This window comes from Streptomyces sp. NPDC052701, from assembly GCF_040678355.1.
GTDB lineage: Bacteria > Actinomycetota > Actinomycetes > Streptomycetales > Streptomycetaceae > Streptomyces.
Map to the genome: position 1 here is coordinate 1 of NZ_JBFATO010000043.1, position 56795 is coordinate 56795.

Annotated in this window: 49 protein-coding genes and 2 pseudogenes (1 of these 51 running past the window's edge); 28 read left to right on the plus strand and 23 right to left on the minus strand. The window is 74.9% G+C overall.

What is annotated here, in order from left to right; all coding sequences use genetic code 11:
* Positions 1–447 precede the first annotated feature (447 nt).
* Complete coding sequence (locus tag AB0L29_RS31485) at positions 448–996, minus strand: MarR family transcriptional regulator (RefSeq protein ID WP_365832043.1); 549 nt, start codon at positions 994–996, stop codon at positions 448–450.
* Positions 997–1119: 123 nt separating this feature from the next.
* On the opposite strand from AB0L29_RS31485, the gene AB0L29_RS31490 reads away from it, so the two are divergent.
* The gene (locus AB0L29_RS31490; RefSeq protein ID WP_365832132.1) at positions 1120–2385 is read left to right on the plus strand and encodes an MFS transporter; all 1266 of its coding nucleotides are present in this window, start codon (positions 1120–1122) and stop codon (positions 2383–2385) included.
* A 64-nt stretch (positions 2386–2449) separates the two neighbouring features.
* Here AB0L29_RS31490 and AB0L29_RS31495 read toward each other — a convergent pair whose 3' ends face one another.
* Both AB0L29_RS31495 and AB0L29_RS31500 read right to left on the minus strand, forming a co-directional pair.
* The gene (locus tag AB0L29_RS31495) at positions 2450–4096 is read right to left on the minus strand and encodes a SpoIIE family protein phosphatase (protein WP_365832045.1); all 1647 of its coding nucleotides are present in this window, start codon (positions 4094–4096) and stop codon (positions 2450–2452) included.
* Positions 4097–4271: 175 nt separating this feature from the next.
* Entirely contained in the window at positions 4272–5648 is a 1377-nt protein-coding gene (locus AB0L29_RS31500; RefSeq protein WP_365832047.1) for an NAD(P)/FAD-dependent oxidoreductase, read from the minus strand.
* Positions 5649–6024: 376 nt separating this feature from the next.
* On the opposite strand from AB0L29_RS31500, the gene AB0L29_RS31505 reads away from it, so the two are divergent.
* On the plus strand, positions 6025–6774 hold the full coding sequence (locus AB0L29_RS31505) for a helix-turn-helix domain-containing protein (protein WP_365832049.1): 750 nt from the start codon (positions 6025–6027) through the stop codon (positions 6772–6774).
* A 504-nt stretch (positions 6775–7278) separates the two neighbouring features.
* Here the strand turns inward: AB0L29_RS31505 and AB0L29_RS31510 are convergent.
* On the minus strand, positions 7279–9420 hold the full coding sequence (locus AB0L29_RS31510; protein WP_365832051.1) for an asparagine synthase-related protein: 2142 nt from the start codon (positions 9418–9420) through the stop codon (positions 7279–7281).
* Positions 9421–10123: 703 nt separating this feature from the next.
* Between AB0L29_RS31510 and AB0L29_RS31515 the strand changes: the two genes are divergently transcribed.
* Positions 10124–11548: an MFS transporter gene (locus tag AB0L29_RS31515; protein ID WP_365832053.1), complete on the plus strand. Its 1425-nt coding sequence runs from the start codon at positions 10124–10126 to the stop codon at positions 11546–11548.
* 43 nt (positions 11549–11591) lie between these two features.
* Positions 11592–12662, plus strand: a pseudogene (gene lhgO, locus AB0L29_RS31520) (L-2-hydroxyglutarate oxidase); the annotation flags it as partial.
* A gap of 20 nt (positions 12663–12682) precedes the next feature.
* Here lhgO and AB0L29_RS31525 read toward each other — a convergent pair.
* Positions 12683–14350, minus strand: a complete 1668-nt coding sequence (locus AB0L29_RS31525; RefSeq protein WP_365832055.1) for an FAD-dependent monooxygenase — start codon at positions 14348–14350, stop codon at positions 12683–12685.
* 226 nt (positions 14351–14576) lie between these two features.
* Between AB0L29_RS31525 and AB0L29_RS31530 the strand changes: the two genes are divergently transcribed.
* The 7 genes from AB0L29_RS31530 to AB0L29_RS31560 all read left to right on the plus strand — a co-directional run bounded on the left by AB0L29_RS31530 (position 14577) and on the right by AB0L29_RS31560 (position 19906).
* Positions 14577–15719: a SchA/CurD-like domain-containing protein gene (locus AB0L29_RS31530; protein WP_365832057.1), complete on the plus strand. Its 1143-nt coding sequence runs from the start codon at positions 14577–14579 to the stop codon at positions 15717–15719.
* A gap of 34 nt (positions 15720–15753) precedes the next feature.
* The gene (locus AB0L29_RS31535; protein ID WP_365832059.1) at positions 15754–16170 is read left to right on the plus strand and encodes a cupin domain-containing protein; all 417 of its coding nucleotides are present in this window, start codon (positions 15754–15756) and stop codon (positions 16168–16170) included.
* Positions 16167–17435 (plus strand): beta-ketoacyl-[acyl-carrier-protein] synthase family protein, encoded by a 1269-nt coding sequence (locus AB0L29_RS31540; RefSeq protein WP_365832061.1) that lies wholly within the window; start codon positions 16167–16169, stop codon positions 17433–17435. Before AB0L29_RS31535 ends, AB0L29_RS31540 begins: the two co-directional genes overlap by 4 nt.
* On the plus strand, positions 17432–18676 hold the full coding sequence (locus AB0L29_RS31545; protein ID WP_365832063.1) for a ketosynthase chain-length factor: 1245 nt from the start codon (positions 17432–17434) through the stop codon (positions 18674–18676). The genes AB0L29_RS31540 and AB0L29_RS31545 overlap by 4 nt, the downstream gene beginning before the upstream one ends.
* Positions 18677–18741: 65 nt before the next feature.
* Entirely contained in the window at positions 18742–19020 is a 279-nt protein-coding gene (locus AB0L29_RS31550; RefSeq protein ID WP_365832064.1) for an acyl carrier protein, read from the plus strand.
* Position 19021: 1 nt separating this feature from the next.
* Positions 19022–19501, plus strand: a complete 480-nt coding sequence (locus AB0L29_RS31555; RefSeq protein WP_365832066.1) for an SRPBCC family protein — start codon at positions 19022–19024, stop codon at positions 19499–19501.
* 72 nt (positions 19502–19573) lie between these two features.
* Positions 19574–19906 (plus strand): TcmI family type II polyketide cyclase, encoded by a 333-nt coding sequence (locus tag AB0L29_RS31560; protein WP_365832068.1) that lies wholly within the window; start codon positions 19574–19576, stop codon positions 19904–19906.
* Between the two features lie 402 nt (positions 19907–20308).
* Here the strand turns inward: AB0L29_RS31560 and AB0L29_RS31565 are convergent, their stop codons facing one another.
* The 7 genes from AB0L29_RS31565 to AB0L29_RS31595 all read right to left on the minus strand — a co-directional run bounded on the left by AB0L29_RS31565 (position 20309) and on the right by AB0L29_RS31595 (position 23743).
* Complete coding sequence (locus tag AB0L29_RS31565) at positions 20309–20713, minus strand: hypothetical protein (protein ID WP_365832070.1); 405 nt, start codon at positions 20711–20713, stop codon at positions 20309–20311.
* Between the two features lie 289 nt (positions 20714–21002).
* Positions 21003–21353 (minus strand): helix-turn-helix transcriptional regulator, encoded by a 351-nt coding sequence (locus tag AB0L29_RS31570; protein WP_365832072.1) that lies wholly within the window; start codon positions 21351–21353, stop codon positions 21003–21005.
* Positions 21354–21363: 10 nt separating this feature from the next.
* Positions 21364–21498, minus strand: a complete 135-nt coding sequence (locus AB0L29_RS31575) for a hypothetical protein (RefSeq protein ID WP_365832074.1) — start codon at positions 21496–21498, stop codon at positions 21364–21366.
* 124 nt (positions 21499–21622) lie between these two features.
* Positions 21623–21985, minus strand: a complete 363-nt coding sequence (locus AB0L29_RS31580) for a hypothetical protein (RefSeq protein ID WP_365832076.1) — start codon at positions 21983–21985, stop codon at positions 21623–21625.
* 533 nt (positions 21986–22518) lie between these two features.
* Positions 22519–22962, minus strand: coding sequence for a PIN domain-containing protein (locus AB0L29_RS31585; protein ID WP_365832078.1), 444 nt, complete (start codon positions 22960–22962; stop codon positions 22519–22521).
* Complete coding sequence (locus tag AB0L29_RS31590; protein WP_365832080.1) at positions 22959–23225, minus strand: CopG family transcriptional regulator; 267 nt, start codon at positions 23223–23225, stop codon at positions 22959–22961. Before AB0L29_RS31590 ends, AB0L29_RS31585 begins: the two co-directional genes overlap by 4 nt.
* Before the next feature lie 215 nt (positions 23226–23440).
* Entirely contained in the window at positions 23441–23743 is a 303-nt protein-coding gene (locus tag AB0L29_RS31595) for a hypothetical protein (protein ID WP_365832081.1), read from the minus strand.
* 1049 nt (positions 23744–24792) lie between these two features.
* Here AB0L29_RS31595 and AB0L29_RS31600 point away from each other — a divergent pair.
* The 6 genes from AB0L29_RS31600 (at position 24793) to AB0L29_RS31625 (ending at position 32186) form a co-directional block, all read left to right on the plus strand.
* The gene (locus AB0L29_RS31600; RefSeq protein ID WP_365832083.1) at positions 24793–27015 is read left to right on the plus strand and encodes a bifunctional polysaccharide deacetylase/glycosyltransferase family 2 protein; all 2223 of its coding nucleotides are present in this window, start codon (positions 24793–24795) and stop codon (positions 27013–27015) included.
* 271 nt (positions 27016–27286) lie between these two features.
* Positions 27287–28957, plus strand: a complete 1671-nt coding sequence (locus AB0L29_RS31605) for a helix-turn-helix domain-containing protein (protein WP_365832085.1) — start codon at positions 27287–27289, stop codon at positions 28955–28957.
* A 335-nt stretch (positions 28958–29292) separates the two neighbouring features.
* A complete protein-coding gene (locus tag AB0L29_RS31610) occupies positions 29293–30636 on the plus strand; it encodes a diaminopimelate decarboxylase (protein WP_365832087.1) in 1344 nt (447 codons plus the stop codon).
* 33 nt (positions 30637–30669) lie between these two features.
* Positions 30670–30876 carry a hypothetical protein gene (locus AB0L29_RS31615; RefSeq protein ID WP_365832089.1) on the plus strand — a complete coding sequence of 69 codons (207 nt, stop codon included), beginning with the start codon at positions 30670–30672 and terminating at the stop codon, positions 30874–30876.
* A 174-nt stretch (positions 30877–31050) separates the two neighbouring features.
* Positions 31051–31632, plus strand: a complete 582-nt coding sequence (locus AB0L29_RS31620) for a sugar O-acetyltransferase (RefSeq protein WP_365832090.1) — start codon at positions 31051–31053, stop codon at positions 31630–31632.
* A gap of 8 nt (positions 31633–31640) precedes the next feature.
* Complete coding sequence (locus AB0L29_RS31625) at positions 31641–32186, plus strand: TetR family transcriptional regulator (RefSeq protein WP_365832092.1); 546 nt, start codon at positions 31641–31643, stop codon at positions 32184–32186.
* Positions 32187–32387: 201 nt separating this feature from the next.
* On the opposite strand, the gene AB0L29_RS31630 is transcribed toward AB0L29_RS31625, so the two are convergent.
* Entirely contained in the window at positions 32388–32807 is a 420-nt protein-coding gene (locus tag AB0L29_RS31630; protein WP_365832094.1) for a DUF5994 family protein, read from the minus strand.
* Positions 32808–33344: 537 nt separating this feature from the next.
* Between AB0L29_RS31630 and AB0L29_RS31635 the strand changes: the two genes are divergently transcribed.
* The gene (locus AB0L29_RS31635) at positions 33345–33719 is read left to right on the plus strand and encodes a DUF6479 family protein (protein ID WP_365832096.1); all 375 of its coding nucleotides are present in this window, start codon (positions 33345–33347) and stop codon (positions 33717–33719) included.
* Between the two features lie 230 nt (positions 33720–33949).
* Here the strand turns inward: AB0L29_RS31635 and grpE are convergent, their stop codons facing one another.
* Positions 33950–34489, minus strand: coding sequence for a nucleotide exchange factor GrpE (gene grpE, locus AB0L29_RS31640; RefSeq protein ID WP_365832098.1), 540 nt, complete (start codon positions 34487–34489; stop codon positions 33950–33952).
* Between the two features lie 178 nt (positions 34490–34667).
* Positions 34668–35030 carry a J domain-containing protein gene (locus tag AB0L29_RS31645; RefSeq protein WP_365832099.1) on the minus strand — a complete coding sequence of 121 codons (363 nt, stop codon included), beginning with the start codon at positions 35028–35030 and terminating at the stop codon, positions 34668–34670.
* Positions 35031–35202: 172 nt separating this feature from the next.
* Here AB0L29_RS31645 and AB0L29_RS31650 point away from each other — a divergent pair, with 172 nt between their 5' ends.
* Positions 35203–35586, plus strand: a complete 384-nt coding sequence (locus AB0L29_RS31650) for a hypothetical protein (RefSeq protein ID WP_365832100.1) — start codon at positions 35203–35205, stop codon at positions 35584–35586.
* Between the two features lie 12 nt (positions 35587–35598).
* Here the strand turns inward: AB0L29_RS31650 and AB0L29_RS31655 are convergent, their stop codons facing one another.
* Complete coding sequence (locus tag AB0L29_RS31655; RefSeq protein ID WP_365832102.1) at positions 35599–37260, minus strand: glycoside hydrolase family 13 protein; 1662 nt, start codon at positions 37258–37260, stop codon at positions 35599–35601.
* Positions 37261–37558: 298 nt separating this feature from the next.
* Entirely contained in the window at positions 37559–38572 is a 1014-nt protein-coding gene (locus AB0L29_RS31660) for a nucleoside hydrolase (RefSeq protein WP_365832104.1), read from the minus strand.
* Between the two features lie 310 nt (positions 38573–38882).
* Between AB0L29_RS31660 and AB0L29_RS31665 the strand changes: the two genes are divergently transcribed.
* Complete coding sequence (locus tag AB0L29_RS31665) at positions 38883–39674, plus strand: hypothetical protein (RefSeq protein ID WP_365832106.1); 792 nt, start codon at positions 38883–38885, stop codon at positions 39672–39674.
* Between the two features lie 22 nt (positions 39675–39696).
* Here AB0L29_RS31665 and AB0L29_RS31670 read toward each other — a convergent pair whose 3' ends face one another.
* Positions 39697–40368 (minus strand): GAF and ANTAR domain-containing protein, encoded by a 672-nt coding sequence (locus AB0L29_RS31670; RefSeq protein WP_365832108.1) that lies wholly within the window; start codon positions 40366–40368, stop codon positions 39697–39699.
* A gap of 556 nt (positions 40369–40924) precedes the next feature.
* Entirely contained in the window at positions 40925–42268 is a 1344-nt protein-coding gene (locus AB0L29_RS31675; RefSeq protein WP_365832110.1) for a helix-turn-helix domain-containing protein, read from the minus strand.
* A 100-nt stretch (positions 42269–42368) separates the two neighbouring features.
* Here AB0L29_RS31675 and AB0L29_RS31680 point away from each other — a divergent pair, with 100 nt between their 5' ends.
* A complete protein-coding gene (locus AB0L29_RS31680; protein WP_365832112.1) occupies positions 42369–42539 on the plus strand; it encodes a hypothetical protein in 171 nt (56 codons plus the stop codon).
* Between the two features lie 639 nt (positions 42540–43178).
* Here the strand turns inward: AB0L29_RS31680 and AB0L29_RS31685 are convergent.
* Complete coding sequence (locus tag AB0L29_RS31685) at positions 43179–44321, minus strand: hypothetical protein (protein ID WP_365832134.1); 1143 nt, start codon at positions 44319–44321, stop codon at positions 43179–43181.
* A gap of 64 nt (positions 44322–44385) precedes the next feature.
* Positions 44386–45633 (minus strand): PP2C family protein-serine/threonine phosphatase, encoded by a 1248-nt coding sequence (locus tag AB0L29_RS31690; RefSeq protein WP_365832114.1) that lies wholly within the window; start codon positions 45631–45633, stop codon positions 44386–44388.
* A gap of 193 nt (positions 45634–45826) precedes the next feature.
* Here AB0L29_RS31690 and AB0L29_RS31695 point away from each other — a divergent pair, with 193 nt between their 5' ends.
* Positions 45827–46738, plus strand: coding sequence for a hypothetical protein (locus AB0L29_RS31695; RefSeq protein WP_365832116.1), 912 nt, complete (start codon positions 45827–45829; stop codon positions 46736–46738).
* Here AB0L29_RS31695 and AB0L29_RS31700 read toward each other — a convergent pair.
* Positions 46644–47993: a PLP-dependent aminotransferase family protein gene (locus tag AB0L29_RS31700; RefSeq protein ID WP_365832118.1), complete on the minus strand. Its 1350-nt coding sequence runs from the start codon at positions 47991–47993 to the stop codon at positions 46644–46646. The genes AB0L29_RS31695 and AB0L29_RS31700 overlap by 95 nt on opposite strands.
* A gap of 76 nt (positions 47994–48069) precedes the next feature.
* On the opposite strand from AB0L29_RS31700, the gene AB0L29_RS31705 reads away from it, so the two are divergent.
* The gene (locus AB0L29_RS31705) at positions 48070–48849 is read left to right on the plus strand and encodes an alpha/beta hydrolase (RefSeq protein WP_365832120.1); all 780 of its coding nucleotides are present in this window, start codon (positions 48070–48072) and stop codon (positions 48847–48849) included.
* 91 nt (positions 48850–48940) lie between these two features.
* Entirely contained in the window at positions 48941–49939 is a 999-nt protein-coding gene (locus AB0L29_RS31710) for an endonuclease/exonuclease/phosphatase family protein (protein ID WP_365832122.1), read from the plus strand.
* Between the two features lie 47 nt (positions 49940–49986).
* On the opposite strand, the gene AB0L29_RS31715 is transcribed toward AB0L29_RS31710, so the two are convergent.
* Positions 49987–52062 (minus strand): PhoX family protein, encoded by a 2076-nt coding sequence (locus tag AB0L29_RS31715; protein ID WP_365832124.1) that lies wholly within the window; start codon positions 52060–52062, stop codon positions 49987–49989.
* 278 nt (positions 52063–52340) lie between these two features.
* Here AB0L29_RS31715 and AB0L29_RS31720 point away from each other — a divergent pair, with 278 nt between their 5' ends.
* The 4 genes and pseudogenes from AB0L29_RS31720 to AB0L29_RS31735 all read left to right on the plus strand — a co-directional run.
* Positions 52341–54350 carry a VWA domain-containing protein gene (locus AB0L29_RS31720; protein ID WP_365832126.1) on the plus strand — a complete coding sequence of 670 codons (2010 nt, stop codon included), beginning with the start codon at positions 52341–52343 and terminating at the stop codon, positions 54348–54350.
* 89 nt (positions 54351–54439) lie between these two features.
* On the plus strand, positions 54440–56056 hold the full coding sequence (metG, locus tag AB0L29_RS31725; protein ID WP_365832128.1) for a methionine--tRNA ligase: 1617 nt from the start codon (positions 54440–54442) through the stop codon (positions 56054–56056).
* A gap of 149 nt (positions 56057–56205) precedes the next feature.
* A pseudogene (locus AB0L29_RS31730) lies at positions 56206–56538 on the plus strand (PH domain-containing protein); the annotation flags it as partial.
* Between the two features lie 77 nt (positions 56539–56615).
* Positions 56616–56795 carry the beginning of a VCBS repeat-containing protein gene (locus tag AB0L29_RS31735; RefSeq protein WP_365832130.1) on the plus strand. The gene runs 2946 nt beyond the window's last position, so only the first 180 of its 3126 coding nucleotides appear in the window; its start codon is at positions 56616–56618; its stop codon lies beyond the right edge, outside the window.

The following is a 56795-nucleotide window of genomic DNA, read 5'->3' on the forward strand; positions in this document are numbered from 1 at the left end:
CTCCGGGCGCTTCCCTTCGGTCTTGCGTCTCCGACTCTACCAGATCTTTCCGATCCGATTTCCTCGGTGCTTTCCAGGTTCCCGCTTCCGCGTTTTCCTTTCCGGCGCTTCCGACTCTATCAGATCCTTTCGGCCTGATCCCCAGTCAGAAGGGGGTTGTCGTCACGGCTGTTGGGCCGTTCCGACGTCTCCAACCTTAGCGCGCTCTCGCGGCGAGTCCAAAATCGGAGTCATCGACTGCCGATCAAGTTCTCGCCCCCCATTCGAATTGAATTCGGGCACGCCGAAATCAACCCCGTCGGGAGAGATCTTGCTGATGATTGGGTGCCGCTCGTGCGGCGGAAGTGCCGTCGCAGAACCGTTACGGCTCCGCGGCAACCCGAAGAACTCTACGGATCGTGCAGATGGCTGTCAAGCAGCCCCTGTCAAGATCTTTTACGTGCCGCGTCAGTCCAGGTCGGAGAGGCGCCCGCCGGCGTCCGGCTGGGCGTGCTCCACCCTGCGCAGCAGGCGCGTGAGGACCTCGCCGAGGGCTGTGCGCTCCTGCGCGGAGAGGTCCTGAAGGAGGTCCTCCTCGAAGACCGTCGCCAGACGCATCGCCTCCAGCCACTTCTCCCGCCCTTCCGGTGTCAGCTCCACGATCACGCGTACGCGGTTGGACTCGTCCCGTTCCCGGGTGACCAGACCTTCGGTGACCATGCGGTCGATCCGGTGGGTCATGGCGGCCGGGGTCAGACCGAGGCGCTTGGCGAGGTCGCTCGGGCCCATGCGGTACGGGGCGCCGGACAGGACGAGGGCCTTGAGGACCTCCCACTCGGCGTTGCTGATGCCGAGGGCGGCGGTCTGGCGGCCGTACGCCACGTTCATGCGGCGGTTCAGACGGGACAGCGCCGACACGATCTTCTCGACCTGGGGATCGAGGTCCTGGAACTCGCGCTGGTAAGCGGCGATCTGCTCTTCGAGGGTCGGCTCGCCGGCCCCGGGGGTGTCGGCCATGGGCGGCAGTATCGCACGCCCTCGCTTTGCCTCGAAGTCCTTCGATGTGTACTCTTTAGCATCGAACTTTAGCTTCGAAGTATTCACTCCTAACTAGTGAGAGAGGTGAACGTGACCAGGGCGATGGGCACGGCGATGCGCCGGATCCACGTGGGCAACGCACTCAGCGCGTTCGGACTCGGCTTCACGGTTCCCTATCTGTACGTCTATGTGGCGCAGGTGCGGGGGCTGGGGGCCATGACGGCGGGGCTCGTGCTCGCCGTCTTCGCCGTGGCCGCGCTGATCGTGCTGCCGTTCGCCGGGCGGGCCATCGTCCGGCGCGGCCCGCTTCCGGTGCTGCTCGCCGCCCTGGTCGCCGCCGCCGTCGGCGCGCTGGGCCTGGGGGTGTCGGGCAGCGCGGCGACCGTCCTGCTGTCGGCGGCCGTGCTGGGGGCCGGGCAGGCCGTGATGCAGCCGGCGCTGGCGACGATGATCGTGGACTGCTCGTCGGCGCAGACCCGGTCGCGGGCGTTCGCGATGCAGTTCTTCCTGCAGAACCTGGGGCTCGGCATCGGCGGGCTCATCGGGGGGCATCTCGTCGACACCACGCGCGTCTCGTCCTTCACGCTGCTCTTCGCGATCGAGGCGGCGATGTTCCTGCTGCTGGTCGTGGTGATGGCGACCGTGCGGACGCCGCACTCGCCGCGGATCGAGGACGCGCCGGCGGGCTCGGCCAAGGGCAGCTGGAGGCAGTTGGCGGGCAACCGGGCCATGGTGCAGCTGTGCGTGCTGGGCTTCGTGCTGTTCTTCGCCTGCTACGGGCAGTTCGAGTCGGGGCTGAGCGCGTACGGCGTCGAGGCCGCCGGGATCTCGACGTCGGCGCTGGGGACGGCGCTCGCGGCGAACACGCTGATGATCGTGGTGGCGCAGTTCGCGGTGCTGCGGTTCGTGGAGCGGCGCAGCCGGTCGCGGGTGATCGCGGCCGTGGGGCTGATCTGGGCCCTGGCCTGGGCCGTGGCCGGATACGCGGGGCTCGGGAACGGAAGCCAGGAGATGGCCACCGCCGCGTTCGTCTCGACGTACGCCCTGTTCGGGCTGGGTGAGGCGATGCTGTCGCCGACGGTCGCCCCGCTGGTCGCCGATCTCGCGCCGGCCGGGATGGCGGGGCAGTACAACTCCGCCTTCGCCCTGGTGAAGCAGCTGGCGCTGGCCGTGGGGCCGGCGGTGGGCGGGCCGCTCGGGGCGTCGCTGCACGCGCCGTACATCGTGGCGTTCCTGCTGTTCTCGCTGGCGATCACGGTGCTCGCCATGCGGCTCGGCCGGGAGCTGACGGACGCGCAGGACCGGCCGTGGGTGGCGAGGAGCCGCGTGGTGGCGCGTGGCGGGGAGCCCGTGTCGGCCGAGGTGTGAGGGGGCGTGGCTGCCCCGGACGAGCGGTAGCCCGTCCGGGGCAGCCGCGTATCCGCAGGCGGGCTCATGCGCGCGGCAGCGCGAACTCGCACCAGACCGCCTTGCCGCCCCCCGGCGTCCGTCTGCACCCCCAGTTCGACGCGATCGTCGCGACGATGGCGATGCCCCGTCCCGACTCGTCGCCCGGTTCCGCCCGGCGGCGTCTGGGCAGGTGGTCGTCGCCGTCGGTGACCTCGATGATCAGGCGCCGGTCGGTGCGGCGCAGGCGCAGGCGCATGGGGGGCGTGCCGTGCTGGAGGGAGTTGGCGACCAGTTCGCTGGTGGCCAGGACGCCCAGGTCGTGCAGGTCGGCGGTGAAGCGCCAGCTGGTCAGGACGCCGGAGGCGAAGGCACGCGCGCGGGGGGCCGCCTCCACACCGCCCAGGAGCTCCAGGGCCGCGTTGCGGAAGAGCTCGCCGTCCGGGCCGGTGCGGACCGGGTGCTGGAGGACCAGCACGGCCACGTCGTCGTCGTGGTCGGCCGTGACGCCGGCCGAGCGGACCAGGCGGTCGCAGACCACCTGGGGGGTGCCGGTGGCGCCGGCCAGGGCGCGTTCCAGGGCGGCGATGCCCTCGTCCAGGTCCTCGTTGCGGCGCTCCACCAGGCCGTCGGTGTAGAGGACGGCCGTCGAGCCGGGGCCGAGGGGGACCGAACCCGAGGCGTGCATCCAGCCGCCGGTGCCGAGCGGGGGGCCGGTCGGTTCGTCGGCGCGCAGGACGGTGCCGTTCTCGTCGCGGACCAGGATGGGGAGGTGGCCCGCGGAGGAGTACACCAGCCGCCCCTCGTTCGGGTCGTGGATGGCGTACACGCACGTGGCGATCTGGTTGGCGTCGATCTCCGTGGCGAGGCCGTCCAGGAGCTGGAGGACCTCGTGCGGGGGGAGGTCGAGGCGGGCGTAGGCGCGGACCGCCGTGCGGAGCTGGCCCATGACGGCGGCGGCGCGGACGCCCCGGCCCATGACGTCGCCGATGACCAGGGCCGTGCGGCCGCCGCCGAGGGTGATCACGTCGTACCAGTCGCCGCCGACCGCGGCCTCCGTGCCGCCGGGGTGGTAGGTGGCGGCGATGCGCAGGTCGTCGGGTTGTTCGAGTTCCTGCGGCAGGAGGGAGCGCTGGAGGGTGACGGCCGTCTCGCGCTGGCGGCGCTCGCTGGCCCGCAGGCGTTCGGCGGCTTCGGCGTGGTCGGTGACGTCGGTGGCGAAGACGAGGACGCCCCGGCCGCCGCCGTCTCCTTCGGTGACCGGGGTGCAGGTGAAGGTGTAGGAGCGGCCGTCGGGGGCCTTGCGGGACTTCACCGTACGGGGCCGGCCGCTGCGCAGGACCTGGTCGAGCAGCGGCAGCAGGCCGAGTTCGCGCAGCTCGGGCAGGGCCTCGCGCGCGCGGGCGCCGAGCGGGCGGACGCCGAAGGCCGCCGTGTAGGCGCCGTTGACGTAGGCGATGCGGTGGTCGGGGCCGTGGACCAGGGCGGCGAGGGACGGGACGCGGTCGAGGACCTCGCGGACGCGCAGGTCGTCGACGGCGGGGACGGACGGCGGCCCGTCGGCCGGTTGTTCGGCGCGGGCCGCGGGCAGGGAGTCCTCCCCCCGCCGGCCCGGGGAGAGCGTCTGTTCGGTCCGCGCTGCGGCGCGGCGCTGCGTTCCGGGGAGCCGGGCGCTCCAGCGCGTGAAGTTCACGAATCCTTGCCTCGTGCTAGTCGTCGGAGGCCGGCACCGGAACCGGCCGGGGCCCGGGGGCCGCACCGGGGTGAGCGGTGGCCCGCCCGCGGTGGTGGTGGACCAGTCTGGCAGTGCGCCGGCCGGGCCAACATCCGTCAGACGCCGGGCCGGCCGGTGGAGTTCCTGGGTCCGGTCAGGACGACCCCTTCGGGTTGCCCGGGGGGTCCTGGGAAGGCTTTCCACCGGCCGCGAGTTCGAACTCCGCCCGGGGGTGTTCGAGTGAACCCAGGGAGACGATCTCCCGTTTGAAGAGCCCGGCCAGGGTCCATTCGGCGAGCACCCGCGCCTTGCGGTTGAAGGTGGGCACGCGGCTGAGGTGGTAGGCGCGGTGCAGGAACCAGGCGGGGTAGCCCTTGACCTTGCGTCCGTAGACGTGCGCGACGCCCTTGTGGAAGCCGAGGGAGGCGACCGATCCGACGTACCGGTGGGCGTACGTCTCCAGGGGCTCGCCGCGCAGGGCGTGCGCGATGTTGTCGCCGAGGAGCCTGGCCTGGCGGACGGCGTGCTGGGCGGTGGGCGCGCACTCCCGGCCGGCTTCGCCGGCGGTGACGTCGGGGACGGCGGCGGCGTCCCCGGCGGCCCACGCGTGCGGGGCGCCCTCGACCGCGAGCTCGGCGGTGCACCGCAGGCGTCCGCGTCCGGTGCGCGGCAGGTCGGTGGCGGCCAGGACCGGGTGGGGTTTGACGCCGGCCGTCCACACGACCGTACGGGTGGGGAAGCGGGCGCCGTCGCTGAGGACGGCCACCCGGTCCGCGCAGGACTCCAGCCGGGTCTCCAGGCGCACGTCGATGTTGCGGCGGCGCAGCTCGGTGACCGTGTAGCGGCCCATGTCCGCGCCGACCTCGGGCAGGATGCGGTCCGAGGCCTCGACGAGGATCCACTTCATGTCCTCGGGCCGGATGTTGTGGTAGTAGCGCGCGGCGTAGCGGGCCATGTCCTCCAGCTCGCCGAGCGCCTCCACGCCGGCGTACCCGCCGCCGACGAAGACGAAGGTGAGGGCGGCGTCCCGGACGGCGGGGTCGCGGGTGGAGGAGGCGATGTCCATCTGTTCCAGGACGTGGTTGCGCAGGCCGATGGCCTCCTCGACGGTCTTGAAGCCGATGCCGTGGTCGGCGAGGCCCGGGACCGGGAGGGCGCGCGAGACCGAGCCGGGCGCGAGGACGAGTTCGTCGTAGGTCAGCCGCCGTCCGGCGGTTCCCTCCTGCCCGGTGGCGAGGGTGGTGACGACGGCGGTGCGCCGGGCGTGGTCGACGGCCCGGACCTCGCCGATGATCACGTCGCAGTGGCCGAGGACCCGGCGCAGCGGTACGACGACGTGGCGCGGCGAGATGGCGCCGGCGGCCGCTTCGGGGAGGAACGGCTGGTACGTCATGTACGGGTCGGGCGTGACGACCGTGATCTCGATCCCGCCCCGCCTCAGTTCCTGTTTCAGTCGCTTCTGCAGGCGCAGGGCCGTGTACATCCCGACGTAGCCACCGCCGACAACGAGAATGCGCGCACGTTCCTTCACCCTCCCATGACGCACCCGGCGCTTGCGTTTGTCCACAGCCCCGACGAATTGTGTGACCGCGCGGCGCGGGCGCGCGGTACCGGGCCGTCCGCCGCGGCGCGCGTCAGGGGCGCAGGTCAGCGAGAGTTCGCAGAGGGCGTGCGGAGGAAGCAATCGGGACGTATGCGGCCCGTGCTCCGATCGGGGGGCGCTCCGTGCGGAACCTGCCCCTTCTGAATTGACTCCCTCTCAACTATGTTCGTGTCAACGGGGTGTAGGGGGATGCGCTCATCGGGTCCGCGACGGGCGGGTTCGTGATCCGGGCCCGTTCCGACACGCTCCGGCTTTCGATGACGGGGAGTCTCCGGGGGGAGACGTCATTACCGGGGGAATGCTTATGCATGTTCAGGACTCGCACTGGTCGTCCGCGTCCGCCATCGCGACGGGCGGCATGACGATGAGCGCGGCGGCGGGCGACGGACGCGCGGACGGGGCGCGGACGACACCGCTGCGGGTGGACGCGCAGCGCAATCTGGAGCACGTCCTGCGGGCGGCGCGCGAGGTCTTCGGCGAGCTGGGGTACGGCGCGCCGATGGAGGACGTGGCGCGGCGCGCGCGGGTCGGCGTCGGCACGGTGTACCGGCGTTTCCCGAGCAAGGACGTCCTGGTGCGGCGGATAGCCGAGGAGGAGACCTCCCGGCTGACCGACCAGGCGCGTACGGCGCTCGGCCAGGAGGACGAGCCGTGGTCGGCGCTGTCGCGCTTCCTGCGCACGTCGGTGGCCTCCGGTGCCGGGCGGCTGCTGCCGCCGCAGGTGCTGCGGGTCGGGGTTGCCGAGGAGCAGTCGGCGCGGGTGCCGCAGCAGCGGACCCAGCCCGGCTCGGGTGAGCTGCGGCTGGTGCCCGAGCAGCCGGCGGCTCCCGCGCCGGAGGACGACGCGGGGGCGGCGGCTCTGCTGGAGGTCGTCGGCCAGCTCGTGGAGCGGGCGCACGCGGCGGGTGAGCTGCGGCCGGACGTGTCGGTGTCGGACGTCCTGCTGGTGATCGCGACGGCCGCGCCCTCGCTGCCGGACGCGGCGCAGCAGGCGGCCGCCTCGGCGCGGCTCCTGGACATCCTGCTGGAGGGCCTGCGGTCCCGGCCGGCGTGAGACCGAGACCGGGGCGTCCGTCCCGCGCCGCTCGCGCACCCGCGGGGCGTGCGGCGCGGGGGTGACGGCGGGGCGTGGACGTCGCGCAGCCCGTGCACCCCTCGGGGGGTTTCCGGTCCCGCCGGCCGGGCGGCCCCGCGTCTCTCGCCGGGGCGAGAGACGGGCCCTCCCCGAACGGGTGGCGATCGGTACGACCGTGCGGCGAGGCCCCGCGGACGAGTGGCGGTCCGTCCTGCGGGGCCTGGCCGGAAGCCGGTCGGGACACTCCGGCCCGCTGTCCGAGGCCGGTGGGTCAGCCGGCGGGGGCCTTGCGCGACGGACGCGGATGGACGCGGACGGGCGCGGGCGGACGCGGCGAGTCGCACGGCCACGCCGGCACCGCGGCGTCGGCCGGCCGGGCGGGCGCAGCCGGCGGTCACCCGTTCCCGGGTGTGCTGCCGCAGGACACCGGCGCCGGGGCCGCGCAGACCGACACGGGCGCCGCGCAGACCGACGCGGGCGTCCTCACGCTCGCCGCGCCGCGGCCCCCGCACCCAGCGCACCCCGCTGCGGCGCGATCCCCGCGGGGACGGCCCGCGCGCGGGCGGGCGTGCCCGTCCAGCACGTGCCCCGGCGGGACAGCAGGCGGCGGAGCCAGAGTTCCAGGGAGACCAGGTCCGCCAGCCCGTCCACGGGCAGTGGTTCACCGGCCGCCGCTCCCCGCAGGGCCTTGCGCACCACCCGGGCCTCCACCAGCCCGGCCTCCGCCAGCAGCGGTGTCTCGAACAGCGCCAGCAGGGAGTCCGCGGCCACCCGCAACCCGGTACGCGCGGCGGTCGCCGCCGTCGCCTGGGTCGGCGCGCCCCACCCGGGCGGCAGCTCCCGCACCCCGGCGCCCTCCAGCACCCTGCGCAGGATCGCCGCCCGCGCCCCCGGCTGCACCCGCAGCGCCTCGGGCAGCGCCCGCGCGGCCCGCACGACCTGGTTGTCGAGGAACGGCGCGTGCAGGCGCTGGAAGCGGACCTCCGCGGCCTGCTCCAGCACCCGCAGGTCCGCCGCGTACCGCGCCAGCGCCGCACGCGCGCGGAAGTCACCGGGCCGCTGCCCCGGCCCCACTTCGGCCCGATGCGTCGACGCCTGCAGGCGAACCGATACTTCAGCGAGTGCCTCTCCCGTCAGCCAGCGCGCCGCCGGCCCGGGTCTGCCCCAGGTGAGCGCGGCGAGCGAGGCCTCCACCGCGCCGCCGGTCCCGCCGGGGCCGTCGAGCCCGTCCGGGCGGTGATCCAGGAGACGTTCGGCCAGGGCCTCCAGCCCCGCCCGGTACGGCGTGCGGGCCAGCCGCCGCGCGGCCGCGTACACGCGCGCGGGGACTATCACGGAGCCGTCCGCCTTCGCCAGCGCGGCGACGGGCCGCACCAGGTGGCGCCGCTTGCGGTCCATCAGGAGGTCGGCCAGCCGCGCCGGGTGGGCGTCCAGCACCTGGCGGGCGCCGTACCCGGTGAAGTGGTCCGCGCTGCCCGAGGCCAGGCGCGCCCGGTGCCGCGCCGCCGTCACCAGGCACGCCCCCGGCTCGTCCGTCAGCGGCCCGTCGAGCTCGGCGTACGGCAGGGTCTCCTCGCCGCCTGCCACCACCACGTGGTGCAGGCGCGGGTTGGCCGCCAGCGCCCCCGCCCGTTCCAGTTCGGCCTCCCGCCCGTCGAGCGTCAGGTCGTTGAAGGTGACGGCCAGCAGCCGCTCGCCGGCGCCCGTGCCGTGGCCGAGCACGGTCCCCGGCATGCCCGGGAGGCCCGCCGCCAGCAGCGCGAGCGTCCCCGAGGCCGGTCCGCCCGACAGGTCGGACCCGATGCCCGCGACGGGCATCCCGCGCGCGGCACGCCGCTCGGCGGGTCCCATGCCGGGCACCGGCCCCGGGTCGATGTCGGTCCCGGGAACGTGCCGGGGCGCGGACAGCCGCGTGCGGACGGCCTCCACCAGCGCGTCGCGCACGGCGTCGACCGCGCTGTCCGGGTCGGCCGGGGGCGCGGCGACCGCGAGGGAGGCGACAGGCTCGTACCCGGCGATCTCCCGGGCCCCGGCGCGCAGGATCAGGGCGTGCCCCGGCGGAACGCGTTTCACGCCGTCGTACGGAGTGGAGTCGTGCAGGGCGGCGGGCACGTCCGGGGCCGCGAGCAGGGCGGCGAGGTGCCCGAAGTCGAGGTTGGCCTCGACGAGGTCGGCCAGCGGCAGGGCGGCCGTCGCGTACGCCGTACCGCCGGCCCAGGGGGTGTGGAAGACCGGGCGCGCGCCCGCCAGGTCGCCGCAGACGGTGATCCGCCGGCCGACCTGCACGACAGCCGTGTAGCTGCCCGGCCAGGCGGTCAGGTGCCGCAGTGCGCCCCCGCGCGCCGCGAACAGGGCGACGCGCAGCTGCTCGTCGCCGGCGCCGCAGATGCCGAGGACGGCGATGCGGGTCTGGCCGTCGGCCTGCACGACGCGCACCTCGTCGGGGCGCCAGTCGCCGACCGCCCACAGGGGATCGGGGCCGCCCCACAGGAGCTGGGAGCCCACCGGGTGCACCGTCTCGCCGTCGGGTCCCGCGTCGTACCCCGTGCCGTATCCGGTGGTTCCCGCGGAGCCGGCCCGGGCGGCTCCCGCGGCGGTGCTGCTCCATCCCACCAACCACCGCATCGACGCCTCCACAGGCTGTGGACAATCAGTGCACCGTACGAACCGGTTCACCATGCTGCCATGAAGGACACGCCGTAGAGGGTGCGTGAATCTGCTTGCGCTCCGGCGAACGCGCCCCGGCGTGCGCGTCCGCGCTCCGTCGGCTCGGGGATGCGCCGGGCCAACGTACTGCAAGGACAAGGCACTTCGCGGCGCGAATGCGCCCCCGTACGCGCCTCCGAGAACGCCCGACGCGCCCTCGAGTATCGTGGTAGAGGCGACGATTTCGCTCGGAGGGCGGGGTCTGTTTTCAGTCAAATCGAAGCCGCGGCGGCAACGCCGAACACGCTCCGTACAGGCTCTGCGCACCGCCCGGCGGTCGCGCGGCCCGGGAGACGGAGTGCGCCTCCCGGACCGTTCCGCCGCCCGCGGGGATGAAGGCGGCGGTGTCCCCCAGCCCACTGGATCCAGTACAGCGGGCCGACCCACGCACGGCCATGGAACCGCTCCCGTGATGGCCGGAGAAGAGCGCACGGGCGGGCGCACGGCCACACAACGGGAGCACGTCGCAACTGCGCGTATCGGACCCGCACTTCAGTACGGACCACAATCCCGCCATCCGGAACAATGCCCCTTAACGCTTGGGATGCGGCGAACTACGCTGGGTTTACGAATGCCGCGTGGTTATGCCAGTGCGGCAGCCGTCTGTGTCGAGGGGTGGCGCATGTCCAGGGAGCAACGCGGGCCGAACGAAAAACTCGGCGCCGTTCTCGCCCTCGCGGGAATCTCCAACGCGGGCCTCGCGCGGCGCGTCAACGACCTCGGCGCGCAACGCGGTCTGACACTTCGCTACGACAAGACGTCGGTGGCGCGCTGGGTGTCGAAGGGCATGGTGCCGCAGGGCGCCGCGCCGCACCTCATCGCCGCCGCCATCGGGCAGAAGCTGGGCCGTCCGGTGCCGCTGCACGAGATAGGGCTGGCGGACGCGGACCCCGCGCCCGAAGTGGGCCTGGCCTTCCCCCGGGACGTCGGGCAGGCGGTGCGGTCCGCGACGGAGCTGTACCGCCTCGACCTCGCCGGCCGCCGCGCCGGCTCCGGCGGCATCTGGCAGTCGCTGGCCGGCTCCTTCGCGGTGAGCGCATACGCAACACCCGCCTCACGGTGGCTGATAACCCCGGCCGACAGCTCGGTGGCGCGCGAGGCGAACCCGGCCGAGGGCGCCGGCGCACCGATCAAAGTCGGCCACAGCGATGTGCGCAAGCTCCGGGAGGCCGCCGAGGACGCGCGGCGCTGGGACTCCAAGTACGGCGGCGGGGACTGGCGTTCGTCGATGGTCCCCGAGTGCCTGCGGGTGGAGGCCGCCCCCCTGCTGCTCGGCTCCTACTCCGACGAGGTCGGCCGGGCCCTGTTCGGCGCCGCCGCCGAACTCACCCGCCTGGCCGGCTGGATGGCCTTCGACACGGGCCAGCAGGAAGCGGCCCAGCGCTACTACATCCAGGCCCTGCGCCTGGCCCGCGCGGCCGCGGACGTCCCCTTGGGCGGCTACGTCCTGGCCTCCATGTCCCTGCAGGCCACCTACCGCGGTTTCGGCGACGAGGGCGTCGACCTCGCCCAGGCCGCCCTGGAACGCAACCGGGGCCTGGCCACGGCCCGCACCATGAGCTTCTTCCGCCTCGTCGAGGCCCGCGCCCACGCGCGCGCGGGCGACGCCCAGGCGGCCGGCGCGGCCCTGAAGGCCGCCGAGAGCTGGCTGGAGCGCGCCCGCCCCGGCGACCACGACCCGAGCTGGCTCGGCTTCTACTCCTACGACCGCTTCGCCGCCGACGCCGCCGAGTGCTACCGCGACCTCAAGGCGCCCCGCCAGGTCCGCCGCTTCACCGAGCAGGCGCTGTCGAGGCCGACGGAGGAGTTCGTCCGCTCGCACGGCCTGCGCCTGGTCGTCTCGGCCGTCGCCGAACTGGAGTCGGGAAACCTGGACGCGGCCTGCGAGCAGGGCGTGCGGGCGGTGGAGGTGGCCGGGCGCATCTCCTCGGCCCGCACCACCGAGTACGTCAAGGACCTCCTGCACCGGCTGGAGCCCTACGGCGACGAACCCCGCGTGGTCGAGCTGCGGGAGCGCGCCCGGCCGCTGCTGATGGCGCCGGCCTGAGAGTCGGCCGTCTCCCGGGTTTGAGGGCATTGTCAGTGGCGCAGTGCACTATCGAAGCCGGGAGGTGGAACAGGTGCGGGCCCAGATCGCATACGACTGTGACGTGCTGGTGATCGGCGGCGGGATCGTCGGCCTGTCGACGGCGTACGCGATCACGCGCGCCGCGCCGGGCACCCGCGTCACGGTGCTGGAGAAGGAGCCGGGCCCGGCCCGCCACCAGACGGGCCGCAACAGCGGCGTCATCCACAGCGGCGTCTACTACCGCCCCGGCTCCCTCAAGGCCCGCTACGCGGTGCGGGGCGCCGCCGAGATGGTCAAGTTCTGCGCCGAGTACGACATCGCCCACGCCGTCACCGGCAAGCTGATCGTCGCGACCGACCGCGCCGAGCTGCCCCGTCTGCACGCGCTCGTGCAGCGCGGCCGGGAGAACGGCATCCCGGTACGGGAGCTGGGCGCGGCCCAGATCGCGGAGTACGAGCCGGAGGTGCGGGGCCTGGCGGCCATACACGTCGGGACGACCGGCGTCTGCGACTTCGCCGGCGTGGCCCGCCGGCTGGCCGAGGCGTCCGGCGCGGACATCCGCCACGGCGCGAAGGCCGTACGCGTCGACCGGCGCCCCGAGCACGGTGTCGCCGTGCTCACCGGATCCGGGGACGTCGTACGCGGCCGGGTCCTGGTGAACTGCGCGGGCCTGCACTGCGACGAGATCGCGCGGCTGACCGGGGACGACCCCGGCATGCGGATCATCCCCTTCCGCGGCGAGTACTACGACCTCGCCCGGCCGGAGCTGGTCCGGGGCCTGGTGTACCCGGTCCCCGACCCGGCGTTCCCGTTCCTCGGGGTGCACCTCACGCGCGGGGTCCACGGAGACGTCCACGTCGGCCCCAACGCGGTGCCGGCGCTCGCCCGCGAGGGCTACGGCTGGAGCACGGTCCGCCCGCGCGAGCTGGGTGCGGCGCTGGGCTGGCCGGGATCGTGGCGCATGGCGCGGCAGCACTGGCGGTACGGGGCGGGCGAGTTGCGGCGTTCCCTGTCCAAAGGCGCTTTCACCGAGGCCGTACGCCGGTTGCTGCCCGCCGTGACGGAGGACGACCCCGCCGCGCGCGCGGCGGGGCCGGACGTCCCGGGTGCGGGTCAGGCCAGTGACAGCACCGTCGTCAGGACGTGGCGCAGGGTCGGTCCGGTCTCCTCGGCCGGGACCGGTTCCTGCGAGCGCCAGGCGACGAACCCGTCGGGGCGGACGAGGACCGCGCCGCCGGGGGGCGTGCCGTGCCGGGCCGTCCAGTTCACGTCGTCCTCGGGCGTCAGGTCGGCGTCGGCGGACGTGCCCACCCGGTAGGACGTCAGCGGGACCGACAGCTCCTCGGCGAGGCGGACGGCGCTCTCGTGCCAGGCGTTCGGGGTGGCGGTGTCCGCGTCGCTGAGCAGGACCAGGGAGCGTTCGTAGAGGTCGAGGGTGGAGACGCGTTCGCCGCGGTGCCTCATCCACAGGTGGGGCGCCCTGCTGCCGGGTTCGCCGGCCAGGGTCAGGGACTCGGGGACGACCGGGGTGGCCGGGTCGGCGCCCAGGACGGCGCCGCGCGGGTAGCGGTAGCCGAGGGCCACGTTGAGGATGCCGCCCTGGGGGCCGCCGCTCGTGCCGGGCGGCGGGGCGAAACCGGGGTGGCTGTGCTCCGCGGAGCGGGCGGCGGCCCGGGCGGTGGTCGCCTCCGCCACCGGGCGGCGCTCGGCGTCGTAGGTGTCCAGCAGCCCGTCACCCGCCCAGCCGCCGAGGACCGCGGCCAGTTTCCACGCGAGGTTGTGCGCGTCCTGGATGCCGGTGTTGGAGCCGAAGGCGCCCGTGGGGGACATCTCGTGCGCCGAGTCGCCGGCCAGGAAGACCCGGCCGGCGCGGTACTGACGGGCGACGCGCTGGGCGGCGTGCCAGGGCGCCTTGCCGGTGATCTCCACGTCGAGGTCCGGTACGCCGACCGCGCGGCGGATGTGGTCGGTGCAGCGCTCGTCGGTGAAGTCCTCCAGCGTCTCGCCCTTGTCGGGGTACCAGGGGGCGTGGAAGACCCAGTTCTCGCGGTTGTCCACGGGCAGCAGGGCGCCGTCGGCCTCCGGGTTGGTCAGGTAGCAGACGATGAAGTGGCGGTCGCCCACGAACTCGGCCAGGCGGTGGGAGCGGAAGGTGAGGCTGACGTTGTGGAACAGGTCGCCGGGGCCGCTCTGGCCGATGCCGAGCTGCTCGCGGACCGGGCTGCGGGGGCCGTCGGCGGCGACGAGGTAGTCGGCGCGGATGGTGGTGTGCTCACCCGACTGCCGGCTCTTGACCACCGCCGTGACACCGGTCGAGTCCTCCTCGAACGACTGCAGTTCGGTGGAGAAACGGATGTCGCCGCCGAGGCCCACGGCGTGGTCGAGGAGGACCGGTTCGAGATCGTTCTGGCTGCACAGGCACCAGGAGCTGGGGCTGAAGCGGGCCAGTCCGCCGCCCGGGTCGATGTCCCGCAGCAGCCACTCGCCCTCGTCGCCGACCAGGGTGGGCGTCTGCAGGATGCCGTGGTTCTCGGCCAGGGTGGCCGCGGCCTCGCGGATCCCCTGCTCGACGCCGGCGGCCCGGTACACCTCCATCGTGCGGACGTTGTTCCCGCGCCCGCGGGGGTGGATGGAGGTGCCGGCGTGACGCTCCACCAGCATGTGCCGTACCCCGAGCCGGCCCAGGAACACGGACGTCGACAGGCCCACGAGCGATCCGCCGACGACGAGGACCGGAACCTTGTGGACCGTGTCCCCGGCCCGATCGGCTCTTGCGTTCATCTTTCTCCTCCAGCGCGTGATGTCCGCCCACTCGGCCGGTTTCGGCCGGGGTCATCCATGCCCCGCGCGGCCGGAGCGCGGTGCACCGGGGATCACACTTCACCCGCTTAACCCGCTGCGTTCGCGCAGTGGCACGGCACGCCCGACGATCGTGATCACGGGCCGACGCACCGTCATGTGACGCGTCGGCCGCCTTCACCGTTCCTCCAGGAAGAGGTGCGCCTCAATGACGGTCTCTGCCGCTGTGTCGACGGTCCCGGACCGTGTCCCCCTCACCGTGTTCGACGGTTCCCGGGTGCGGGTCGTCCTGATGCTGGACATCCGCGACGGGACCCAGGCGGAGGTCCTGGACGCCTACGAGCGGATGTGCGACCGGGTCGCCGCCGTGCCGGGGCACATCAGCGACCAGCTGTGCCAGTCGCTGGAGAACCCCACCCAGTGGCTCATCACCAGCGAGTGGGAGAGCGCACCGGAGTTCCTCGCCTGGGCCAACAGCGAAGAGCACCTGGAAATGGTCCGTCCCCTGGAGCCCTACGTCCGCGGCACCCATTCGATGCGCTACTCGGTGCTGCGCGAGACGGCCGAGGCGGACGCCGGTCCGGGTGCGGCGGCCCGGGGCGCGCTGCAGCCCAGGCCGCGCATCGGCGACAACCTGGTCCGGCACGCCGTCACCTGGACCGTCAAGCCCGACAGCGTCGCCGAGGTCGCGGAGATCCTCTCCGGCTACACCTCGCCCGAGGTGCGGGTGGACGACACCACGCGGCTGCTGCGCACCTCCCTCTTCCTGCACGGCAACCGGATCGTCCGGGCGATCGAGGTGCAGGGCGACCTGCAGGCCGCCCTGCGCCACGTGGCCCGGCAGCCCGAGGTGCGCGCCGTCGAGGAGGCCCTCAACCCGCACCTCGAACAGGACCGTGACCTCACCGACCCGCGGTCCGCCCGGCTGTTCTTCACCCTGGCCGCGCTGCCCGCCGTCCACCACGTGATGTCCGGGCGTGGGGCGGGCGGTGAAACGGAGCGGTGCGCGCTGTACTACCCGGCCCGCCCCGGCGCCGGACCGGCGCTCGCCCGGCTGCTGGCGCGGCAGGGCGAGGCCACCGTGGGCGACCCGGACAGTCCGGTCGTCGCCTGCACCGTCTTCCACCGCGACGACCTCGTCGTACGGCTCGTCGACACGGCGGGCGCACCGGAGCGCGCGCCCGGGGCCGTCCTGGCCCTGCACGAGCCGGACGCCCTCGCCGAGGCCGGGCGGCTGCTGGACGCGGCCGCGCTCGGTGCCGACGGCCCCCCGGACGACCGGGCGCTGCCGAAGTTCCTCGCGCACGCCCGGATGCGGCCTCTGACCGACCGTCAGGCGCCGGCCTCCTGACCCCCCGCTCGCCCGACTTCAGGGAGTGACCGACATGGCAGAACAGCAGGCACGCATCGTCGACTTCGACGACATCCCGCCCAACCGGCGGCGCGGCGGCGACGTCCGGGCCCTGCTCACGCCCACGACCGCGGGGGCCACCAGCGGCTTCATGGGCGTGGCCGTCGTACGGCCCGGGGAACGCATCTCCGAGCACTACCACCCGTACTCCGAGGAGTTCGTGTACGTCACCGCCGGCGCCTTCGAGGTGGACCTGGACGACGTGCCGCATCCCCTGCGCGCCGGGCAGGGCCTGCTCATCCCCAAGGACGTGCGCCACCGCTTCCGCAACACCGGTGACGCCGAGGCGCGCCTCGTCTTCCACCTGGGTCCGCTGGCCCCCCGGCCGGACCTCGGGCACGTCGACACCGAGGAGACCGACGAGACCGCGCCGGCCGGGGTGGTGTCATGAACCGCCGGGTCGTCGTCACCGGCATAGGCGTCGTCGCCCCGGGCGGCATCGGCGCGGCCCGGTTCTGGGACCTGCTGGCCGGCGGGCGTACGGCGACGCGCCGGATCTCCCTGTTCGACCCGGCGGGCCTGCGCTCGCAGATCGCCGCCGAGTGCGATTTCGACCCGTCCGCGCACGGCCTGGACGGCGGGACGGTCCAGCGGTGCGACCGGTACGTGCAGTTCGCGCTGGTCGCCGCCGCCGAGGCGGTCCGCGACGCGGGCCTGGACACCACGCGCGAGGACCCCTGGCGCATGGGGGCCGTGCTCGGCACGGCGGTCGGCGGCACCACCCGCCTGGAGCACGACTACGTCCTGGTCAGCGAGGGCGGCTCGCGCTGGGACGTGGACCACCGGCGGGCCGAACCGCACCTGCACCGCGCCTTCGCCCCCAGCACGCTCGCCTCCACCGTCGCCGAGACCTTCGGCGCGCAGGGCCCGGTGCAGACCGTCTCCACCGGCTGCACGTCCGGGCTGGACGCGGTGGGGTACGCCTACCACGCCATCGCCGAGGGCCGTGCCGACGTGTGTCTGGCGGGCGCCTCGGACTCGCCGATATCGCCGATCACCATGGCGTGCTTCGACGCCATCAAGGCGACCTCGCCCAGCAACGACGACCCGGAGCACGCCTCCCGCCCCTTCGACGCCCGCCGCAACGGGTTCGTGATGGGCGAGGGCGGCGCGGTGCTCGTGCTGGAGGACCTGGAGCACGCCCGGGCCCGCGGCGCGGACGTCTACTGCGAACTCGCCGGCTACGCCACCTTCGGCAACGCCCACCACATGACCGGGCTCACCCGGGAGGGGCTGGAGATGGCGCGGGCCATCGACACCGCGCTGGACATGGCCCGCCTGGACGGCACGGACATCGACTACGTCAACGCGCACGGCTCCGGCACCCAGCAGAACGACCGGCACGAGACCGCGGCGGTCAAGCGGTCGCTGGGCGATCACGCCTACCGGACGCCGATGAGCTCGATCAAGTCGATGGTGGGCCACTCGCTCGGCGCGATCGGCTCGATCGAGGTCGTCGCCTGCGTCCTCGCCCTGGCGCACCAGGTAGTGCCGCCCACGGCCAACTACGAGACACCGGACCCCGAGTGCGACCTGGACTACGTGCCGCGCGAGGCACGCGAGCGGGAGCTGCGCAGCGTGCTGTCGGTGGGCAGCGGCTTCGGCGGCTTCCAGTCCGCGGTCGTGCTGACCGGGCCGGAGAGGAGGCTGAGATGAGCGCACCCCGCCGAGCGGTCGTCACCGGGCTCGGGGTGGTGGCACCCCACGGCATCGGCGCCGAGACGTTCTGGAAGACGGCCGTGGACGGCACCAGCAGCCTGGCCCTGATCGACCGGGAGGGCTGCGGCCACCTGCCCCTGAGGGTCGCCGGCCAGGTCCCCGACTTCGACCCGGCCGCCCTGATCGAGGACACCTACCTCGTCCAGACCGACCGCTTCACGCACTTCGCGATGTCGGCCACCCAGCTCGCCCTCGACGACGCCCGGCTGTCCCGCGCCGACATCGACTCGCCGTACTCGGTGGGCGTGGTGACGGCCGCGGGCTCCGGCGGCGGCGAGTTCGGCCAGCGCGAGCTGCAGAAACTGTGGGGCCAGGGCTCGAAGTACGTCGGCCCCTACCAGTCGATCGCCTGGTTCTACGCGGCGAGCACCGGCCAGATCTCCATCCGCGGCGGCTTCAAGGGCCCCTGCGGCGTGGTGGCCGCCGACGAGGCCGGCGGCCTGGACGCCCTCGCGCACGCCGCGCTGGCGGTACGGCGCGGCACCGCCACGGTCGTCGCCGGCGCGACCGAGGCCCCGCTGGCCCCGTACTCGATGGTCTGCCAGCTGGGTTACCCGGAGCTCAGCCGCAGCACCGACCCGGACCGGGCCTACCGCCCCTTCACCTCCGCCGCCTGCGGGTTCGCGCCCGCCGAGGGCGGGGCGATGTTCGTCCTGGAGGAGGAGCGCGCGGCACGCGAGCGCGGCGCCGACGCGCGGGCGACGGTGGCCGGCCACGCGGCCACGTTCACCGGCGCCTCCCGCTGGGAGGAGTCCAGGGCCGGCCTGGCGCACGCGATCGGCACGGCCCTGGCGGAGGCCGGCTGCCGTCCGCAGGACGTGGACGTCGTGTTCGCCGACGCCCTCGGCGTGCCGGAGGCCGACCGGGCCGAGGCCCTGGCCCTGGCCGACGCGCTCGGCCCGCACGCGCGGCGGGTCCCCGTCACCGCCCCGAAGGCGGGCATCGGCCGGGCGTTCTGCGCGGCCGCGGTGCTCGACGTGGCGACCGCGATGCTCGCCATGGAGCACGAGCTGATCCCGCCCACCCCCCATGTGCTCGACGTCTGCCACGACCTGGACCTGGTGGTCGGCCGGGCGCGTCCCGCCCAGCCGCGCACCGCACTGGTGCTCAGCCGCGGGCTCATGGGCAACAACTCGGCGCTCGTCCTGCGCAGGGGCGCCGCGCCGTTCCCCGAGTAAGTACCCCGAACAGGTGCCTCCCGTCCCCTTCGAGCGCGGGCACCAGAGTCAAGGAGCTCAACCACATGACCGACATGACCGAACGCGTGGGCACCCAGGTGACCTTCGAGGAACTGTCCGCCCTGATGAAGCGCACCGCGGGCGTGCACGTGGAACCGCCGGACCTGCGGGCGCGGGCCGAGGAGGGCTTCGACAGCTTCGGCCTGGACTCCCTGGGCCTGCTGGGCATCGTGGCCGAGCTGGAGAAGAAGCACGGCGTGGGACTGCCGGAGCAGGTGGAGCGCTGCAAGACGCCCGCGGAGTTCCTCGCGCAGGTGAACGCCACCCTCAAGACGGCGGTGTGACATGGCCGGGCACACCGAGAACGAGATCGTCATCGCCGCGCCGCTGGACCTGGTCTGGGACATGACCAACGACGTCGAGAACTGGCCGCGGCTGTTCAGCGAGTACGCCTCCGCCGAGATCCTGGAGCGCGAGGGCGACCGCGTCCGCTTCCGGCTCACCATGCACCCGGACGAGGAGGGCCGGGTGTGGAGCTGGGTCTCCGAACGCGTCGCCGACCGCGCCTCCCTCACGGTCCGCGCCCACCGCGTGGAGACCGGCCCCTTCCAGTTCATGGACATCCACTGGGCGTACCAGCAGACGCCCGAGGGCGTGCTGATGCGCTGGGTCCAGGACTTCGCGATGAAGCCGGACGCGCCCGTCGACGACGCCTGGATGACGGACAACATCAACCGCAACTCCCGCACCCAGCTGGCCCTCATCCGCGACCGCATCGAGCAGGCGGCGGACGAACGGCCGGCCGAGGCCGCGCTGACCGACTGACCCCGCCGCCCCTCCGATCGAACCGACCGACGCCGGCCACCACCGGCTCACCCCACCGAAGGGCACACCCCGATGCACCACACCCTGATCGTGGCCCGGATGAAGCCCGGCGCGGCCCCGGACATCGCGAAGGTGTTCGCCGAGTCCGACCGCGGCGAGCTCCCCCACCTCGTGGGGGTCACCCGGCGCCGGCTCTTCGAGTTCGGCGACGTGTACCTCCACCTCATCGAAAGCCCCCAGGACCCCGCTCCCGCCATCGCCGGCCTGACGGACCACCCGGAGTTCCGCGACGTCAGCGAGCGGCTCTCGGCGTACGTCCAGGCGTACGACCCGGCGACCTGGCGCAGCCCGAAGGACGCGATGGCCCGCTGCTTCTACGGCTGGGACCGGGAGAACGCGCGCTGACACCGCACGCGAGTCCTCGGAACCCCCGGGTCGGCGACCCGGGGGTTCCGCTCCTTCCCACCGGCGCCGCGTCGCGGGCCGCGAGCGAAGTCGCACGAAGGGAGATAAAAAAGGCCACCGTGCCGTATGCCACCCGAGCCGCTTACCGACCTTCAAAGCGTGCAGTCCCGGTGCCGGTCCTCTCCTGGCGGCATCGGGTCTTCCCCGCAGCCGGGCGTGGCGGTGGAGTCAGCGCCAGTCGTCGATCACGTAGGCGTCCGGGTGGCTGTAGCCGGGTTCGTTGGGCTTGTGCATGGTCACGCCCTGCAGCCAGGTGCGGAAACCGCGGTCGGCCATGCGCAGCAGACCGGCTCCTGATCACAGCCGACGGCACTTGGCTCATCCATGGGAACTCCGCCGGCCTCACGTCTTCGAGTTCTCCCGCGACCGCCGGGTCATCCACACGTAGCCCGCCAGTCCGAGCGAGCCACGCACCATGAAGTCAGCCCACAGTTGCATGAGCTCACCGGCATCCTCCACGCCCAGGGCCACCGGCAGGGCCAAGGCGGTGAGGAGCCCCGCAATCGCCAGGGCCGAGGCGTAGGTGACCATGCCGCCGTGGTGGAGGCCCAGCCTCGTACCCACAAGTCCGGAGGGGACCTGCACGAGCGCGTGGAAGCCCACGCAGTGGAACAGCATCACAGCGAGGATCACGAACGGGGGCACGTCCGCCGAAGGGTCGCCGGCCGGTGCCGCGCCGTAGGCGTCGAGAGCCCAGGCCGGAGGGACCACGTAGGTGAACAGCAGGACCGCACCACTCAGATGCATGGCGCCGAGGTGACGTGCGACCCGGTGGAGAGCGCCTCGCGACGCGCCGCCCGGTCCGAGCGGGCGGACCATGCCTGTGTTCACGCGCCCCCCTGCCTGCCGGCGCCTCTCCGTCTGGGCGGCACAGTACAACCACCGGTCAGGATGCCGCCGAGGCGATCCGATCGGCGGCGGTCGCAGTGATCGTCTGCTGGGCCCCTGGGCCGTGTGAAGGGGCGGCCAGGGGAGAACTCCGACCGTCCCGGCTCCTGGGGTTCACGGTCTCACCGGAGCCCTCACCCGGAGAGGACTACGCCGCCGCGCTGCCCTGATTGCCGCTGGCCGGCATGCGTAGGGTGTGGTCGCCGAAGTCCGCGACCAGATCCAGCCTCCCGCCGAGCGCCTCCACGTAGCGGGCGATGACGTCCAGGGTGGCCCCCTCGCCGTGTTCGATCTGGGAGATCCGGGCGACGCTGACTCCCATCCGGGTCGCCACGTCCTGCTGGGCCAACCCTGACTGCTTGCGTGCCTCGGCGAGCTGGTGGCCACGCGCCTCGGCGAGAAGCCGGCGAGCCCCTGCCTCCACCTCGGCGGGCTCCACACCGGCCGCGTGCAGCTCCTGCTCCAGGACTTCCCAGTCCTGCGCAGCCTTCTTGGGCATGGCTACTCCTTCAGTCCTCGCCGCCGACGTAATCGTGATAGAGCTGCTCGGCCAGCGGAATGTTGTCGCGGTACCAGCGATCCCAGTTTCCGGCCTTGTCACCGCCCAGGAGCAGCAGGGCCGAGCGACTAGGAAGGGTGGGCATGCTCGACTCCCTCAAGACCCCCGGCGGCTGCTTCGGCCACTACGCCGACATCCAGGCAACCGGCTAGGGCATACAGCGGCACCCGTGTCGGCCGAACTCCTGAAGCGGGTGTCGAGGGCCGACGTCATTCCTCGCGGTGCTGAGCGAACACCTGCTGCTGCTCGTCCTGCCAGCTCCAGTTGGCCGGCCGGGAGAAGGGCAGACTCCGGGCAAGGCCGGAGAACTGGTCGGACGGCTCCCGGCTGGCCTTGTTCACCACGATCGCCGAGAGCATCGGTGCCCGTCCGTCCTCGTTGCGGTGGAGGCAGACATCCTTGAGCAGGTAGGTCATGACTCCGCGGTGAGGCGGGATGGAGTCGAAGCCCTGTGCCGCCAACTCGGCGCTCAGCTCCCCGTACGTGATGGTCTTTCCCTGCCGGGCCCGCTTCCGCAAGATCTCCACGGCCGCTTCGACCGCTGCCGGGTACTCCGGGTCCTTGATCCTCATTGCCCCTCCCCCATCGCGTGGACACTGCCCAGCCCGCGCATCGTACCGACCAAGCACCGCCCTCTACGGCTGGAAGCGGACGAAGAGGTCGTGCCGGAGCCGTGCCAGATCGTGCAGGGAGCCACGGGGAATGGCGGGGGGACCGAGGCGCCGGCCAGTCAGGCCCCAGGGCCGCTCCGCCGCAGGTCAGCTCAGCTCTCGCAATCAGAGAACCCGAGCTTCCCGAGCCGAGAGCGCGAGTCCGGTTCTCGTCACCGCTCCTGTGGAAACCCCAGCTCAGCGACCTGGGGTTTCATGCTGCCGGTGCGTGTGCTGGGGCTTCGAGGAGGGCGGTCGCCTCAAGCGACGGTGTACTCCTCGTCCCCGAAAACCACGACAACGCGCAGCCGACCGCACAGTGCTTCCGCACAGAGTCTGAGCGTGGCCACCTCGGCTCGGTCCAGTTCGCCGTATGGCGTTTTCCTCTCGATGGAGGCGGCACGCCTGCCGAAGTCCCGTCCGTGGCTGGGACTTCGGCACCGGGGCGCTTGCCGTCACAGCGGCAGGTCGTCGGGCAGTACCCGGAACGCCTTGTGGTGGCCCAGCGGCCGTACGGCGCGGAAGTCGCGTCGGTCGAGTGTGAGGATCGCGTCGGTGTCGTAGTCGGCGGCCAGCGCCACGTTCACGGCGTCAGCGAGGTCCAGGTCCAGCGCGCTGTAGCGGACGCGGACGGACTGGGCGGCTCCCAGGTGGTCCTCCGTGATCTCCGGCACGACGACGCGGCCCCGGCCGATCCAGCGCCGGATATCGTCGACGGCGCTGAGGGCGGCCTCCCGCCCGAGCTCGCGTGTGGCGATGTGGTCGAGTTCCGCCAGCAGGAGCGGGGACATGACCAACAGCCCCGCGGACATGATCGCTTCGTTCGCCGCGCCATGCTCCGGGTGCGTCGAGTCCAAGGCGGCCAGGAGACCGGATGTGCCGGCGATGACGATGATCACGCGGCGGTCCCGGACCCCGGGTCGGTCTCGCGCCGGACCGCGTCGGCGACCGCGTCCCGGACCTCGGCTCCGGACGGCGTACGCCCCCGCCCCTCGAAGGTGCGGGAGAACAGCGGCTCGTCCCAGACGCGGTTCGCCATGGCCGCGAGATGGATCCCCTGACGGATGATCTCGGCCTCGCTTACCCCCCGGCGCTTGGCAGCTTCCTTGATGATCGCCAGGTCCTCGGGGTCGGCATAGACGTTCGTACGCTTCATGGACATGTACCAAAGATAGTCCATGTACCAGCCTGATGTATGGCCGATCGCCCCCGGACCCCACTACAGGCCCGCTCCCCGCGAGCACGTCCTGGCACCCGCCGGCCGGATGCCTGTCGGACCGCAGCCGGGCACACTCCCCATCCAGCCCGGGTGCGTCCGGTCCCGGCGCACACAGCGCCTCCACGCGAGCCCTCCGAAGCACCTCCCGCGCCGGTTCCCTACCCCTGCACCGGCAGGTCCGGACGGCCGGCGACGAAGACCAGGTAGGCGATCGCGGCCCCCGTCCCCATCAGGGACAGCGCGCCTCCCGCCGCGGCCCGCGTCCGGCTGGTCCGGCCGTGGGCGGACGCCCGGTACTCGATCGCGGACCGCACCAGGCCGGCCAGGCCCGCCGGCAGGGCCAGGAACGAGATCAGCGTCCAGAACGGGCAGCACAGCCAGCACGCCACGGACACACCGCCCAGCCAGACGGCGAGCTCGGCTACGTCTCGCGTCCGGTCCTGGGCGGGAGCGGGGCTCATGCGCCGATCCAAGCAGAGAGAAGAGAGAGCAGAGAAGGAGGAGAGAAGGAGGAGAGAAGGAGGCGGAGAAGAACGTGGGGACCGGGCGCTGGTGACGCCTCGTGGCAGTCGTACGCTGAGCACATGCTGCTCAATCAGGGCGATATAGGGCAAAAGGGGATCGAATCGTCGAGTGGTACGAGTCCGCCCGTGTTCGTCGACTCCTCCGGTCGGCGTGCGCGGGTCCTGCGGCGTACGGGACACACGCTGGCCGGACTGGCGGCCGGCTACCTGGCCGTGCTGGGGCTGAGCCTGACGGGGGCGACGCCCTTCGCGCCGGAGACGATCCTGCCGCCCGTCCCCGTCCCCGTCCCCCTCCCCGTCCCCGGCGACCCCGCGGCACCTGCCGCACCGGACGGGGACGCCCCGGGCCGAGCGCCCTCGTCCTCCGGTGGTCCGCCCTCGGTCGGCCGCTCGGGGCCCGACGGTCGCGGGCCCGTGACCGGGCCGGGCGCCCTGCTCGTTCCGCAGTTCACGGTGCCCGGCCTGCCTGGCGGACCCGGTGCGTCCGATGTTCCGCTCCTCGTGCCCGGGAGCCCGCCGATCGCCGGCACGCCGCTGCCTCCGGCGCTTCCCAGCACGGGCGGGCCGGGCGCACCGCCCATAGCGGAGGCACCGGACGCACCCGGCCCGTCGGCGCCGTCCGCACCGGCGCAGTCCCCGGCTCCGGCACCGTCGCCGCCCGCGACCTCGGCTCCGGCGCCCGCGCCGGCCCCCACCGCCAGTGATCCACCGTCCAGCGACCCGCCTTCCAGTGGTCCGGACCCCAGCGACCCGCCTTCCAGTGACCCGCCTTCCAGTGGTCCGGTCCCCGGTGCTCCAGGTGCCGGTGATCCCGTACCCGATGTCGGGGGTCCTCCCGCCCCTCCCCCTCCCCCGTCCGCCCCCGCTCCGGTGACCGGCGTCCCTCCGGCCCCGCCCGCGCCTGAAATCCCGTCGCAGGCGCCGGAGTCCGTGCCGCCCTCCGGCGCTCCCCCGCTCTCCGGGCCCCCGGCGGCCGAGGCTCCCTGATGCGGCGGCGGCAGCGGCAGCACCGGCCGGTTCGCGGCTCGCCGGCGTCCACCGGTCCGCGGCGGGTCCCGGCCGCGTCCCCGCCGTCCCGGCGCCGTTTCCGTCTCCTCGTCCCGCTCGTCCTCCTCGCCTTCGTCCTCTCCGTGCTCCTGGTCCACGGCTACACGACCAGGGGGTTCGCCGGTGACCAGGAAGGGCACCCCGCGCCACCGGCCACCGGGGGCGGGGGCGGGGGCGGCACCGGTGTCCCCCGGGCGATCGCCGGCGGCGGTCCGATCGTCGATGTCACCCGTGATCACCTGCGCACCTACCGCACGCCCGACAGGACCGTGGTCCTGACCTTCGACGACGGACCCGACCCCACCTGGACACCCCGCGTGCGGGCCGTTCTCGACCGCCACGGCGTGCCCGGCACCTTCTTCGTCACCGGGCAGCAGGCCGCCCGCCACCCGGGGGTCCTGCGCGACGTGATCCGCTCCGGTCACGAGATCGGCGTGCACACCTTCTCCCACCGGGACATGACCACCCAGTCCGCGGACGCCGTCGACCGCGAGCTGGCGCTGACCCAGCTCGCCCTGGCGGGGGCCGCGGGCGTCACCAGCTCGCTCATGCGGATGCCCTACTCCTCGACCACCTCCGCCCTGGGCGCCCCGGAGTGGTCCGTGGCCCGGCGGCTGGGCGACAAGGGGTACGTGCTGGCGTTCATCGACCGGGACACCGGGGACTGGCGGCGGCCGGGGGCCCGGGCGATCGCCGCGGCGGCCCTGCCGAGCGTGCCGGGCCGGGGAGCGGTCGTCCTCCTGCACGACGCGGGAGGGGACAGGTCGCAGACCGTGGAGGCCCTGCGTCTGCTGATCCCCCGGCTGAAGGAGCAGGGTTACCGGTTCGCCACCCTCGCGGACGTCCTCGGCACCGACAGCCTCACCCGCCCCGTCGACAGGGAGGACCGGTGGAAGGGCCGGGTCTTCGTGGCCGCCGTGACCGTGTCGGGGGCGGCGGTGTCGGTCGTCGGGACGCTGCTGCTGGTGGTCGGGTCACTGGTCCTCGCCCGGTGCGTGCTGCTGCTCGTCCTGGCCCGCCACCACGTCCGCCGGCGGAGCCCGCCGGCGGACGGCCACGGGGAGCGGCCCGTCACCCGGCCCGTCAGCGTCGTCGTCCCCGCCTACAACGAAGGGCTGTGCATCGCCAAGACGCTGCGCTCCCTCGCCGCGAGCGACCACCCCGTCGAGATCGTCGTCGTGGACGACGGCTCCGACGACGGCACCGCCGACATCGCGGAATCCCTCGCCCTGGCGGGAGTCACCGTCCTGCGGCGGCCGAACGGCGGCAAGCCGGTCGCCCTCAACGCCGGCGTCCTGCGCGCCTCGCACGACCTCGTCGTCATGCTGGACGCCGACACCGTCTTCGCCCCCTCGACCGTCCGCCGCCTCGTCCAGCCGTTCGCCGACCCCCGCGTCGGCGCCGTCGCCGGGAATGCCAAGGTCGGCAACCGCCGGCGCCTGCTCGGCCGGTGGCAGCACATCGAGTACGTCATGGGCTTCAACCTCGACCGCCGCATGTACGACCTGCTGGACTGCCTGCCCACCATCCCGGGTGCCGTGGGGGCGTTCCGCGTCTCGGCCCTGCGGGACGCCGGGATGATGAGCGGGGACACCCTCGCCGAGGACACCGACGTCACCATGGCCCTGCACCGGGCCGGGTGGGAGATCCGCTACGCGCAGGACGCCCTGGCGTGGACCGAGGCGCCGTCCTCGCTGCGGGAGCTGTGGCGCCAGCGCTACCGCTGGAGCTACGGCACCATGCAGGCCGCGTGGAAGCACCGGCACGCGCTGGTCGAACGCGGCCCCGCGGGCCGCTTCGGCCGCCGCGGCCTGCCGCTGCTGGCCGTCTTCCAGATCCTCACTCCCCTGCTCGCCCCGCTGATCGACGTCATGACCCTCTACGGCCTGCTGTTCGGCGACCCGCTCACGACGGCGCTGGCCTGGAGCGGCGTGCTGGCGGTGCAGTTCGTCTGTGCCGTCTGCGCGTTCCGCCTCGACGGTGAAAGCCTCCGGCCGCTGTGGGCGCTCCCCCTCCAGCAGGTCGTCTACCGCCAGGTGATGTACCTGGTCCTCGTCCAGGCCTGCCTGACCGCGCTCAACGGACGCCGGCTCCCCTGGCAGCGGCTCAGGCGCACCGGGGAGGTGGTGCTGCCGCCCCAGCCGGCGGCCCCGGAGCCGTGACCCCGGAGCGGTGACCCCGGAGCCGTGACCCCGGAGCGGTGAGCGCCCCGGCCGCGCGGGGGCGAGCGGTCCGGTGGGCCGCCTGCGCCCGCCCGTGCGGCCGTGCGCCGTTGAGCGCCGGGCGCTCCTGTGGTGTCGTACGGTCCTCGGACGCCGGCGGGCGGGCGGCGCGCGGCACTCGCCGACGCCGGGTATCACGCCCGGGCAGGGATCACCCGCGGGCAGGCATCACGCGCGGACAGGGATCACGCGCGGGCAGGGGGGAGGGCCGATGGAGGCGGACGCGTTATCGGAGTGGGGGGCCGCCGCGTCCTCGCAGGTGACGCTGGAGAACCTGCTGTCGCTGGTGGGCGCGGGGTCGCTGGAACTGCACGTGGCGCCGGGCGGCCTGGGGGCGCCCGTCACCGGTGTCACGGTGCTGGATCCGCTGGAGCCCGGGATCCGGCCGCGGGAGCTGCTCCTCGCCGTCGGGGTCGACGCGCGGTCGGCCCACGCCGTGGACGTGCTGCGGCGGGCGGGCGAGGAGGGCGCCACGGGCGTGGTCTTCGGCCCGGGCACGGCCGGGCGGCCGGCTCCCGCGCTGCGCGGGGCGGCCGAGGAGGCCGGCACGGCGGTGCTGTTCCGGACGTCGTGGTGCACCTGGGACCAGTTGCTGGGCGTCCTGCGGGCGGGGCTGGCCTCGGCGGGGCTGCCGCCCGGCCTGGCCACGCAGACCGTGCCGCTCGGCGACCTCAACGGGCTGGCCGACGCGGTCGCCGCCCTGGTCGGGGGCGCGGTGACGATCGAGGACATGGAGTCCCGGGTGCTGGCCTACTCCTCCACCGGCACCGAGGAGGACGTGGACGAGCTGCGCCGGCTGACCATCCTCGGCCGCCGTGTCCCGCCGTGGCGCGTCGCCGCGATGCGGGAGGCCGGGTTCTTCCGCGCGCTGTGGGGGCGCGGTGACGTCCTGTACCGACCGGCCGGCGGAGCGGACCCGGAGCGCCTGGTGGGGGCCGTGCGGGCGGGGGGCGAGGTGCTGGGGTCCATCTGGGTGGCGGCGATCGCCGGCCGCCCCCTCGCCCCGAACGCCGCCGAGGCCCTGCGCGCGGCGACCCGGGCGGCCGCCCCTCATCTGCTGCACCACCGTACGCGCGGCGCGGACACCCGTCTGGTGGAGGACGCGGCGCGCGCGGTGCTGGACGGGCGCGGGTCGGCCGAGGTGCTGGCCGAGCGCGCCGCGCTGCCGGAGAACGGGAACTGCGCCGTCCTCGCGGTGCACGCCGCCGGGATCGAGCAGGGCGGTGACGAGGCGTCACGGCTGCACGGCCTGCTCGCCCTGCACTGCTCCGCCCACGGCCGCCCCGCCGTCGTCGTGCGGGCCGGCGAGGTGGTGCTGGTGGTGCTGGGCGCGCTGGGCCGCGACCGGCGGCAGGCCGACGACCAGGTGGCGGAGCTGGGCACCTCGCTGGCGGGGCAGGTGTCGGCCTCGCTGGACACGACGGTGCGGGTCGGCCTGGGCGAGGTGGCCGCGGGCCTGGCGCGGCTGCCCGGGTCCCGCCGGTCGGCCGAGCTGGCCCTCGCGGCGCTCCGGGCGGCCGGCGGACCCCGGGCCGTGGCCCGGACCGAGGACGTCGCGGAGACGGTCGGCCTCATGCAGGTCATGGACGCGCTGCGGGAGGTGCCGCTGCCGGCGGGGACCCCGGTGGCGCGGCTGGCCGCGTTCGACGCGGAGCACAGCGGGAGCTGCCTGCTGGACACGCTGCGGGTGTACCTCGACCACTTCGGGGACGTGCCCGCCGCGTCCCGCGCGTTGTGCCTGCACCCCAACAGCCTGCGCTACCGGATCCGCCGTATCGTCCAGGTCTCGGGGATCGACCTCGACAGCCCCGACGCCCGGCTGCTCGCCCAGCTCCAGCTGCGGCTGCGCGACCACGACGACGACGGCGGCGGCCCGAGGTGACGGCACGCGGGGCCCCGGGCCCGGGCCCCCGTGCCGGGCGACAGTGCCGGGCCCCGTGCCCGGCCGCCGCGCCGGGCGGCAGTGCCGGGCCCCCGTGCCCGGCCGCCGTGCCGGGCGACAGTGCCGGGCCGCCGACTGGCCGCCTGCACCACGGCGCGGCCCGTTCTTCGTGTCCGCGCACAACGGCGGCGCGCGGTGTCCCGGGCGCTGCCCGAGACCGCGGTCCCCGCGCCGGCACCTGTGAGGTCTCCACGAAGACCTGCCGGGAGCACGGAGGGCAGCCTGGAGTCCGCCCGGGCCCGCCGGGCGTCCGGCACCGACCGTGGAGGGGACCCATGACCGATCTCACCGACGCCGCCGCGCGGCGGGAGCACATCCTGCGAGCGGCCGTGCGGCAGGGCCTGCTGGATCCGGAGCGCGCCCTGCTGGCGGGGTTCGTCGATCTCGACGCGGTGGCCCGCACGGTGGGCACGCTGCACGCGGCGTTCCCCGGTCCGCCCGCCGTCCTGCACGCCTTCGCGGCGAAGGCCAACAGCCTGGTGCCCGTGCTGGCGGAGCTGGAGCGGCTCGGCATGGGCTGCGAAGTGGCGACGGGCGGCGAGCTGGCCCGGGCGCTGGCGGCGGGCTTCCCACCGCACCGGATCGTGTTCGACTCGCCGGCCAAGACCCGTGCGGAGCTGGAGTGGGCCCTCGACCTGGGCGTCGCGGTCAACGCGGACAACTTCCAGGAACTGGCCCGGATCGACGCGCTGCTCGCCGGACGCCCCTGCGCCTCGCGGATCGGCGTGCGCGTCAACCCCCAGGTGGGCGGGGGAGCCATCGCCGCGATGAGCACGGCCACGCGGACCTCGAAGTTCGGCATCCCGTTGTCGGACCCGGGCAGCCGCCGGGAGCTGCTGCGGGCGTTCCGGGACCACCCCTGGCTGACCTGGGTGCACACGCACGCCGGATCGCAGGGCTGCCCGCTGGAGCTGATGGCCCGGGGGGTGGCCGAGGCCGTCGCCTTCGCGGACGAGGTCAACGGCACCCTCGGGCGGCGCCAGGTGACGGGGATCGACATCGGCGGCGGACTGCCCGTCAACTTCGCCGGCGAGGAGGTCACGCCCGGCTTCGACGCCTACGCCGCGTCGCTGCGCGCGCACGCGCCGGGCCTGTTCTCCGGCGGGTACGAGATCGTCACCGAGTTCGGGCGCGCGATCCTGGCCAAGAACGGGTTCACCGCCGCCTACGTCGAGTACACCAAGACCGTGGGCGGACGGCCCATCGCCATCACCCACGCCGGCGTCCAGGTCGCCACCCGCACGGTGTTCGCCCCCGAGTCCTGGCCGCTGCGGATCACCGCGCACGGCCCGGACGGCGGGGCGAAGCACGGCAGCCCCGTGCGCCAGGACATCGCCGGGCCCGCCTGCTTCACCGGCGACCTGCTGGCGCGCGACCGGGCGCTGCCGCCGCTGGAGCCGGGCGACATCGTCCTGCTCCCGGACACCGGCGCCTACTACTTCTCCACGCCGTTCCACTACAACAGCCTGCCGGAGCCGGCCGTGTACGGCGTCCGGACCGGCGCGGACGGCCGGGTCGCCTTCGAGCTCGTCCGGCCCGCCCAGGACCCGTACGAGCTGCCGGGCCCGGCCGGCCGTACCGCGCCGGTCCGCCCGTCCCGCGGCCTCGTGCGCCGTTGACCGTCCCCGCGAGGAGCGCCGAGGAGCACCGAGGTGGAACACGAGAACCGCACGAAGGGCGACGGGAACGGGCCGCTGCTCAGCCAGCGCGCCGCCGTGGTGTTCCTGCTGGCCGCGCTGGTCGGCGTCGGCGCCGCCGTCCTGGCGGCCCTGGCCGGCAACGTCTGGCCCCTCGCGGTCAGCGTCGGCAGCGGCGCGAGCGCCATGGCCGTCGTGTTCTTCGACCAGATCATCGACTAGCGGCCCGGTGGCCCCGCCGCGTCGGCGGCGGGGGTTCCCCGCTTCGCCGACGGCGCCTGACGCAGGTGGAAGAAGAGCGTCACGGGCGGTGGTCCAGGCCCCGGCCGCGGGGCCGTGCCCGGCATTCCGCTCCGGAGCGTACGTTCGTACACTCCGGAGCGTACGCTCGTACGCATGCCAAAGGACCACTTCGCCGGCGACCCGCGCACGAACCTGGAACGCATGCTCGCCGGCGACCTCTACATCGCCGACGACCCGGAGATCGCCCGCCGGCAGCGGCGCGCGATGCGCCTGGCCGCCCGCTACCAGGCCGCCTACCTCGAGGACGCCGGCCGAGCCCGGCCGCTGCTGGCCGAACTGCTCGCCTCGGTGGGCGAGGACGTCGACGTACGGCCGCCGCTGCACGTCGACTACGGCGACAACATCACCATCGGGGCCCGCACCTTCGTCAACTACAACCTGACCGCGCTGGACGTCGCCCGGATCACCATCGGCGAGGACTGCCAGATCGGCCCGAACGTCCAGCTCCTCACCCCCACCCACCCCGTCGAACCGGAACCCCGGCGCGACAAGCTCGAAGCCGCGCGCCCCATCACCATCGGGGACAACGTCTGGCTCGGCGGCGGGGTGATCGTCTGCCCCGGGGTCACCATCGGCGACAACTCCGTCATCGGCGCAGGCGCGGTGGTCACCAGGGACGTGCCCGCGAACGTCGTCGCCGTCGGCAATCCCGCCCGTCCCGTCCGCACCCTCTAGCCGCCCCCATGGCCACCGGACACACCGATCCGCAGCGGCGCGAACGGATCCTCGCCGCCACGCTCGACCTGATCGGCGACGAGGGGGTCGCCGGCGTCTCCCACCGAAAGATCGCCGCGCGCGCCGGCGTGCCCCTGGGATCGATGACCTACCACTTCACCGGCATCGACGACCTGCTGCGCCAGGCCTTCACCCGCTTCGCCGACCGCATCGTGGCCGTCTTCGAGCAGCACCTCGGCCGGGCCACCGGCCCCGAACAGGCCCGGGAAGCCGTCACCGACCTCGTCCACGCGCTCTCGGAGGGGGCCGTCCGCGACCTGGTCCTCACCCAGGAGCTGTACACCCTCGCCGCCCGCCACCCGCAGTACCGGGAGCTGACCCAGGCGTGGATGCGCCGCAGCCGCCGCCTGCTGGAACAGCACTTCGACGCGGACACCGCCCGTCAGCTGGACGCGCTGATCGAAGGGCTGACCCTGCACCGCGCCCTGGACGGCTCACCCCACGGCCGTGACCTGACGCGCCGGGCCGTCGCCCGCATCACCGCCGGATCCTGAGGCCCCTGTCGTCGGGCTCCCGCCGTCCGGCCCCGGCGGGGCGGCCGGGCCGGGCTCCCGAGCTGCACACGTGGGGACGCGACGGCCCGGCCCGGCCGTCCCTGTGAGCGCACTCTTCCACGGGGGCCACGGCGCCGCCGCCGGGGAACGCCCGAACGAGGGCGGCCCGGCGGGGCGGCCCCCTCCTCCCGCGCGCCGGGCTCACGCCCCCAGCGTCACGGCCCGTTCCATCAGCCGCCCGGCCTCCGCCTCCGTCGCGGCGGGCGGCACCACCAGCAGGTCCCACCGGCCGTGGCCGGGCGTGATCAGGCACACCGTGTGCGGGGCCTTCGACGAGTCCGTCCGCCGCACCCGCACCGGCTGCCCGGCGACGATCATCCGTTCCGGGCACGCGGGCCACCCGCCCCCGTTGACGCGGACCCTGCTGATCCGTCCCCAGGCGCGCGGCAGCACGCCCAGTAACCCGGGCAGCTCGACGGTCAGGTCGTACGACCACGGCCACCAGGCCCCGTCGATACGGCGGGCCGTGCGGCCGTGGGGCTGCTGCACCGCGAGGCGCAGCCGGACCTCGGACGGGGCGGGGGCCGGGGGCGGGGGCGGGGGCGTCGAGGCGGACGTCATCGGGACTCCTGCGGGGAAGAGGACACGGCCGGGAGGGCGGCGGAGCCGCGAGCCCGGTACGGGTGGGGAGGGGGTGCCTGGTGCGCGGGGGGCCGTCGTGCGCGAGGGCGAGACCGGTTCGGCCACCGGTTGCGAGATACCCGCGCCCCCGCCCCGGCGAACCCCGGGCGGGGGCGCGGCGGACCGCCGCGGCGGCGGTGGTTCATGGGCTCCGTGCGCCGTGACGGGCCGTCGGCGCCCGCGACGAGATCGGCGCCCGCGACGAGCCGTCAGCGCCCGTGACCATCCGTCGGCGCCCGTGACCATCCGTCAGCGTCCTTGGCGGTTCCCGGGGGGCGCCGGGAACCGCGCGGCTTCCGCGCCCGCGCGTCGCACCCGGTGACCTGCGGGGCGCCGCCGGGGCGGCCACGGCCCACGCGCCGAACCGCTTCCTGGGCGCCGCGTGGATCCGGCCGCGCGGGGCGGCGACGGCCGGACCGCCGAAGTTGCCTGGGCGAACCAGGAGCTTCTTCGCATTTCGTCGGCGATAATCGGTCCATGAGTACGGCAACGTATGAACTGCTGGCCGCGTCCTCGGATCACGTCATCGCCGTGGCGATGGCCTTCATCGGCGGACTGGTGATCGCGGGTGCGCTGATCTGGGCCGTACGCGTCGGGATGGGCGTCATGGAACGGGACACCCACCATCCGGGGCCCGAGGAACAGCCGTGCCTGCCGGACGGCGGCCCGGTTCGCGAGACCCGGGAGATGCGGGAGCCCGACGAGGTGCCGGTCGCGGTGAGCTTCGACGACCGGCTCCTGCCCCACGAGCTCCACCGCGCACGGACCAGAACGGGGAGGCACCAGCAGCGGCCCCGCTGGCAGCCCGGGTCCAGCGGCGGCTTCGGCAGCGGCGGCCTGGGACACGTCTGAGCCGGTACCGGGCCGCGTCCGCGACCGGGGGGCGGCCCCGCAGCGGCCGTGGTCCGGAATCCGCCGGCCGCCGCCGGCGGGCATCCCCCGCGGCACCGGCGAGGCGGACATGTCCGGTCACCGGACGCGCCGGGCGGGCGGCGCGGCGGTGACCGGGCCGCGCGGGGCCGCCGGTGCGGACGGACGACGGACGGTGCCGGCGCCTCCCGGCGGGGATCGTCGTGGGGCGTTCACGCGGGCGGCAGGGGGCGGTGGGCCGGACGGGCGCCCGCCTCGCCCGCCGTCGTGACCCGGACGACGGGCTGCGGCGGTCCCGTGACCTCCACGTGGGCCGGGCGCAGCAGGCGTTCGCCCAGCCGGTAGCCGGGGCGCAGGATCGCCGTGCAGACGAGCCGGTCGGCGTCCGGGGAGACGTGGTGGGTCACGGCGTCGTGACGGGCCGGGTCGAAGGGGTCCCCGACCTCGCCGAACTCCACCAGCCCCAGCGAGCCGGCCCGGTCGGCCAGCGTGCCGGCGATGTCCTCGAGTCCCGGCGTGAGGGGCTCGTGCGCGCAGGCCCGGTCCACGGCGTCCAGCACCGGCAGGAGGGCGGTCAGCACGTTGGCGACCGCGATCTCCCGCACGGCCAGGCGGTCGCGCCGCACCCGCTTGCGGTAGTTGTCGTACTCGGCCTTCACCCGCTGCAGGTCGGCGGTGCGCTCCCGGAGCAGGCGGCGCAGTTCCTCCGCCTCCTCGCGGTTCCGCGTGTCGTGCCGTCGGATGCCGTCCATGGTCAGCCCGCCCGCGAACCGCCCGTGCGACGCCCGACCGGGCGCGCGGGGCGCCCGGCGCTCGTCACGGCCGCCACCGGGTTCGTCGTGCCGTGGCCGACTCCGACCGAGCGTGTCATCGGGCTCCTCCCTCCTCGTCCATGTCCGACCAAGTCCGACCATATCCGACCAGGCCCGCTCAGGACCCGCGTTCCCACCGGACCGGCCCGGCCCGCAAGGGCGGCTCGGGCACGGGGGCGCCGAACAGGCGGGCCGCCGTGGTGCGGCGGGCCGGGGCGGGGGACGGCGGGGCGGGCGGCTGCGGGGCGGGCGCGCGCCCGCGGTCGTACGCCGCGCGCAGCCCGGGGTCGCGAAGGGTCTCGTACGCGGTGCGCACCCGCCCGAACCGCTCCGCGGTGCCGGCGTCGACCTGCGTGTCGGGGCGCAGTTCCCGGACCCGGCGCCGGAAGGCGGAGGTGATCGCCTCGGCGGGCGCCGAGGGCTCGACCCCCAGCACGGCGTACAGGTCCCCGTCCCCCGCATCGGCGTTCGGCTTGTGCATCCGCCACCTCCCCGCACTCGGTGACCTGCGGTTCGGGCCCGTCTCGCCTCACAGTTTCAATAAGCCTCGAGCGCCCTCCCGTCAAGTGCGGCGGGCGCGGCGCGGGAGGTGGCGGCGGCGGGGACGTCCGAGGCAAGGTGGGAGGAGCAGGCCGGATCGGAGGTGTACCACTGTGATCACCGAACTTGCCGTCGAACGAGTCGAGTTCACCTGCGGGTCGTGCTGGCACAGCTGGAGCGTCGACTACGACGTCCAGCGCAGCGTGGACGACCGCGGGGACGAGTGGGAGTACTTCCACCGGGACAACACCGCCGTCCCCTCCCCCTACACGCCGCAGGGCGCCCCGCCCTGCGAGCACTGCGGGCGCCGCTGGGTCGGCCGGCTCGTGGCCCGGCGTCCCGTCCCCCTGCCCGGCGCCGCGGGCGCCCCGCGCAGCCGCGTCCCGGCGGAGGGCGCGCACCGTCCCGAGCGCCACACGGTTCCGCTGCTGGAGGCCGGCGGCCACCCCCAGCCGGCGGCCGGCGCCCGGGGGCACCGGCCGTCGGCGCGGGGGTGAGCCGGGCGGCCGTCAGCGCCCGAGCCACACCGTGGTGTCCGGTCCCAGCCGCCCGTCGTCCAGGGGCGCGCTGCTCAGCAGCACCTCACCGGCCGGCAGCGGGACCGGCGCGCCGGACAGGTTCGCCACGCACCGCCAGCCGTCGCCGCGGTCGAACCGGAGCACCCCGGCCGGGGTGTCCTCGGCCCAGGTCAGCTCCTCGCCGGCCAGGAGCTTGCGGCGCAGCTTCAGCGCGGTGCGGTACAGCTCCAGGGTGGAGCCCTCCACCCCGTCCTGCGCCTCGACGGCGTACCGGGCGAAGCCGGAGGGCTGCGGCAGCCAGGCGCCGCCGGGGCCGAAGCCGTACGACGGCCCGTCCGTCGTCCACGGCAGCGGCACCCGGCAGCCGTCGCGCCCCTTGCGCACGTGCCCGGTCTGCTCCCAGATGGGGTCCTGGAGGACCTCGGTGGGCAGGTCGGCGACCTCGGGCAGGCCGAGCTCCTCGCCCTGGTAGAGGTACGCCGAACCGGGCAGCGCCAGCATCAGCAGGGTCGCCGCCCGGGCCCGGCGCAGCCCCGCCGCCTCGTCGACGGCCGGGGCGCGGCCGCCGGACAGCAGCCAGGCGTCGTGGTCGGTGTCCGGCGGGAGCACCAGCCGGGAGGCGTGGCGGATCACGTCGTGGTTGGACAGCACCCAGGTGGCCGAGGCGCCCGCCGCCCGCGCGGTGGCCAGCGAGTCGGTGATGACCTGCCGGAGCGCATCGGCGTCCCACGGGGCCTGGAGGTACTCGAAGTTGAAGGCCTGCCCCAGCTCGTCCGGGCGGGCGTACAGCGCGCGCCGGGCGCCGGGCACCCAGGCCTCCGCGACCGCCATGCGGGGCGGCGTGTAGGCGTCGAGGATCTTGCGCCAGTCGCGGTAGATCTCGTGCACCTCGTCGCGGTCGTAGAACGGGTGGGTGCCGGGCGCGAACTCGGCGAGCGCCTGCTCGCTGCTCAGCTCCGGCGCCCCGAGGTCGCGCAGGGGGTCGCTCAGGTCCTTGGCGAGCGCGTGCGCGACGTCGACGCGGAAGCCGTCCACCCCGCGGTCCGACCAGAACCGCAGGGTGGTGCGCACGTCGGCGCGGACCTCGGCGTTCTCCCAGTTGAGGTCGGGCTGCTCGGGGGCGAACAGGTGCAGGTACCACTGGCCGTCGGGCACCCGCTGCCAGGCGCTGCCGCCGAAGACGGACTGCCAGTCGGTGGGCGGGAGTTCGCCGTGCGGGCCGCGTCCGTCACGGAAGACGTACCGGTCGCGGGCCGGGGAGCCGGGTCCGGAGCGCAGCGCCTCCTGGAACCAGGCGTGCCGGTGCGAGGTGTGGTTCGGGACGATGTCGACGATCACCTTCAGACCGAGCCGGTGCGCCTCGGCGGCCAGGGCGTCGAAGTCGTCCAGGGTGCCCAGGCGCGGGTCGACGTCCCGGGGGTCGGCGACGTCGTAGCCGCCGTCGGCGAGCTCGGACGGGTAGAAGGGGCTCAGCCACAGGGCGTCGACGCCGAGGGCGGCCAGGTGGGTCAGGCGGCGGGTGATGCCGCGCAGGTCACCGAGTCCGTCGCCGTCGGCGTCGGCGAAGCTGCGGGGGTAGATCTGGTAGACGACGGCCTGCCGCCACCAGTCGGGGTCGCGGGAAGAGAGGTCGGTGGAAGCGCGGTCGGTCACGCGGTCTCCTCTGCGGTGCGGTGCGGGCGACAGCAAGAAACCTGTCCACAATGCCGCAAAAAGGAACCACCCGGTCATATGAAACCGGTCATTCCTTTTGCGGCGCAAGCGTGGATGATCAGCAACTCCCCGGGGGTTTCCGCGGGTTGGGAGGCCGGCACGCCCCGGCCGCGAGGAGGGCGCGCTGTGCCCCCATAGGAGCAATGGGCCCAGTGTTTCTCCGGCCGCTCCTCCGGGGTCTCCGGCCGCTCTTCCCGGGTCTCCGGCCGCTCTCCCCTCCGGGGGCGGGCGCCGGTGTCTAGGAGCCGGCCCCGGCCGTCCCGGCGGCGCCTGCCCCGGTCCCCTCGACCGTCGACAGGTAGAGCCCCACGTAACGCTCCACGTCCACGTCCAGTCCCACGTCCACCAGGGCCTGTTCGCGCGTGCCCCCGTGGAGCTCGGACTCGCCGGGGCGCGGACGGCGGTCCACGACCGTCATGCCGCGGGCCGGGCCGGGGGCCAGGCACACCTCGACCGGCAGGCGGTGCGTGGTCAGGCCCGCCGGGTCGGCGACCGCGCACACCGCGCCCGCGTCGCCCAGGCCGCCGGCGGTCTCGGCCGGATCGTCCGGGCGGCTCGCCGGCGTGGCCGGGCGGTGGGCCAGCAGCTCACCGGCCAGGCGGGCGCCCGGCTCCGCGCTCGCGCGCAGCCGCCGCACGTCCGCCGCCGGGACGACCACCCGCCGGAACACGTCCAGGCCGTACATCGTGATCGGCACCCCGGCGGTCAGCAGGATCGCGGCCGCCTCCGGGTCGTGCCAGACGTTGAACTCCGCGACCGGCGTGGCGTTGCCGGTGGCCGCCGCGCCGCCCATGAACACGATCCGTTCGATGTTGCGGGTGACGTCCGGGTGCGTGCGCAGCAGCAGCGCGATGTTGGTCAGGGGCGCGGTCGGGACGAGCGTGACCGGGCGCGGGCAGGCCAGGATCTCGCGGCGCAGCAGCGTCACCGCGTCCACGTCGACGGGGGCGCGGGCGGGCGCGGGCAGGCCGAGGTCACCCATGCCGTCGCGGCCGTGCACGTGCCGTGCCGACCGCGGGGCCTCGATCAGCGGGCGCCGCGCGCCCCGGGCGACGGGGACGTCCGGCGCGCCCGCCCGCTCCAGCACGGTCAGCGTGTTGCGGACCACGCCGTCCACGTCCGTGTTCCCGGCCACGCAGGTGACCGCCCGCAGGTCGAGGCCCGGGTGGCGCACGGCGAACAGCAGGGCCAGGGCGTCGTCGACGCCGGTGTCGCAATCGATGATCAACGGGACGGGCCGGCCAGTGGTCACGGCGGAGCTCCTTCCGGTTCCCGTTTCCACGCGGGTCCGCGTTCCCACGCGGGTCCGTGCGAACGACCCTACGCGGGTTCCCGCAGGGCGGTGCCGCGGGCCGCGACCCGTTCCGCGATACGCCGCAGCACCCGGGGGCGGGTACGGCGCCCGGCCGCCGGCCGCCTGCGGCGCCCCCGGCCGCTCCGGTGGGTGCGCACGGGCGCGGCTCACCCGGACGGCCCGCCGCGCTGGTCGGCCGGTGTGGCCGGTGGTGCCGTAGGAGCACGTACCGATCTTGGAATGTCCCGCTCACCAGGAGGCACCCCCGATGACCCGCCCCCCGGCCACCGCCCGTGTGCTCCTCCTCTGCGCGCTGTCGGCCACCGCCCTGCCGAGCGCCGCCTGTTCCACCGTGGGGCGGCCGGCGTCCCGGGCGGTGGAGACGCCCCCGCCCCCGCCTCCGTCCGCGTCCGGCCCCGCGACCGGGCGGCCCTCCGCCTCCCCGGCCACGCTCACCGCCGCCCAGGCACGGGCCGCGCTGATCACGGAAACCGATCTGGGGGAGCCGTGGGTGCCGACGCAGGGCGCCGGGACCTGGCGGGACGGGCTGCTCAAGGCCACCACCGGCGACCACGACTGCCGGCAGCTGCTCGACGTGCTCTACACCGACGAGCTCCTGGGCGCCCCCGCCGGCCCGCGCGCCTCCTCCGCCCTCGACGACGCCGGCACCGGGGCACAGCTGCGCTACCAGGTCGCCGCCCACCGCCCCGCGGACGTGGACCGCACCGTGGCCTGGCTGGCGTCCCTGCCCGCCAGGTGCGACGAGTTCACGGCCGTCACCACGCGCGGCACCACGGTGTACGGACAGGTCGCCGAGGTGCCGCTGCCGCAGGCCGGGGACGCCCGCGCGGGCCTGCGCGTCGTGCTGAGCGAGGAGACGGCCGACGGGGAGTCGTCGTACCTCACCCTGGACGCGGCCGTCGTGCGGGTCGGCCAGGACGCGATCAGCCTCACGCACGGCGGCTACGGCGACCTGCCGGCCGAGGTCGCGCAGAACGTCGCCCAGCTGGGGGCGCAGCGCCTGGCCGACATCCGGCAGCAGGGGCGGGTCCTGGTCTGACGGGGGACGCGCCGGACAGGGCCTAGACGTCCCGGTCGAACCGCGTCCGGTGCGCCACCACGTCACGGGCCACGTCGAGCACCGTGCGCCCCCGCGCGAAGGCGTCGCCGCGCAGCCGTGCGAGCGCCTCGTCGGTGCTCACCCCGAGCTGCGCCATGATCATGCCGATGGCCTGGTGGACCTCGTCGTGGTCGGCGGCCAGGCCGCTCAGCCACGGTTCGCCGGCCTGCGGCTCGTGCCCCTCCTCCTGCGACAGCGCCATCAGGGCCACGGTCATGACACCGGCCACGAGCTGGGCGACCCGCAACTGACGTCCGGTCAGCCCGCCGGGGGTGTCGCGGTAGAGGTCGAGGGTGCCCACGCACACCGAGTCGCTGCCCAGCGGCAGCGCGTAGACCGCCCGCACCCCGGCGGCCGTCGCCTGCTGGGCGAAGACCGGCCAGCGGTGGGCGTCCTGGCCCGCCGTCAGATCGCAGGCGAGCACCGGCCCGCCGGTCTCCAGGGCCCGCTGGCAGGGCCCGTCCCCGAGCGTGGCCTGGATCTGCGCCACGTACGCGGCCCGCTCGCTGCTCGCGCCCAGCTGGACGGGCATGCCGTCGCTGCGCAGCGACACGCTCGCCCCGGTCACCGGCAGCAGCTCGACCGCCACCTCGCACAGCCGGCCCGGAACCTCCCGGGGCGCGGCGTCCCGCACGCTCCGGACGATCACCTGGGCGGCCCGTGCCTCGTCCGGGTCCGGGTCTTCGCACTCTTCGTGCTCTTCGCGGCCTTCGCGGCCTTCGCGGTCCTCGTAGCCTTCTTTGTCATTTTGGGCTTTTTGACCTTCGCGGCCTTCGCGCTGTTCCTGGTCGCGGTGCGGGGGGCGGGCCCGGCCGGCGGGCCGCTCGTGCGGGTCTTCGTCGCGCGCGCGGCACGGACCGGGGCCGCCGTGGGGCTCGTCCCTGGGCTCGTCCCTGGGCCGCACGGGTCACCGCCTCCTTCGATCACCGCGGCCTGTACCTGTGAGAAGTCCTGGAGCGGGCCCGCTGCACACGGGGCTCTGCCGGCCGCCACCCGCCCGGAAACGAGCCCCGACTACCCCTGGCCCCCTGGGCGAAACCAGGCCCCGGGCACCTTCACGAGGTGTCCCCACACGGCCCGTCGGCGCTCTTCGTACGGGTGCGACGGCCGCCCGGTCCGCCGCACGGCGGTGGCGTCCGGCACCGGGAGGGCGGGCCGGCCCGGCGTCGCCGCGCGCCGCTCCGGAGGCGTCACAGCGGCGGCTGCGCGGGCGCGGGCCCGAGGGTGGTGGTGCCGGGGGCCGTACGGTGCCCGAGACCGGTCCGGTAGGCGTCCAGGGCGGCCTCCACCCGGCCGGTGCGGCGCAGCAGGTCGCCCAGCAGCCGGCACAGGTCCGCCAGGTCGCCGGTGGCGCCCGCCCGCTCCAGCAGGCTCAGGGCCCGTACGTAGTGCTCCTCGGCCCGCTCCGTGTCGCGGGCGTCCTCGGCGATGATGCCGAGCAGCCGGTGCGCGGCGGCGGAGTGCACCGCGCCGCGCTCGGAGGAGAGGTCGCCGAGCACGCCGTGCAGCAGGGCGGCCGCCTCCTCGGACCTGCCCCGGCGGTGCAGGACGTCCGCCAGCTCGACGGCGACCTGGCTGCCGTAGAGGGTGGCGCGCTTGGCCGCGTGCATCCGCAGGGCCTCGCGCAGCTCCTCCTCGGCGCGCTCCAGCCGGCCGTCCTGGGCGTAGACGTATCCGCGCATCCAGTGGCAGTTGGCGAGCTCGGTGCGCAGCTGGAGGGTGCGGTACAGCTCGGCCGCCTTGGCCAGCGAGGCGTCGGCCTCGGCGAGGCGGCCCTCGGCGAGCAGGGTGCGGGCGACCGACCGGTGCATCCGGGCGACCAGCGCCGGGTCCTCGGAGCGGGGCGCGAGCGCGAGGGCGAACTCGGCCGCCTGGGCGGCGCGCGCGTGCGCGCCCATGTCCATGTAGGGGCCGATGATGCTGGCGTACAGCAGGAGCAGGGCGTCGGGGTCGTGCAGGCCGCCGCGGTTCAGCTCGTCGAGGGTGGACTCCAGCAGGTAGACCGCGTACCGGAGTTCACCGGCGAGGTAGTGCGCGAGGGCCCGGCCGCGCAGGGCGGGGACCCGGGCGGGCAGCGGGGCGTCGGCGAGGCAGGCCTCGGCCCGCTCGAAGTACCGGCGTCCGGCGACCAGCTCGCCCGTCTCGACGGCGCACTCGCCGAGCCCGAGCAGGGCGGCGGCCTGCTCCTCGGCCAGCCCGTGCCGCTCGGCCTCGGCGAGCAGGTCGGCGTACTGCCCTGCGGCGGTCTCGGCCTCGCCGACGGCGAGGGTGCGGCGGGCCTCGGTCAGCCGCAGCCGCAGCTCGGTGGGGAGCCGGGCGGGCCGCCCGGTGGCCAGTTCGTCGAAGCCGACGCCGAGCCGCTCGGCGAGGTGCCGCAGGGCGTCGTCGGAGGGCCGCACGCGCCCGGCCTCCAGGGTGGAGATGTAGGCGGGGGTGTACGCCGGCTCGGCCAGCTGCCTCTGCGTCAGCCCGCGCTCGACCCTGAGCCGCTGCACCCGGCGCCCGATGGCCCCCGGCTCGTCTCGCTCTCCCACGGCCCAACTCCCCCTGCAGACCTTGCCGTTCGGCTCCGACAGCCCCTAGGTTAAACCGGGAATTAACCCCGCTTAACCCGTCGCTTGTTGCGAGGTCGCCGTGCTGGAACGCACCCGTACCACCGAGCGTCGTGCCAGAGGCTTCGCCGCCGCCCTGATCGCCGTCGCCACCCTGCTGCTGGCGGCGAACGCGGGACCGGCGAGGGCGGCGGACGAGCCCGCCCCTCGCCCGGCCGGGTGGACCGGGCACGCCGAGGGCGCCGGACGCTGACGCGTCGGGCCCCCGCCGCCGTCCCTCCCCGCCGCCTCGGTCCGGTAGGACCTCGCGCGGCGCCGCGTCCGGGCTCCCGGCCGGTTCCGCGTCGCCCGGCGGGGCGTCGGTGGACAGGGCGCCGAGCCGCGCGGTGAAGGCCGGGCGAACGCGCCGTACAGCGGGGTGCGCGGGCGGTGCGCGGAGCCCGCACACCAGTGGGGTGCGCGGGCGGTGCACGGCCCGCCGTGGCGCCCGGAGCAGGACATCCTCAGCGTACGCGGGGCGGCCCGCCCTCTCCTCACGCGGCACGGCGCCGGCGCTCTCGCCGGCCGGGGGAGGCCGGCGGCGTGGCGGCGGCCACCGGGCAGCGGGCGGCCCAGCCCTGGGTCTGGCAGCGGGCGACTCGGCCCCGGGTCTGCAGCCGACGGCCCAGCCCCGGGTCTGCAGCGGGCGGCTCAACCCTGGATCTACAGCCAGCGCGGCTCGGCCCCGGCGCTCTCGCCGACGGGGGAGGCCGGCGGCGTGGCGGCGTCCACCGGGCAGCGGGCGACTCGGCCCCGGGTCTGCAGCCGACGGCCCAGCCCTGGGTCTGCAGCGGGCGGCTCAGCCCCGGATCCACAGCCGGCGGCTCAACCCCAGGTCTACAGCCGGCGCGGCTCAGTCCTGGGTCTGCAGCTGCCGCAGCTGCCGCTGGACGTGTTCCAGGGCCCCGCGGCGCCGGCCGGGCACCTGCCCCCGCAGCCGTGCGAGCAGCGTCCCCAGTTCACGGGCCCGCGCCGGGTCGCGGATCCGGCCCCACTGGTGGTGGGCCCGGTCCACGGCCGCCTCGACGGCCGGCGCGTCCGCCGCCTGCCCGGCGCCCAGCCGCGCCCCGGCCACCGCGAGCCAGGTGCGGCAGCTGCGGACCGCGTCCCCGGCGAGCATCGCCAGGTCCGCCCGGACCTCCGCCCAGTGCAGGGCCTCCTCGGAGGCGGGCCCGTGCGCCCGGACGGCGGCCTGCTCGTGCCGGGCGGCGAGCGCGTCGGCGTCGGCGTGGCGGCCGGCCCGCACGGCGGCGGCGATGGCGGCATGCGGGTCACCGCCGCCCGGCCCCACGGCGGCGATGGCGGCATGCGGGTCACCGCCGCCCCGCCCCGCGGCGGCGAGCAGGAGGTCCGCGCCCGAGCTCTCCGGCGCCATGCGCGCCACCGCCAGCTGGTGCAACTGCTCCGGCGGCGGCCGGTGTCCGCTGCGCAGGATGGTGGCGACCGCCTTCATGTACGCCGGTGCCGCCACCGTCCGCCTCGACGGCGGCGGCGCGATGCGGCCGTAGACGGCGCTGCCGCGGCCCGGATCGAGCGGGACGGGGGCGCCCGACGGCCCGGGCGGCGTCCCCGGCCCGGTGGAGCGCAGCCACCGCCAGCTCTCCGCGTCGGCGTGCAGGTCGAGCAGGAGGGTCGTGGTGCCGTCCGGCCGCAGCCGCAGCTCGTCGCGGAACCAGTGCCAGGGGAAGGCGGTGTAGCGGACCGTCGACGGTGTCGTGCGGGCCATCGCCAGGTGGGGCAGGCGCTGGCGGCGGTCGAGCTGGAGCTGGCCGGTGACGTACACGGTGAGGGGGCCGGGTGAGGCCGCGGCGGCGCGCAGCCGGGTGAGGACGGCCTGCGGCTCCAGCGGGTCGGCGAGTTCGACGACGCTGGCGGTGTCCGTGCCGGCCAGCACGGCCGGCGGGACGGCCGCGAGGACGGGGAGGACGGAGGCGGCGTCCACCAGGCGTCCCCGGCCCAGCGGTGCGGCCGCCACGAGCAGCACGGTTCCGGGCACGGTCGCCTCCCCCTGTCGATCACCCACGGCAGCACGGTAACCGCTGCGGCCGCGAAGAGGGGCCTCAGGACCGCGAACGTCCCCCTTCGGGGTCGTCGCCCGCCGCCGGCGCCGCCCACGGCACGAGGTGCTGCCCCACGGGCCCGCCGGCCCGCCGTACGGCGAACACCGTGGTGTCGTCGCCGAGGCGGCCGCCGCAGTGCCGCAGCGTCCCGTCCCGGACGAGGGCGACCAGGCGGGCCGGTTCCGCGGTGCGCGGGTCCCGTTCGACCGCCCGGGCCACCTCGTCGGCGAGCGGGTAGAACCTCCCCTCGCCGTCGCGCGCCTCCGTCACCCCGTCCGTGGTCATCAGCAGTGTCTCGAAGGGGCCGACCGGCACCCGGCGCACCGGCGGCGGGCCGGGAGCCAGGTCGCCGCAGCCGAGCGGCAGTCCGCCGCCGCCCGGGAGGGCGCGGACCCCGGACGGGCCGACGGCCAGCGGCGGCTCGTGGCCGAAGAGGACGACGTCCACCGCCTCGGGCGCGTCCCGGGAGAAGCCGATGAGGACGGCCGTGGCGAAGCGGTCGCCGTCGTCGCGGCCGAGGGCCGTGGTGTGGGCGCGGTGGCGCAGCATGCGGATCTCCAGCCGGTCGGCGACCACCGCCAGGTCCTCCTCGTGGTACGCCGCCTCGCGGAACGTGCCGAGCAGCGCGGCCGCGGTCTCCACCGCGCCCAGCCCCTTGCCCTGCACGTCGCCGAGGAGGACGCGGGTGCCGTACGGGCCCGGCTGGATGTCGTAGAAGTCGCCGCCGACCCGCGCCTGGGCGTCGGCGGTGAGGTAGACGCCGGCGTGGTCCAGACCGCCCCAGCCCGGGGGCAGCGGGCGCAGCACGGTGCGGCGGATCGTCTCGGCGACGTCCCGCATGTGCAGGGCGCGCCGCTCGCCGCGCACCCGGACCACGCAGGCGAGCGTGGCGAGGCCGCCGCCGATGGTGACCAGGACGAAGTCGGCCGGCCCCGACTGGTACTCGTGCGGCCAGGCGCTGTCCACGGCGAGGTAGGCGGCGACCGCGAGCAGCGCGAACACGGCCGTCCCCCACACCCCGCAGATCGCGGCGGCGATGCCCGGCACCAGCACCATCCAGGAGATCGTCCGGAAGTCGCCCGAGGTCGCGAAGTCGATCACCGGGATCACGGCGAGCAGCAGCAGCGGCGGCACCCAGGCCACGCTGCGGCCCCCGACCCGCAGCAACTGGTGCCGGACCACGACGTCCCCGCGGCCGGCCCGGCGGTACCGGTCGTGCGGGCCGTGCCCCCCGGTGCCGTGATTCACGGCCCCAGCGAAACACGGGCCCGCACCGGCCGCATCCGCTCCCCGGGCGGTGCCGGCGGGCCTCCTCGCCGCGCCGTTCCCCCCGCTTCCGCACGCGCGGGGAGGCGGGGGCCGTCGCGCCGGGGACGACGGGAAACACCCGTTCGCGGGAACGCGGCTCGCGTACCGGGCCCCGGGGGCCTTGCCTGGAAGGGTGTCCGCACGTCTTCGCAACGCCCTGTCGGCACTGCTGATCGCCCTCGCCTGCCTGCTCGCGCCGTTCGGCGCGCTCGCGGCCTGGGTGGCGTACGGGCTGGCCGACACCGGCCGGTACGTCACGGCGATGGCACCGCTGGCCGCCGACCCCGACGTGCGCGAGGCGGTCGCGGACGGCGTGGGCGAGGGGATCCTGCGGGAGGTCGACGTCGGGGTGTCCCGCGACACGGCCGGCCCCTTCGTGCACGACGCGGCGCGCTCGTTCACGCGGACCGAGGCGTTCCGCACGGCGTGGGACGCGGCCAACCGGACCCTGCACGACGCCGTGCTGCGCGCCCTGCGCGACCGGCGGGCGGACGGGCGCCCGGTCACCGTCGACCTCGCCCCCGTCATCGCCCGGGTCAAGGACCGGCTCACCCGGGACCACGTGCCGCTGGCCCGCCACATCCCGGTCACGCACACCGAGGTCGCGGTGGTCCCGGCGGACGACGTGACCGGACTCCGCAAGGGGTACCGGGCGCTGGACGCCGCCGCCCGCTGGCTGCCGCTCACGGCCGTCGCCTTCGCCGTCACCGGCATCGCCGTGGCCACCCGCCGCCGCCGCGCGGTCACCGCCGCCGGCCTCGGCACGGCCCTGGGCGGCGCGCTGCTCGTCGCCGCGGTGGCGGTCGGCCGCCGTCTGACCCTGGCCGACCTGCCCGAGGAGGTCCGCCGGCCCGCCGCGGGGGCGGTCTACGACGCCCTGACGACCACCTTGCGCACGGTGTCCTGGCTGCTGCTCGCGCTCGGCCTGGCCGTCGCCCTCGCCTCCTGGTTCACGGGCCGCCACGGCCCTCGCGCGCGACGCCGGCGAGCGTCCGCAGCGCCCGCCGCAGATCCGGCTCCCCGGCCGACGCGAGCCCGAGCCTGACGGCGTCGGGGGTGCGGGCGGGGTCCACCGCGAAGGCGGTACCCGGCGTGAGGGCGATGCCGTGCGCGGCGGCGGCCGCCGTGAAGGTGTCGGCGCGCCAGGGCGCGGGCAGCTCCCACCAGGCGAAGTAGGCGCGCGGGTCGGACCGCACGGCGAAACCCGCGAGCTCCTCGGCGACGATCCGCTGGCGGCGCGCCGCGTCCGCCCGTTTCCCGGCCACCAGCCGCGCCACCGTCCCCTCCCGTATCCAGCGCACGGCCGCCTCCAGCGCGAACCGCCCCGCGCTCCAGCCGCCGGAGCGCACGGCGGCGGCCGCCGCGTCGGCCCGGTGCGGCGGCACGACGAGGAAGCCGACGGTGAGCCCGGGGGCGACCCGCTTGGACAGGCCGTCGACGACGTGGGTGAGCGCGGGGGCGTACGCGGCCAGCGGGTCGGCCGGTCCGGCCTCCGGGTCGGCCAGGAAGGACCAGATGCGGTCCTCCACGACCGGCAGGTCCAGGCCGTTGACCGTGTCCGCCAGCCGGCGCAGCCGCGCGCCGCCGGACGTCACCGACGTCGGGTTGTGCAGGGTCGGCTGCACGTACAGCGCGGACAGCGGCGCCGTGCGGTGCGCGGCGGCCACGGAGCGCGGGCACAGGCCGTGCTCGTCGGCGGCCAGCGGCACCAGGGTGATGCCGAGCCGGGCCGCGATCTCCTTGACCAGCGGATACGTCAGCGGCTCCACGCCGACCCGCCCGCCCGGCCGGACCAGGCAGGCCAGGGCGGCGGCGATGGCCTGGCGGGCGTTGCCCGTGAAGAGCAGCCGGTCGGGCCGGGGGTGCCAGCCGGGCGTGGCGAGCAGGGCGGCGGCCGCCTCCCGGGCGGGCGCGGTGCCGGCGGCGGGCGCGGGACGCAGCGCCTCGGCCAGGACGTCGGGGCGCAGCAGGGGCGCGAGGAGGGGGGCCAGCAGCTCCGACTGGCCCGGTACGGACGGATAGTTGAGCTCCAGGTTGACGGGGGCGTCGTCCGCGCCCGGCTCGGTGAGCGCCCGCCCGGCCGGAGCGGGCGGGGCGGCCCGTACGAAGGTGCCGCGCCCGACCTCGCCGACGACCAGCCCGCGCCGCACGAGTTCGCCGTACACCCGCCCGGCGGTCGACGGGGCGATCCCGCGGCGGCGCGCGAACACCCGCTGCGGGGGCAGCCGTTGACCCGGCCGGAGCCGCCCGGCCGCGATGTCGTCGGCGATGCGGTCGGCGAGGCGCCGATAGTCGTCCATGCCGGCCTCCCCTGCATTGCACCGAGAGCAAAGATCTTATTGCACCGAGGAGTTGGGGCGCCCTAGGGTCGACGCCATGGCACCCTTCCTCGCATACGAGGACAAAGGCACCGACTCCTCCCGGCTCCCCCTTGTCCTGGTCCACGGCCACCCCTTCGACCGCACGATGTGGGCCCCCCAGCTCGACGCCTTCCCGGCGCACCGCCGCGTGATCGCGCCCGACCTGCGCGGCTACGGCGCCTCCCCCACGGCACCCGGCGTCGCGGACTTCTCCGACTTCACCCGGGACATCGCGGCCCTGCTGGACGACCTGGGGGTGCGGTCCTTCGTGCTCGCCGGCCTGTCCATGGGCGGCCAGATCGCCATGGACTGCTACCGGCACCTCCCCGATCGCGTCCGCGGCCTGGTCCTCGCGGACACCTTCCCGGCGGCGGAGACCCCCGAGGGCGTGCGGGCCCGCCACGCCATGGCGGACCGCCTCCTGCGCGAGGGCATGCGCGGGTACGCCGACGAGGTCCTGGACAAGATGGTCGCCCCGTACGCGGACGCCCGCGTCAAGGAGCACGTCCACCGCATGATGACGGCCACGCCCCCCGAGGGGGCCGCGGCGGCCCTGCGCGCCCGGGCCGGCCGCCCCGACTACCGCGGCCTGCTGCCCCGTGTCACGGTCCCGGCGCTGGTCGTCGTGGGCGCCGACGACACCTACACCCCGGTCTCCGACGCCGAGGCCCTGCACGCGGCCCTGCCCGACGCCGAGCTGCGGGTGATCGAGGGCGCCGCGCACCTGCCGAACCTGGAGCGGCCGCGGGAGTTCGACCGGGCGCTGGCCGCGTTCCTGGCGAGGATCGACCCCTGACCCGCCGGCGGGCGCGGCAACCATCCCCCGCGCCGCCCCGTCTTCGGGGGAGGATGCGGGCATCCCATCGGGCGAGTGGAGGGCCGGGGACTTGGACACCGCGACTGCCGCACGGACACGCCCCGACGACGTGCCGGGGAACCGGGCCGGGCGGCGGTCCGCCGCCCGGTGCGCCGGGCTGCTGTTCGCCGCGGTGAGCGTGGTCGTGGGGTTCCGGGCCGCCGGCAGCGACGGCGTCACCCCCGTGCCGCAGCTGCTGGCCTTCCTGCCCTGGCTGCTCGTGCCCACCGGCGCCGGGCTGCTGCTGGCGCTGCTCGCCCGGCGGTGGACCGGGGCGGTGTGGGGGGTGGCCCTGCTCGGACTGCTCGCCTGGTTCATCGAGCCGTACGGCAGGACCGGCGACCCCACCGGGCCCCCCGTGGCCGGCCTGCGGGTCCTGACCTCCAACGTCGAGTTCGGACGGGGCACCGGGTCCCTCGTCGCCGCCGTCCGCCGCGAGCGGCCCGACCTGGTGTTCGTCCAGGAGTGCGACCCCGCCTGCGACGCCGCGCTGCGGCGCGGCCTGGCGCGGACCCACCCGCACCGGCGGGCCGTCGAGGGCGGCGGCTCCGAGGGCTCCGTCATCCTCAGCCGCTTCCCGCTGCGCGCCGCCGGGGGCGTCCCCGGCACCATGGGCATGCCCGGCGCCGTCGCCGACGTGCGCGGACACGCCGTACGGCTCCAGCTCGCCCACCCCATGCCGCCGCTGCCCGGCCAGGTCGGCCTGTGGCGCGCGGAGCTCGACGCGCTGCGCGACGCCGCCGCCGCGGACCGCGCGACCCCGACCGTCCTGGCCGGCGACTTCAACGCCTCCCAGGACCACGCGGCCTTCCGCCGCATCCTCGACACGGGCCTGACCGACGCGGCCCGCCTGGCGGGCGCGGACCGCACCCCCACCTGGCCGGCCCGGACCATGCCGGTGTTCGGCGCCCAGATCGACCACGTCCTGGTCTCGGCGGACTTCTCCGCCCGCCGGGCCCACTTCCTGGACCTGGCCCGCACCGACCACCGGGCGCTGGTCGTCGACCTCACGCTCCACCGGGGCGCATGAGACGGGGGCGCCCACCGGGCGCCCCCGCACGTCACCGCACGCGCGCGTCACACACCGATGTCGCGGCCGTCCGCACGCCACACCGCCACGACCGCCGGCCGCACGATCTTCCCGGGTCCGTCGGGCCAGGTGCTCGCCGGCTTCTCCACCGACGCGCCGTCGATCTCGCCCGGGTGCTGCACGGAGACCAGCACGCGCCGGTCCTGGATGACCGGCCCGCAGGTCTCCGCGCCGTTCGGCACGGTCAGGAACTGCTTCAGCTCACCGCGCCGCGACCCGCGCGTGGCCACGCCGAACAGGCCGTCGTGCGAGCCGAGCTGGCTGCCGTCGGTGGAGATCCACAGGTTGCCGTACGGGTCGAAGGCCACGTTGTCCGGGCAGGAGATGGGGCTGACCTTCTCCTTCGGGAAGCCCGCGAAGTACGTCGCCGGGTCGTCCGGGTCGCCGGCGACCAGGAACAGCGACCAGGCGAACCGCGTGCTCTCGGGCCGGTTCCAGCGCTCGGTCAGCTCCAGGACGTGCCCGTGCTTGTTGGCGTTGCGCGGGTTGGCCTCGTCCGCCTTGGCGTTCGCGCCGACCCCGCGGTTGGAGTTGTTGGTGAGGGCGACGTACACCTTGCCGGTGACCGGCGAGGGCTCGATGTCCTCGGGACGGTCCATCTTCGTCGCGCCCACCTTGTCACCGGCCAGCCGCGTGAAGACGAACACCTCCTCGGCCGTCATGCCCTCCACGTGCGAGACGGCGCCCTCCGCCGTGGCGGTGGCCAGCGGGATCCACTGGCCGCTGCCGTCGAACTCGCCGTCGGACGGCAGCCTGCCGGTGCCGTCGATCTCGATGGCCGGGGAGTCGCCGGTGAGCTTGGCGACGTACAGGGTGCCCTCGTCGAGCAGCGAGAGGTTGTGCTCGCGCACGGCCCGCGAGGAGCCCTTCCTCATCCGCTTGCTGCCGACGAACTTGTAGAAGTAGTCGAACCGCTCGTCGTCACCGGAGTAGACGACCGGACGCCCGTCCTCGGTGAGCCGCACGGTCGCGGCCTCGTGCTTGAAGCGCCCGAGGGCGGTGTGCTTGCGGGGCGTGGAGGTGGGGTCGTACGGGTCGAACTCGACCACGTACCCGAAGCGGTGCACCTCGTTCGGCTCCCGGGCGACGTCGAAGCGCTGGTCGAAACGCTCCCACTTGCGCTCGGTGGCGCCGGTGCCGATGCCGTACCGCTTGTCCGTGGCGCGGGTGCCGTTGGCGAAGTACTGGTTGAAGTTCTCCTCGCCGTGCAGCGTGGTGCCCCACGGGGTGACGCCGCCGGAGCAGTTGTTGAGGGTGCCGAGGACCTTGGTGCCGGCCGGGTCGGCGGAGGTCCTCACGAGGCCGGAGCCGGCGACCGGGCCGGTGAGCCGGAACTCGGTGGTGGCGGTGACGCGCCGGTTGAGGTGGTGCCGCGGGACGGCGGTCAGCCGCCCGGTCCTGCGGTCCTCCTCCACCACGACGGCGGACAGCCCGTGCGCCGCCCAGGCGATCTCCACCTGCTCGCGGGTCGGGTTGGCGGAGTCGTAGCCGCGGAACATGAGCACCTCGTCGGTGTACTCGTGGTTCGCGACGAGGAGCTGCCGGCCGCGCTCGCCGGGCAGCGGGAGCAGGGCGAGGAAGTCGCAGTTGTACCCGAACTGCCCGGCCTGCGCCCTGGCCGTCTGCTTCTCCGGGTCGAAGGCGGGCGCGCCGCGCAGGATGGGCTCGCCCCACCGGATCACGACGTTCTGCCCGTACCCCTCCGGCACGGTGACGGCGTCGGCGGTGTTGGGCGGTACGGGCGTGAAGCGCAGTCCGCGCGCCCCCTTCTGCTTGCCGTACGCCGCACCGGCGCCGGCCGGGGGCGCGGCGGCGGCCCGCGGCGCGCCGGCGACGCCCGCGGCACCGGCACCCGCGGCGGCGACGGTGACGACGGCGGCGGCCCGCATCATCGACCGGCGGCTGAGGGCGCCGGCGATGACGTCGCCGACGTACTCGTTGGAGCTGGTGTTGGGCACCTCGTGGAAGCAGGCGTCACCACACCGGAAACGACAGGTCATGGCGGACCGGCCGCCGGGATGCGAACCGGACGGCGTTCCGATCAACGGCAGCAACTTGCGCACTTTGCTCTCCCCATGGGTGCCCTTGGTGTCAGCGCGACCGTAAGGGCGCATATGCGCGAGGGCCGGGCGCCCTGATGAACGGCGGGTGAACCTGCGGCAACCGTAGTGCAGGCGCGACCGCCCGGACCGGAGCGCCGCATACGGTCCGAATGCGGCCCTTGACGGGAACGGGCCCCCATACCCGACCCTGCCCAAGATCGCGGGCGCGGGCCGCTAACCTTACGTGTCCGTCCTGGCCAGGGATTGACGGGCTTCGACTCACGCGAAGGGTTGCGCACATGGGCATTCTCACTCTCCTGCGGAACGCGTTCGGCCGGTCACGTAAAGCAAAGGCCGCCGAGGCGGAGGGTGCGGCAGCGGAGCGCGCGGGGCAGGAGACGGCGCCCGCGCGGGAGTCCGCGCCCGCGCATGAGACGGCGGCGCCGGAGCCCGCGGCCACGGCCACGGCCGACCGGTCGGCGGCCGCCGCGGAGGCGAAGCTCCCGTCCCCGTCCACCGAGCCGGAGCCCTCGCGGACGTCCACGCCCTCGGCCCACGTCCCCGAGCCCCGCCCGGCGACCCACGAGGAACACGAGCTCGTCGCCGCCGCGTTCGACAACGTGGCGGTACCGAGGCCGGCCCGCGCCGAGGAACGGGAGGAGGACCGGGAGCCGGCGGGCGCGCAGCAGCCGGCGGAGACCGGGGCGCCGCGTGCCGACCGCGAGCCGGTGAACGAGCCGGCACCGGAGACGACCGCGAAGCCGGAGCCGAAGCCCGCGTCCGAAGCGACCCCGGAACCGACGACCGAGCCGGAGCCGACGCCCGAGCCGGAGCCGACGCCCGAGCCGGAGTCGGCAGCCCAGGAGAAGCTGACGGCCGAGGAGAAGCCCGCTGTCGAAGCGGAGCCCGAGCCGACGCCCGCGTCCGAAGCGACCCCGGAACCGACGACCGAGCCGGAGCCGACGGCCCAGGAGAAGCTGACGGCCGAGGAGAAGCCCGCTGTCGAAGCGGAGCCCGAGCCGACGCCCGCGTCCGCGCCCGAGACGGAGTCCAAGGCCGAGACGGAGCCGGAGCCGACGCCCGAGCCCACGCCCCAGGCGGAGCCCAAGGCCGAAGCCGAGACCAAGACCGAGCCGACGCCCGAGCCGACGGCCGAGCCGACGGCCGAGCCGACGGCCGAAGCGGAGCGCAAGGCCGAAGCGCAGCCCGAGCCGACGGCCGAGGAGAAGCCGGCGGCCGACGGCGAGCCGGTGACGGAGGAGGCCTCGAAGGCAGCAGCCGAGCCCGAGCCCGAAAAGGCCACTGAGCCCGAGAAGGCCGCTGAGCCCGAATCGGCCGCTCAGGAAGACGAGAAGCCCCAGCCGGAGGCCACCCCGGAGCCGAAGCCCGAAGCCGAAGCGGCTCCGGAACCGGCGCCCGAGCCCACCGCCGACGCGGAACCGGCACCCGCGGACACGCAGCCCGAGCCGGCTCCCGAACCCACCCCCACCCCGGAGCCCACCCCCACCCCGGAGACCACTCCCGCGCCCGCGCCCGCCGACGGCGAGTCCGCCCCGCAGGGGCCACCCGCAGCCGACGACGAAAGCAGCACGGGTGGTGCGGGTGGGAACACCTCCCCGGCCGAAGGCGAAGCCGAGGCCGGCAAACCCGCCACCCCCGCGGCGCGAATCCGTTCCCGCGCCCCCGGCCTCACCACCGCCTACAAGGCCGCCGGCGCCGCCCTGAAGACGCACGGCCTCGCCGGCACCCGCGCCAAGGTCCACCTCGTCCTGGACCGCTCCGCGTCCATGCGCCCGTACTACAAGGACGGCTCCGCGCAGGCCCTCGCCGAGCAGACCCTGGCCCTGGCCGCCCACCTCGACCCCGAGGCCACGGTCCACGTCACCTTCTTCTCCACGGAGGTGGACGGCACCGGCGAGCTCACCCTCACCGACCACGAGGACAAGATCGACACCCTGCACGCCGCTCTCGGCCGCATGGGCCGCACCAGCTACCACGCGGCCGTGGAGGCGGTCCTCGCCCACCACGACGAGAACGTCCCCGCCGGCACCCCCGCCCTCGTCGTCTTCCAGACGGACGGCGCCCCCGACGCCAAGACCCCCGCCACCAAGGCCCTCGCGGACGCGGCGGAGAGCCACCCCTCGGTTTTCTTCTCCTTCGTGGCGTTCGGCGACCCGGAGAACAAGGCCTTCGACTACCTCCGCAAGCTCAAGGCCCCCAACGCCTCCCACTTCCTGGCCGGCGAGACCCCGCGCGAGCTCACGGACAAGGAGCTCTACGAGGCCGTACTGGCGAACTGGCGCCCGTAGCCGCGAGGGGGGTGGACACCGGTCCGGCCCACGTCCACCCCCCGAAACGCGTGTGAGTCGATCTTCACGCGGCCAGTAGGATTTCGACCATGGCGGCCACTGGATCCGAGAAGCAGGGTGGCAAGGCGTTCTACGTCTCCACCCCCATCTATTACGTCAACGACGCTCCTCACCTGGGCCACGCCTACACGACCGTCGCAGGCGACGTGCTCACGCGCTGGCACCGTCAGCGCGGCGAGAAGGTGTGGTACCTCACCGGCACGGACGAGCACGGTCAGAAGATCATGCGCACCGCCGACGCCAACGGGGTGACCCCGCAGGAGTGGTGCGACAAGCTCGTGGAGGAGGCCTGGAAGCCCCTCTGGGAGCACCTGGACATCGCGAACGACGACTTCATCCGCACCACGCAGAAGCGGCACACCGACCGTGTGCAGGAGTTCGTCCAGGACCTGTACGACAAGGGCGAGATCTACAAGGGCGGCTACGAGGGCCCGTACTGCGTGGGCTGCGAGGAGTACAAGCTGCCCGGCGAGCTGCTCGACGGCGAGGGCGAGTACGCGGGCCAGAAGCTGTGCCCGGTGCACAAGAGGCCGGTGGAGATCCTCAAGGAGGAGAACTACTTCTTCAAGCTGAGCGCGTACACCGACAAGCTGCTCGCCCACTACGAGGCCAACCCCGGCTTCATCCAGCCCGAGTCCGCGCGCAACGAGGTGGTGAACTTCGTCCGCCAGGGCCTGCAGGACCTGTCCATCTCCCGCTCGACGTTCGACTGGGGCATCCCGATCCCCTGGGACGACAAGCACGTGATCTACGTGTGGGTCGACGCCCTGCTGAACTACGCGACGGCGGTCGGCTACAACGAGAACCCGGAGAAGTTCGAGGCGACCTTCCCCGCCGACGTGCACCTGGTCGGCAAGGACATCCTCCGCTTCCACGCGGTGATCTGGCCGGCGATGCTGATGGCGCAGGGCCTGCCCCTGCCCCGCAAGGTGGCCGCCAACGGCTGGCTGATGGTCGGCGGCGAGAAGATGTCGAAGTCGAACCTGACCGGCATCAAGCCGCAGGACCTGACCTCGCACTTCGGCGTGGACGCGTACCGCTGGTACTTCCTGCGCGCGATCGCCTTCGGCCAGGACGGCTCGTTCTCCTGGGAGGACTTCTCCGCCCGCTACACCAGCGAGCTGGCCAACGACTACGGCAACCTCGCCTCGCGCGTCGCGGCCATGGTCGGCAAGTACTTCGGCGGCGAGCTGCCCGCGTCGGCGGCCGACGGCGAGGCCGAGAAGGCGATCCACGACGGCCTGGCCAAGGCGGTCGCCGAGGCCGACCGGAAGATCGGCGACGAGCTCGACTTCCAGGGCGGCATCCTGGCGGTCTTCGACTTCGTCAAGCAGGTCAACGGCTACATCACCGAGCAGGAGCCCTGGAAGATCGCCAAGGACACCTCCGAGGAGGGCCGGGCCCGGCTGGCGACGATCCTCTACACGGCGGCGGAGTCCCTGCGCGCCGTCGCGGTCCTGCTGAACCCGGTCATGCCGGACACCTCCCGCAAGCTCTGGGACTCCCTCGGCGCGGAGGCCTCCCTGGGCCCCCTCGCGGACCAGCGGGTCCAGGAGGCCGGCGAGTGGGGCAGGCTCCCCGCCGGGACCACGGTCACCAAGGGCGCGGTGCTCTTCCCCCGCCTGGAGGAGAAGCCGACCGCGTGACGCGCTCGCCGCGACGGGCGGCCCGGGAGAAGGAGGCCTTCTCCCGGGCCGTTCGCTTTGCCGGGATCACATGAGGGGCAGCCGTCCGGTCGCCGCCGCACACGCGGGGAGCCCTCCGCGGCACCGCCCGGCAGCGCGCACACGCCGGCCCGGCCCGGGCCCGGCGGGACCGCGCGCGCCTGCCCGGCCGCGGCGAGCAGGCGCATGCCGCCTTCCTGCCCGGCCGCGGCACCGTCCTGTCCGCCGGCCGCCGTCCGATCCCGGCCGACGAGCAGGGCGTCACCGGCGAGAAGGCCGGGAACCCCCCGGTGCCGTACCGCGGCATCACCCGCTTCGCGCTGGAGACGGCCGGCACCTTCGGCCTCGGCGCCGGGCCGGGGACCCGGATCTCCGGCTCCCGGACGCCGATCACGAAGACCTTCAGCAAGGACATCGACGTCCACGAGGTCCGGGCCGTCCTCACGCAGTCCGTGGCCCGCTGACCTGAGGTTCCCCTCCTCCGCGATAACATCCGGCCACTTGTGCGAGGGCGGAACGTCCTCGCGGGGAGGGAACTCACGTGGGCAGACACGCCCTGGGACGCGGCGGCGTGACCGCCGCCGTCTCCGCACTGGCGCTGGCCGTCACGGCCGCGTCCGCCATCGTCCTCACCGGGGGCGGCGACCCGGCCTCGGCGGCCCCCGCCCCGGCCGCCGGCGCCGGCGCCGAGATCACGCTGACCGACCCGGGCTCCACCACA

Excerpts from the sequence above, each read along its gene's own strand:
- AB0L29_RS31485 (WP_365832043.1), bottom strand. The coding sequence starts at position 996 with ATGGCCGACACCCCCGGGGCCGGCGAGCCGACCCTCGAAGAGCAGATC.
- AB0L29_RS31490 (WP_365832132.1), top strand. The coding sequence starts at position 1,120 with ATGGGCACGGCGATGCGCCGGATCCACGTGGGCAACGCACTCAGCGCG.
- AB0L29_RS31505 (WP_365832049.1), top strand. The coding sequence starts at position 6,025 with ATGCATGTTCAGGACTCGCACTGGTCGTCCGCGTCCGCCATCGCGACG.
- AB0L29_RS31510 (WP_365832051.1), bottom strand. The coding sequence starts at position 9,420 with ATGCGGTGGTTGGTGGGATGGAGCAGCACCGCCGCGGGAGCCGCCCGG.
- AB0L29_RS31515 (WP_365832053.1), top strand. The coding sequence starts at position 10,124 with ATGTCCAGGGAGCAACGCGGGCCGAACGAAAAACTCGGCGCCGTTCTC.
- AB0L29_RS31525 (WP_365832055.1), bottom strand. The coding sequence starts at position 14,350 with ATGAACGCAAGAGCCGATCGGGCCGGGGACACGGTCCACAAGGTTCCG.
- AB0L29_RS31530 (WP_365832057.1), top strand. The coding sequence starts at position 14,577 with ATGACGGTCTCTGCCGCTGTGTCGACGGTCCCGGACCGTGTCCCCCTC.
- AB0L29_RS31535 (WP_365832059.1), top strand. The coding sequence starts at position 15,754 with ATGGCAGAACAGCAGGCACGCATCGTCGACTTCGACGACATCCCGCCC.
- AB0L29_RS31540 (WP_365832061.1), top strand. The coding sequence starts at position 16,167 with ATGAACCGCCGGGTCGTCGTCACCGGCATAGGCGTCGTCGCCCCGGGC.
- AB0L29_RS31545 (WP_365832063.1), top strand. The coding sequence starts at position 17,432 with ATGAGCGCACCCCGCCGAGCGGTCGTCACCGGGCTCGGGGTGGTGGCA.
- AB0L29_RS31550 (WP_365832064.1), top strand. The coding sequence starts at position 18,742 with ATGACCGACATGACCGAACGCGTGGGCACCCAGGTGACCTTCGAGGAA.
- AB0L29_RS31555 (WP_365832066.1), top strand. The coding sequence starts at position 19,022 with ATGGCCGGGCACACCGAGAACGAGATCGTCATCGCCGCGCCGCTGGAC.
- AB0L29_RS31560 (WP_365832068.1), top strand. The coding sequence starts at position 19,574 with ATGCACCACACCCTGATCGTGGCCCGGATGAAGCCCGGCGCGGCCCCG.
- AB0L29_RS31565 (WP_365832070.1), bottom strand. The coding sequence starts at position 20,713 with ATGCATCTGAGTGGTGCGGTCCTGCTGTTCACCTACGTGGTCCCTCCG.
- AB0L29_RS31570 (WP_365832072.1), bottom strand. The coding sequence starts at position 21,353 with ATGCCCAAGAAGGCTGCGCAGGACTGGGAAGTCCTGGAGCAGGAGCTG.
- AB0L29_RS31575 (WP_365832074.1), bottom strand. The coding sequence starts at position 21,498 with ATGCCCACCCTTCCTAGTCGCTCGGCCCTGCTGCTCCTGGGCGGTGAC.
- AB0L29_RS31580 (WP_365832076.1), bottom strand. The coding sequence starts at position 21,985 with ATGAGGATCAAGGACCCGGAGTACCCGGCAGCGGTCGAAGCGGCCGTG.
- AB0L29_RS31590 (WP_365832080.1), bottom strand. The coding sequence starts at position 23,225 with ATGTCCATGAAGCGTACGAACGTCTATGCCGACCCCGAGGACCTGGCG.
- AB0L29_RS31595 (WP_365832081.1), bottom strand. The coding sequence starts at position 23,743 with ATGAGCCCCGCTCCCGCCCAGGACCGGACGCGAGACGTAGCCGAGCTC.
- AB0L29_RS31600 (WP_365832083.1), top strand. The coding sequence starts at position 24,793 with ATGCGGCGGCGGCAGCGGCAGCACCGGCCGGTTCGCGGCTCGCCGGCG.
- AB0L29_RS31605 (WP_365832085.1), top strand. The coding sequence starts at position 27,287 with ATGGAGGCGGACGCGTTATCGGAGTGGGGGGCCGCCGCGTCCTCGCAG.
- AB0L29_RS31610 (WP_365832087.1), top strand. The coding sequence starts at position 29,293 with ATGACCGATCTCACCGACGCCGCCGCGCGGCGGGAGCACATCCTGCGA.
- AB0L29_RS31620 (WP_365832090.1), top strand. The coding sequence starts at position 31,051 with ATGCCAAAGGACCACTTCGCCGGCGACCCGCGCACGAACCTGGAACGC.
- AB0L29_RS31625 (WP_365832092.1), top strand. The coding sequence starts at position 31,641 with ATGGCCACCGGACACACCGATCCGCAGCGGCGCGAACGGATCCTCGCC.
- AB0L29_RS31630 (WP_365832094.1), bottom strand. The coding sequence starts at position 32,807 with ATGACGTCCGCCTCGACGCCCCCGCCCCCGCCCCCGGCCCCCGCCCCG.
- AB0L29_RS31635 (WP_365832096.1), top strand. The coding sequence starts at position 33,345 with ATGAGTACGGCAACGTATGAACTGCTGGCCGCGTCCTCGGATCACGTC.
- grpE (WP_365832098.1), bottom strand. The coding sequence starts at position 34,489 with ATGGACGGCATCCGACGGCACGACACGCGGAACCGCGAGGAGGCGGAG.
- AB0L29_RS31645 (WP_365832099.1), bottom strand. The coding sequence starts at position 35,030 with ATGCACAAGCCGAACGCCGATGCGGGGGACGGGGACCTGTACGCCGTG.
- AB0L29_RS31665 (WP_365832106.1), top strand. The coding sequence starts at position 38,883 with ATGACCCGCCCCCCGGCCACCGCCCGTGTGCTCCTCCTCTGCGCGCTG.
- AB0L29_RS31700 (WP_365832118.1), bottom strand. The coding sequence starts at position 47,993 with ATGGACGACTATCGGCGCCTCGCCGACCGCATCGCCGACGACATCGCG.
- AB0L29_RS31705 (WP_365832120.1), top strand. The coding sequence starts at position 48,070 with ATGGCACCCTTCCTCGCATACGAGGACAAAGGCACCGACTCCTCCCGG.
- AB0L29_RS31720 (WP_365832126.1), top strand. The coding sequence starts at position 52,341 with ATGGGCATTCTCACTCTCCTGCGGAACGCGTTCGGCCGGTCACGTAAA.
- metG (WP_365832128.1), top strand. The coding sequence starts at position 54,440 with ATGGCGGCCACTGGATCCGAGAAGCAGGGTGGCAAGGCGTTCTACGTC.